This window comes from Thermosynechococcus sp. GLH187 (genome assembly GCF_031583395.1).
GTDB lineage: Bacteria > Cyanobacteriota > Cyanobacteriia > Thermosynechococcales > Thermosynechococcaceae > Thermosynechococcus.
Map to the genome: position 1 here is coordinate 2060317 of NZ_CP134175.1, position 56459 is coordinate 2116775.

Here is a 56459-nt window from a genome sequence, read left to right on the forward strand (position 1 = left end):
TGATTCATAGATGCCTTAACCGGATGGACAACGATTGAGAACAGTAATTGATGCGGGCGATCGCCATTCCTCAAATCTAGGATGTTTCGTGCCCAGAATCAACGCGCCATAATTATAGGACAGATTGGGGATCCCCTAGGATGCTTCCGCAACTGTGATAAGCTACAGTTTGGATACTTGACACCAACAACGCTACATCCACTATTGCCCTCCCTTCACCGAGTTGCCGATGCATTTTACGATTGCCAGTCTGCTTGCCAACTTTAGCGAAGATAAATTTGTTGCCCCCAAGGTTCTCGAAAAAAAACTCGGCTGTGACGATCCTGAGAGCCAGCGAGAACTGGAAATTGCCCTCGATGCCCTAGAACGCATTGGTCTGCTTATTAAAGAACGGGGCAAGTATCGCCGCGCCAGTGATGATGGCTTGATTGAAGGGCGGCTGCGCTGCTCCAGCAAAGGGTTTTGCTTTGCGATTCAGGATACCGAGGGTGCCGAAGATATTTTTGTGCGCGAGCATCAACTCAGCACTGCTTGGAATGGCGATCGCGTGCTGGTGCGGGTCACCCGTGAAGGCCGCCGCAAGAAATCTCCAGAGGGGGAAGTGAAACTGATCCTTGAGCGGGGAAACCCCTCGGTGATTGCCCGGGTGAAACAGACCGAAGATGGGTTTCGGGCCACACCCCTCGACGATCGCCTGCTCTTTGAAATTGCCCTTGAACCCAATGACCTCGTCCCCGATCTATCCACGGTGGTGGATCAACTGGTGCATGTGAACATTCGCCGCTATCCCTTGGGGGGGTACCTGCCGACGGGGGAAATTGGCCAGATCCTAGGGAGTGATGCCCAATCGGCACCTGCTTTGGACTTGATTTGCTGCAAACATAATCTTGTCCGCCAATTTAGCCCCGCCCTGCGGACAGCAGCCGCCACCTTAAATGCCCAGTTGGAAACCTTGGACTTGAGCGATCGCCAAGACTTGCGGGAACTGGTCACCATTACCTTAGTGGCTCCCGGCCAAGAACCCCAAGTGGCCTTTTCCCTCGATGCCCTCGAGCAAAATCTCTGGCAGTTGGGGATTCACATTAGCGATGTGGGGGGATTGCTCCCCCGCGATGAACTGCTGGATCGCACTGCTCGCCGTCAGGGTATGACCCTCGCCACCCCTGAACTGAGTTTGCCCCTCTTGCCGCAGGAATTGGAGAGGTTGCGCTTGCTGCCGGGGGGCGATCGCGCTGCCATTTCGCTGCTGATGGAGATCAACAATGCCGGTGAAGTTCAGTCCTACAGAATTTACCGCAGTTGTATCCGCGTTGATGCCTGTGTCACCAGTGAGCAGGTGGCGGCCACCCTTGCCCTAGGGGATAGTTCCGGTGATTGGTTGCGTGCCCTGATTCACCTTGCCAATGCCGTGAGTCAGCAACGACAGGCACGGGGGAGTATTGAAGTCACCCCAGCGGATGCCCTGAGCCTTGCCTATGCCGATGAGGGTCTCGCCCCCGCCATTCCCCTACCGAGGGTCACCCCTTGGACAAGCTTAGTGATCCTTGCCAATGAACTCCTTGCCCGTCATTTGGCGAAGTTGGGGGTACCGGCTCTCTACCGCACGCAGCCTGTGCCCGAACTCTATGCCGTGCAGGATTTTCTCAAGCTCTGCCAAAATCTCAACTTGCCCTTGAGCCTAGACAATCCCGCGCAGGTCACGTCCCGCGACTGTCAGCGCTTTATGGCACAATTGGCTACCTCGGATCTGGCAGCCGTGTTGCAGGAACTGTTGCTCGATAAACTCAAACCCGCCAGCGATGCCGCTGTGGCGCTGCTCCACTTTAGTTTGGCCACTGGCGAGGGCTATGGCCATTTCTGCTCACCCCTCCAACGCTACACTGACATTGTGAATCAGCGCATTTTACACATTCTCCTGATGGAAGGACGCGATCGCCGCGGGCCACGGGCAAAAGAGCGCGTCAATCTTGGCGAGTCCAGTTGCTTGGAGCAGGTGAATTGGACCGTCTTCACCACCGATACCCAGCGGGAAGTGGACACCCTGGTTAATGAATTAGCTCCCCACCTCCAAGAGCGGGAGCGGCAAATCTACACGGCTTGGAAGGATTTGGTGGGGCTACAACGGGTGCGCCAAGTCCAAGCCTGCATCGGCGAAGTGCGTTCGGGCATTATTACCGGCGTGCAGTCCTATGGCTTCTTTGTGGAACTGATTGACTTTAATGTTGAGGGCTTAGTCCACGTCAGCTCCCTCAAGGATGACTGGTATGAATACCGTGCCCATGCCCAAACCTTGACGGGTCGGCGTAACCGCTTGCGCTACCGCTTGGGCGATCGCGTGGAAGTCCTGATTAAAAATGTGGATTCCTACCGCCAGCAGGTGGATTTGGCGGTCATTAGTGGTGGCTCCCAAGCGACGGAAGAAGATCTGAACGGCGCTAGTGATGGTGGGGAAGCCCTCACTCCTTCTGAGGATGACGCTCCTGAGACTCTCTAAACCAGCAGTTGACGTTTTGCAGGGAGTGGGCAGCGGTTGAAAATCATTTATTTTGGCACACCGGAGTTTGCCCTTGCGCCGCTACAACGGCTGCTGGAAACAGAGACCTATCAAGTGTTGGGGGTGGTCACCCAGCCCGATCGCCGACGGGGACGGGGCAACCAATTATCGCCTTCTCCGGTCAAGGCCTTAGCCCTTTGTCACGGGTTACCAGTTTGGCAGCCGGAACGTCTGCGTCGGGATCCAGAGCTGCCTGAGGTCTTGCGATCGCTAGGCGCTGATGTCTTTGTGGTGGTGGCCTACGGTCAAATCCTGCCCCCGTCGATCCTTGAGATTCCCCGTTACGGCTGCATCAACATCCACGGCTCGCTGCTGCCGAAGTATCGCGGTGCCGCTCCCATTCAGTGGGCACTCTACCATGGCGAAGGGGAAACCGGCGTGACGACGATGCGCATGGATGCGGGTATGGACACAGGCCCAATGCTCCTGAAGCGCAAAGTAACGATTCATCTAGGAGATAACGCTGCTACCCTCAGTGCCAAGCTCAGTGACATCGGTGCCGACCTCCTACTAGAAACCTTGCAGCAACTGCCACAGCTTCAACCCGAACCCCAAAACGACGCTGAGGCTACCTACGCACCGCTCATTCAAAAAAGTGACTATGCCATTGATTGGGGGCGATCGGCCCTAGCCCTTCACAACCAAGTGCGCGCCTTTTACCCCTATGCCTATACCCAGTGGCAAGACACCCCCTTGAAACTGCTGCAAACGTGGCCATTGGTGCCCGAAGTGAGGGCCGAATTACCGGAACCTTTACAGTCTTTTGTTTGTGAGCCTGAGGCAGCTTCCGCCCCGGGTACGGTGGTAGAGCTAATTAAGGGATGGGGCCCCGTGGTACAGACGGGCAAGGGTCGCCTGCTGCTGAGTCAAGTGCACTTGAGTGGTCGCAAAGCCCAATCGGGGTGGGATTTTGTCAATGGGGTACGGCTGGCGATCGCCACTCAATTCGATATGATGCCCTCAGCCCTGTAACTGAGTTTTAAGCACGCGGGGCTTAATGTAACTAAATGTTACGATTTTGCCGTTTTGACAGCATTTCACCTTGACACCCCTCGGATCGGCTCACTACACTGGCACACATACCTAGGTACGTCTCTAACCCCTATGGAAGATAAGCAAAAGGTTACGTTGTATCTATCCCCCGATGTGCACCGCCAGCTCAAGATTGCCGCTGTCGTCGAGCAGGAAACGATGTCCACCCTTGCTGAACGTGCCATTGAATTTCTGCTGGCTCACCCAGACGTACTGGCGGAATATGCCGAGCAAAAGCATGGCAATGTGCATCGGGTTTACCACTGCCCAGAGTGTGCTAGTGCCCTTGTCCTGCGGGGGGATGAGCTAACGGCCTTGGTCAATCAGCCCACAGTGATTGATGACGACAGCCTCAGTGTTCCTTCGCTCTCCGTCGAGTTGGTGTCTGCCCGCTAGTGGCGGGGGTGTTGGGTCAGCCTTGAAAGAAGGAGGTGATTGCTGTGCAAGAAGAATTGAGTATCCTCATCCAAGCGCAATATCCGTTGATCTACCTCCTGACCTCTGAAGAAGAGCGGGCTGAGCAGGCGATCGCCACCATTGCCCAAAGTCAAGTCGGGCCTCAAGGGCGGTCTCCCCGCAAGCTCTACATCTGGACAGTGACCCACGGCATGGTCGAGTATGGCCATCCCCGCAACAACAGTCACCACAACACTGTCTCGCCGGAAGCTGCCATTCAATGGGTTGTTCACCAACGGGAACCGGGCATCTACGTCTTCAAGGATTTGCACCCCTTCATTGATTCGCCCCCTGTGACTCGTTCTTTACGGGACGCGATCGCCAGCTTCAAAAGCAGCCACAAAACCATTATTCTCATGTCCCCAGAAGCAGCGCAGCGGATTCCTGTCGAACTGGAAAAAGAAATCGTTGTCGTTGACTACCCCCTACCCAGTATCAACGAACTAGATCAGGTTCTCGGGGAGCAACTGGATCCCCGCAATCGCCGCCTCACCCCTGAAGTACGGGAAAAACTCGTCAAAGCCACCCTTGGCCTGACGCGGGATGAAGCTGAAAAAGTTTTTCGCAAAGCCAAAGTGACCGCTGGGCGCCTTACGGAAGCCGAAGTGGACATCATCCTCTCTGAGAAAAAGCAACTCATCCGCCGCAATGGCATCCTCGAGTATATGGAAGTGGATGAAACCATTGATTCGGTCGGCGGTCTAGAGGAACTGAAAGTCTGGTTACGCCAACGCTCCAACGCCTTCAGTGAAAAGGCGCGTGAATACGGCTTACCGCAACCGAAGGGGATGTTAATTTTGGGGGTCCCCGGCTGTGGGAAGTCCCTGATTGCCAAAACCACCTCCCGCCTTTGGGGCTTGCCGTTGCTGCGCCTTGATATGGGGCGCGTCTATGACGGTTCAATGGTGGGGCGATCGGAAGCGAATTTGCGCAATGCCCTGAAAACCGCTGAATCGATCTCCCCTGCCATTCTCTTCATTGATGAAATGGACAAGGCCTTTGCGGGCGGAGCAGGCTCCTCGGACTCCGATGGCGGTACCTCAAGCCGGATCTTTGGCTCCTTCCTCACTTGGATGCAGGAGAAAAAGTCTCCCGTCTTTGTCTTGGCGACAGCCAACCGCGTCGAACGGCTCCCCGGTGAATTTTTGCGCAAAGGTCGCTTTGACGAAATTTTCTTTGTGGATTTGCCCAATGCCGAGGAGCGCAAGGAAATCTTTCGCATTCACCTCACCAAGCGCCGCCGCGACATTGATCGCTTTGACCTCGAGCAACTCGCCAATATCTGTGATGGCTTTTCAGGTGCCGAGATTGAGCAGGCCATCATTGCTGCCATGTACGAAGCCTTTGCTCAAGGGCGCGAGTTTACCCAGTTAGACATTATTGCCGCTAGCCGTGCCACTCAACCCCTTTCCAAGACGATGCAAGAGCAGGTCACGGCACTGCGGGATTGGGCACGCCAACGGGCGCGTCCGGCGGCTGCTTCAGTGGCTGAATACCAGCGACTGGAGTTTTGACAAGCTTCCTTCTGTCTGCCCTGCGCAGATGGGAGAAAGACCCGACCACAGGGGTTTGGTTCGCCATAAATTGTGGTTCATTCAGTCCAATGTTTCTGTCTCAATCTGGAGGAAATCCACATGTCTCACTTCAGCACCCTGCGTACGAAAATTACCGATGCTGAAATCTTGAAAGCGTCCCTGCGGGATCTGGGCATTACGGTGAAAACCAATGCCGATGTGCGTGGCTACAATGGCCAACGTGTTCGCTCTGACATCGTCGCTGTCCTCGATGGCGAGTATGATCTGGGCTGGTCTCGCAATGCTGATGGCACCTTTGATCTGATTGCTGACCTCTGGGGTGTGGCCAAAAAACACAACCAAACGGAGCTGATCAACTCGATCAACCAAAAATATGCCATCAACAAAACCTTGGCTGAGGTGAAGCGTCCTGGCCTTCAGAACGCCAACGTCAAGCTTGTGGTGCATAGCTAATCCTGTTGCCAATTGCTTTGTACTGTCTAGCGCGCGTTCCCAAGTAATCCGCTGGCTGACTCCCTAGGGGTCGGCCTCTTTTTTTATCTCAGGATTACGAATATGGTATTTTGGCGGTACAGGGAAGGATGGCTTATAGTTATTGAGTTCTGGCCAGCACATTCAAGAGCGTTTTTCTCCAGAGGCTAAGCTAGTCGTTGCCAGTGGAGATGTCTGTGAGGTGATTCGTCAGGTGCCGGATAAGGCCATGACGCTCATCTTTACGTCGCCGCCCTACAACCTCGGCAAGGCCTATGAAACGCCGGTGGCGATTGAGGACTATCTCCAAAGCCAAAGCCAAGTGATTGCCGAGCTATATCGAGTGCTGCGGCCAGAGGGAAGTTTGTGCTGGCAAGTGGGGAATTTTGTTCAAGGGGGAGAGGTGTATCCCTTGGATATTTTGTTTTATCCCCTGTTCAAGCGGTTGGGTTTGAAGCTGCGCAATCGCATCATCTGGAAATTTGGCCATGGTCTCCATTCCACAAAGCGCTTTTCTGGCCGCTATGAAACGATTCTCTGGTTCACGAAGTCCGATCACTACATCTTTAATTTGGATGCCGTGCGTATTCCAGCCAAATATCCGGGGAAACGCCATTTCAAAGGTCCCAATAAGGGCAAACCCTCGGGCAATCCCTTGGGCAAAAATCCATCCGATGTCTGGGAAATCGTTCTTCAGGATTGGCAAGAACTGGTGTGGGATATTCCCAATGTCAAGTCCAATCATCCTGAAAAAACATTGCATCCCTGCCAGTTTCCCATTGAGTTAGTGGAGCGGTGCGTTCTCGCCCTCAGCCATGAAGGGGATTGGGTCTTTGACCCCTATATGGGGGTGGGATCATCCCTCTTGGCTGCCCTAATGCACAATCGGCGGGCGATGGGCTGTGAAAAGGAACCCACTTATGTCAACATTGCTCGCCAGCGGATTCAGGCCTATGAAAATGGCACCCTGCCCTACCGTCCCCTCGGCAGACCGGTCTACGCCCCCACAGGGCATGAGAAAATAGCCCAAGTTCCTGAGGAGTGGCAACAGTGAATTGGCGATCGCTCGATGAACGGGTACGCATTCAATCCAAGTGGGTGACCTTGATTGCCGAGAAGTGGTTGACGGACACAGGTGAAACCCTAGAATACTGGCGGGTAGAAAAGGCGGACTCGGTGATTGTCCTGCCGCTGCAAGGGAAGGATTTAATCTGCCTGCCGCTAACCTTTCGGGTGGGGGTTCAGCGAGTTACGGTGGATTTTCCCGGTGGCAGAGTAGGGTCGGATCAGGATCCGATCGCGATCGTGCCGCAAATTTTGACACGGGAATTGGGAATTACCGCTAATGTCATTCAAGGAATCACCCCGATCAGTGAGCAGCCTTGGCTAGTCAATATACACCACCGTTTCCTCGCCGTGACTCTCTACCCATGTGTCGAGCTGCTGTTGATACGCTTGTCGCTCTGCCTCACACCGTTCTTGGTAACGTATCTGTTTTTTTTGCGGGTGATGCCCATCTGGTCGAGGGCATAACTAATGGTGGAAACTTGAACGCCAAATCGCTGGGCACGGTCGATTAAACGGTCATCGGGATGGGCAGCAACATCGGCTGCTAAGGCCGCCCAATCCAGCTTCCAAGGACGACGGGGGACAACTGTGGGGGCTAAGTCGTCTCGCTTCAGCCAGCGATGGATAGTGGCGCGGCTCACCTGAAAAATTTGAGTCGCTTCACTGATTTTGCCACCTTGCTTGATATAGGAGACAACCCGCTCTCGTAAGTCCAAGCTATAGCTCATATTCTTGAGTAACATTCATGACGCTTTGAGTATAGCCTATGCCTCTTGAAAATATCTCACTCCCTTTGGAAACAGCTATAGCTATACGTTGACATCTCCCCTATTGCCAAACTTTTATTTTCCCCTAGGGCAAATTTTTGAGCTATGAGCCTATCGGTCAATTATTGCTATAGAGGCTAAAGAGCGATCGAAAGTCGAAGAGACGAATCAACATTGGCCAAAAGGCATCTAGGCCATTGGGGGCTTTGGGTTTGTGCCACCATGTGAGGCCACCATAGAGCAGTTGTACGAGGTGCCGCTGTGCCTCATCACTGACCTCTAAAAACCGCAGGTAAATGCAGCACCGCTCCTCTTCAGTGCGGGTACGAACCACGGCTGCGGTGACGCTAAAGTCCTGTTCCAAAAAGGTCAGCGTGCCGACGGTATCTCTTTGGGCTTCGATAAAACGCCCTGCGGTCAGCAATAGGGCAGCACCAGTCTCCGACACATCGCGGGTATAGCCCCAGTAGGTTTGATCCCCCAGTTGGAAACGACATACAGTGCAAACGGGAAAGCGATCGCTCTGACGGCGGGTGGGCTGATCAATGGAGGACAGAACCGCAATCAAGGCAATAAAGGCGTTGTAGAGCGTCCAAGCCAGCATCACCTCTAAACCCGCCCGTTCATACTCCATTGGTGGCCAGATATGGAGCCAGTAACCCCCATAGCGGATAAAGATGCCCACTCCGACTGCAATCACAAATACTGCGAGCGGCCATGTATAGCGTAAATTCAACCGCTTCCGATTGGAGAGGGTGCCCTTATTAGTGACAATGCTGCCAATTTTACCGAAGGGATTGCGGAGGATTTTAATCAGTTGCACCATCCCCGGAAAGGCAAAGGTCACCTCATAGACTTCACCCCAGAGGGAAAAATACCGCCCTTCTGTCGCCCAGCTAAAGGTGGCAATTACTAACAGCGTGTAGGGCAGGGCATAGAAAAGGTACTCACCCAATGTCGCCACCGTTAAGGAGATGCCTGTCATTAGGCTCAAAAACGGACCAATGAGAAAGCAGGTGCGGGTAAAGGGATTGATGTTGTGCAACAGCAGCGAGAGGTGGCAACTGCGCTGAAACCAAGAAAGCTTTGACCAAATGGGGAGATCATTACCACAGAAATAGATTTGCATATTCCCCTGTAGCCAGCGCAGCCGTTGCTCCAGATGATCTTGGAAGTTGCGAGGAGACTCCCCCATGCTGAGGATTTCATTGAGGTAAACGAGGCGATAACCAGCGATCTGCATTTTGGTTCCCGTTTGGAAATCCTCGACCACACAGCGGGTGTAGTATCCGCCTACGGCTTCTAGGTCACGGCGGCGCACCACATAGGAGGTGCCACAGCAAATGATGGCGTTGCCAAAGTCCCGCCCCGGCTGAATAAAGCCAAAAAAGTACTCCATATCGCCGGGCATCATGAACTCAATGCCAAGGTTTTGGGAGTGGTAGTCAGGGTTAAAGAAGTGCTGGGGGGTCTGCACCATGGACACGTGATCATCTTGAAAGAAGCCCACGGTGCGGCTCAGGAAGTTCTGAAACGGAATAAAGTCGGCATCAAAAACAGCAATCAGTTCACCAGTGGTGTATTTCAGGGCATGGTTGAGGTTCCCTGCTTTGCGGTGCTCATTGGTGGGACGGGTGAGATAGTTGACCCCCAGATGCTCACAGAGATCCGCAATTTCCGATCGCCGACCATCATCGAGGACATAGATGCTTTTATTTCGGTAGTTGATCGCCTGACAGGCCACAATCGTCCGCCGCAAAATATAGGGAGGCTCATTATAGGTGGGAATGAAAATATCCACACTGGGGCAGTATTCACCACTGAGAACCGCCTGCTGATAGTAATTGGCCTGTCGCGATCGCCATGCGGTCGTCAGCCATGCCGTCTGATAGAAGTAAAGCAAATAGGTGAAAAAGTAGAGCACCTCAAGACCATAGAAGCCAATACTGGCAGTAAAGCTCAACCAGTGGGCATCATTGAGCGTCACCCAGCCCCGCCACACCAGATAGCGGCAGCCAAAGAGAATAACAATGAAGCGAATGATCAGGCGGCTAACATTATTGCTGGGAATAAAATTGAGGGCAACTGCCATCACTGCTGCAAGGACAATGGGCCACCACACGCTTAAATCATCGGTGGGCATCTGCAGGAGGTCAGGCAGAGGCCGCAACTGATCGGGATTCACTAAATCAACGGGAAAGAGCGTCGGTCGCCACACCGTCGCCAACAGCACACCAAAGAGGAATAGGATGCTGAAAACAAAAAGACCCCAGACCCACGGTGAAACCAGTTGCGGGGGGGAAGTGGGCTTGGGTGGCTCATGGGTCATAAGGAGACCCCCTAGGGGAAAAAGAGGAAATTTAGGCCATCGTCGGCATTTGCAGGCGAGCAAAAATCATGCGGCCTGCCGAGGTTTGCAGGGCACTGGTCACAACCACCGACAACTGATCGCCAATGTGATCCACCCCCTCTTCGACAACCACCATCGTGCCATCCTCAAGGTAGCCCACCCCTTGCGCTGGTTCTTTCCCTTCCTTGAGAATCTTCAACTCCAGCGTATCGCCGGGGAGGTAGATGGGGCGCAGGGCTTGCGCTAACTCGTTGACGTTAAAGACATCCACTTTTTGGAAGCGGGCAACTTTGTTGAGATTCAAATCATTGGTGACAAGGGTGCCATTGATCTCTTGGCACAGGCGCACCAGCTTGGCATCCACCGTTGTTAATTCTGGATAGTCTGCGGAGTGAATGACAATGCGATCGCCCAAACTGGCTTGGAGACGATTGAGAACATCGAGACCCCGCCGACCGCGAATCCGTTTTTGCTCATTCCCCGCATCGGCAATGAGTTGCAGCTCCTGAAGCACAAACTGGGGCACAATGATTTGCCCTTCGAGTACCCCGAGATTCAACAGTGCCTCAATGCGGCCATCAATAATGCAACTGGTGTCCAGTACCTTTGCTCGGGCAGGTTTGAGCATCCCCTCAGCCAAGAGACTGCTGGCAACGGCATTGGGGTTAATTAACCGCAGCAGGGCAGGCCCGTGACTATCGGCCAAGGTGGTTCCCGAATAGGCAAAGACAATACTGGTGAGAACAGCAATCAGGGGTTTAATAAAGGAAAAATCTTTGGGAATGGGCAACAGGAAAATCGGTGCCAGCATCAAGTTGGCCAAGAGCAACCCTACCACCAGACCCACGGCTCGCGACAAGAGCGTTTCTGGGGGCAATTGGCGGATACTGCGCTCAAGACGATGGTAAAGGGACTGCAACAATAAACCAAGGGCAATGCCAACGATGGTGCCAAAGCCAGCCATGACCCACTGCAATCCCCGCACATTGGCCACTTGAGCAAGAACTGTTTCTGGGAGGAGGTCAATGCTGTTGAAGCCAACGGCAATTCCCATCACGACGATAATGAGGAGTAAGATGGTATCGAGCATTAGTTCGCTCCTGTCGCGCTGGACATCTCCATAGGCCATTACTTTAGGATTATACTTTTTTCTCTTTTGCTGCGGTGTTGGGCTGCTGCATATCGAGATGGCGACTAATGCGGGTACCGGCTCGGATGCCCTCAGCTTCGGCTTGAGGCCCCAGAATGGCCCGTGCTACCATACCACCGAGGGTCGCCCATAGCGTTTCCTTAGTGAAGGTTTGACTGGTTTTCACCCACCACTCTAGAAAAAGATGCAGGGATGGGGGAGGAGGTTCCTCAGGGGATGGCGCCGCCAACTGTCGCCCGAGATCTTCCCCCAGTTGCGAACCAACCATATTGCCCACTACGCGCCCGACGGTTTCGCCCACAGGCCCCAAGACCACTTGCCCTGCCAAACCGCCAGCAATTTCACCGGCGGTACCCCCGATTTTGTCACCGCTGTGAATCTCCAAGGCTTTCGCGACCCGTTCCGGCGTTGCCTCAAGGGCAGTAAATTGCAGTTGGGTGATTTGCTCCGTGGCTTCCATCCCTAATCGCGCACCAATCACACCGCCAACAAAGGTGCCCACTTGCACCCCCATGACCGCACCCGCAGGCCCCATAAACAGGCCACCCGCCGTTCCCCCCACCATGCCACCAAGAATATCGCCCACGTAGCCGCCCATGAGAAATCCGCCCATGGAGGTGAGTTTGTTGCCCACCTCTTCAGGTTCGAGATCAAAGGCGCGGGTGAGGTTTTGCAAGCCCTTATTGCCTTGGCCAATGATCTGGACATCCCCCCAAAATTGAATGGCCGCCAACAGTTGTAGGGGCGTGATTTGCTCGAGGTGATACTCAATGGTAATTGAGGCGGCAAGGGGGTTAACGTGAACAGATTTGATCCCTTGGAGGGTTTTCAGATAGGCACTCAGGGAATCGCGAAAGGCAGCATCCGTTTTCAGTTCTTGAATCCGCAATCGCAGGCGATCGCCCGTGAGGTGCATGACTTCGGCAATCGGCGCAGTTTCGGCAGTGGCCATGGGAAACCCACCCAATAGGCTCTAGTTGCCGTTGTAGCACGCGCACCAAAGTAAGGAGGAAGATCTGTCAAAATGTTAAGGGAATCACACACAGAGTGAATGACCATGACAGCCACGGTAAAGGTCGAACATCTCAAGAAGTCCTACGGTTCCATTACAGCGGTGGCCGATGTCTCCTTTAGCGCCCATCAAGGGGAAATTTTTGGGGTGCTGGGGCCAAATGGCTCAGGGAAAACGACAACACTGCGCTGTCTGTGTACCCTCTCGCGACCGGATGCTGGGGTATTGGAAGTCTGTGGTCTTTCGGTTCTCCACCAACCTCATTTAGTGCGCCAAAAATTAGGCTATGTGGCTCAAGAGGTGGCGCTTGATAAAATCCTCACGGGTCAGGAATTTCTAGAATTACAGGCGGCGCTGTACCACATTCCCCCTGCCCTGATTCCAGAGCGCATTGAAGCAGTGCTGGCACGGTTGGATTTATTGGAATGGCGCGATCGCCAATGTGGTACCTACTCGGGTGGCATTCGCAAACGCTTTGATCTCGCAGCAGGACTACTGCATCAACCCCAAGTGCTTGTCTTGGATGAACCCACCGTAGGCCTCGACATTGAAAGTCGCCAAGTGATTTGGGATGTGCTGCGGGATCTCAAGGCTCAAGGACTGACGATTATCTTGACCAGCCACTACCTTGAGGAAGTGGATCTCCTTAGCGATCGCTTGGCGATTCTGGATAAAGGGCGCGTCATTGCCAGCGGTTCGCCTGAGGAACTCAAGGCCAATATTGGGGGCGATCGCGTCACGTTGCGGGTACGAGAATTTACACCGCGTCAAGAGGCACAAATGGCCCAGACCCTTCTCAGTCAATTGGACTGCGTGAAATCGGCGCTGATTAATGCCAACCAAGGCAACTCCTTGAATCTGGTGGTCACAGATGCGGCTGTGGCGATCGCAGCCATTAGAAGGGCGCTAGAGGAAGCAGGACTCCCCCTCTTTAGCGTGGCGCAGTCACGACCCAGTTTAGATGATGTCTATTTGGCCGCCACGGGTCAAACCCTCTTGGATGCCGACTTGGCAGCAGCGGCGCAGCGGGACAGCAAACAGTTGAAAAAAGAGGCCATGCAACGCTAATGGGGCAGCCAATTCTTTGGGTTCATGGAGACTGCCTCGACCCCACGGCGCCCATCTTTGACCGCTATCCCCACGCGCCGGCCATTTTTGTTTGGGATGTAGCGCTCCTCAAGGAGTGGCAAATTCGCCTGAAGCGGCTGGTCTTTCTCTATGAGTGCCTGCTGGATCTCCCCGTGGCAATGTACCGGGGTGAGGTCGCTCCCTTGGTGAATGCCTTTGTTGAGGTGCACGGGGGCGATCGCGTGGTAACAATGGCCAGTCCTAGCCCTCGCTTTCGCGCCATTTGTCAGCAATTGGCCTATCCAGTGGAGATCCTAGAGCCAGAACCCTTTGTCACGTTACCTGCCAATGCCGATTTGAAGCGATTCTTTCGTTATTGGAAGTTGGCAAAACCCCGCTTGGGACTATAAAAGATGCTGGCGATCGCCCGATCCCTTGAGAAGATGCCTTGGCAGCCGCGATTCTCCCTGTTGGATCGCTATATTCTGCGGGAGATGATTCGCCCCTTTGTCTTTGGTTTTGGCATTTTTACGGCGATCGCTGCCGTTATTGGTACAGTGTTCTACCTCATTCGCAATATGGTGGAGCACAACCTTGGCATCCTCAGTGCCCTTCAAGTCTTTTTTCTGCGTTTGCCCACCTTTGCGGTGCTGGGCATTCCCATGGCGATGCTCTTTGGTTCGCTCCTTGCCTATAGTCAACTCTCCCGTCGTAGTGAACTGATTGCTTGCAAAAGCTGTGGGGTGAGTCCGCTGCGTTTAGTGCGACCGGCGCTCCTAGCGGGGTTCTGTGCCTTGCTCTTTACCTTTGCCCTCAATGAACTGGTGGCTCCCCCCATGGCCTACCGCGCCATCAAGACCTTGGAAGTGGCGATTCAACGCCCCCAACCTACCTTTCAAACCCGCAATATCTTCTACCGTCGTTTTGCTGGGGGGCAGCTTCAGCAACTCTTTTTTGCCCATCGTTTTGATGGCGAGGTCATGGGTCAAGTGACGGTGTTGAACTTTGAGCAGGGGCAATTGCGAGAAATTATTACGGCGCAGGAAGCCCAGTGGCAGGGTTCGGCGTGGCTGTTTCGGCAGGGCACCTACCACCACCTGACCCGCGATCGCGACTATGACGTGGCCGAGACCTTCTCAGAACGAACATTTGCCTACCCCCGCACTCCCCTTGATTTGGCCATGGAAACGCGGGCACCAGAGTTTATGACCAGCCGCGAAATCTATCAGTACTTGCAAGTTTTGGCGGAAAGTGGCGATGCCAAACGTCTGCGGCAGTGGCGGGTGCAGTTGCAGGAAAAGCTCTCCCTTCCCGTTTTGTGCCTGAGTTTTGCCGTTGTCGGTGCCGTTTTGGGCATCAGTTCTCCTCGCCAAGGACAGGGGCGTGCCTTTGGTCTCAGTGTGGCGATTATTTTTGGCTATTACGTTGCTGCCTTTATTTTCACCGCCTTTGGCGAGGGGGGAGCAGTGTCGCCCATCGTGGCCAGTTGGTTACCGAAGGTTGTCGTCAGCGCGATCGCCCTCGGCATGCTCTACCACGCCAATCGGCACTAGTAGGGAATCTGCCAATAGCGACAGGCCGCATGGGCAAGGGTCATCACGCCCACAGGGATAGCTTGTTCATCGACATCAAACTCCGGGTGATGCAGGGGATAGTTGGGGCGATCGCGAAACCCCACCCCAAGGCGAAACATCGCACCGGGGGCATGCTCTAGGTACAGGGCAAAATCCTCTGCCCCAAGGGACGGTTCCGGCAAAATATGCACATGGGGGGCACCCACCACATCAGTCGCCGCCTCCGCCAGCAGTTGCGATAGGTAGGGCGTATTTTCCACCCCCGGTACGCCCCGCCGATAGTGGAGTTGGTAACGGGCACCGTAGGCATGGCAGACATTGGCCACAATTTGCTCAATCCAGGTCGGGAGGGTGGCACGGGTTTCTGGATGGAGCGATCGCACCGTTCCCTGAAGCGTCACCTGATCGGCAATGACATTGGCAGCCCGTCCCCCTTGAATTTTGCCAAAGGTGACCACCACGGGTCGCAGGGGATTCTGCGTGCGGCTAATGGCCTGTTGCAAAGCACTGATCACTTGAGCGGCAATCCAAATCGCATCTACCGCTTCATGGGGGCGGGCACCGTGGCCCGATTCTCCCAAAATCGTTAACTCAATGTCATCGGCAGCCGCCGTCAACGCCCCATAGCGTACCGCTACTTCCCCCGCTGGAATGGTGGGAAACACATGGAGCGACAAAATGGCACTCACCTCTTTCATAGCGCCATCGGCAATCATCCAACTCGCCCCTTGGGCAATTTCTTCCGCTGGTTGAAAAATAAACCGCACCCGGCCGGGGAACTCCTCCTTGAGGGCTGCTAACACCATTGCCGTGCCCAGACCCACCGTGGTGTGGACATCGTGACCACAGGCGTGCATCACCCCGCTATGTTTTGAGCTAAACTCGAGTCCAGTGCGCTCTTGAATCGGCAGGGCATCCATATCGGCGCGAATGGCCAAGAGCCGCTGTTTTTTAGGATTCCCCGCCAGTTCCGCAATCACCCCCACTTTGCCCACATCCTGCTGTACGGTTAAGCCGGCGGAGGAAAGTACCCCCGCCACGTAGGCAGCCGTTTGATGTTCTTGACCACTCAATTCGGGGTAGCGGTGCAGATGGCGACGAATTTCAATGAGACGGGGGGTGAGGGTTTGGGTAATCTGGCGAATCCGAGCAAGCATAGCGCAGCCGTGGCGATATTTTTGTATCCTATCGAATCTCAGGAATTGCCGGTTGCCCACTCCTGATAGGGGTGCTCCGCTAAGTAGGCATTGGTATAGCGGGGGTCGTCGGTCACCTCAAGGCCAATCCAAGGGGGTAGAGTCAGGGGATAGTGAGCACGGGGCAATTCAATTTCTGCCAAAATCAGGCCAGTACAGGCGCCAGTAAATTCATCCACTTCCCAACACAGATCACCCGCTGGAATACGATAGCGGTTTTTCTGGATGATGGGTTGTAGGCACAATTCCGCGAGGAGTTCCCTTGCATCAGCAATGGGGATAGCATACTCATACTCACGGCGTTGGCCACCGCTGGCTTTGCCCTTGATCGTGATCCATGCCTCCTCCCCCGCAAGACGCACCCGCACCGTGCGCTCAGGAACTGTGGACAGGTAGCCTTGGGCAAATTGGGACACACTTGTGACCAGCGATCGCCATTCTTCGCCTATGACAAGGAACTTGCGCTCAATTTCGATGCCCATTGCCTAGACCGCTGTGGTAAATGAACCGTGGAGACCATAGGGAATGTGGTGTTTCAAGCGCAATCGTGCCACTGGCCCGGCGCTAATGGCTGCCGCATCAAAGATGAGTAACTGCGATTTGTGGCAACTGGCATCATACACCACCTGCAAAAGCCAGCCATCTTCTTCCCCTTGGGCACCCTGCCAGAGAAAGTCACCCTTTTGCAGACCCCGCGGGACAAAAATGGGTTCACTGGCAAAGCCACGCGGCGCCGCCGACCAAAATTGTTCCTCGCCCGTCTGGCGATCGCACCGCCACAGAGCCTGGAGAGGCGCATTGGTTTTCGGATCATGCCCTGCCGCCAAATAGGTGTAGCGATAGGGTTGCCCCACCTTGGCCGGATGCACTACGGGAAATTCACAGGGGCGATCGCTCACCACTTGCCAATCCACCGCCTTGGTTTTGGGGTTCAATTGAATCCGCCACAGCAGGCTTGAGGGCAGCGCCGCAAAATTCACCTCCCGAAAATCCATGCCCGGTTCGAGATTGGGAAAGTGGCTGTAGGCAATGGACTCCACATGAATTTCATCCCCAGCTTCGTAGGCATTGGCATGGTGAAAGACAAAACAGGCGGGCATCGTCAACATCTGGGGAGTCCCACCCCGACGAGGCAGCAGCCAAACCCGTGTCGGTTCCTGCGCATGGAATTGAATGCACTGGGCAGCGCCCCGCAGTCCCAGCAGATAGGGCAGCGGATTTAACCGCACTGGATTTTGAAAGACAATGGCGTAGTTGGGGGTCAGGGCAAAGTCATGGATAAAAGCAAACCCCGGAATCTGAAATACGGGTTGCGAGACACACTGACCACTGGCATCAAATTCATAGAGTGTAATGCGGGTGCTGAGGCCGGGCTTGACACCAAAATTCACGAGCCGCTGCGTCTGAGGATCAAAGCGGGGATGCGCTGCAAAGGCATCCCTCTCCTTGAGGAGACCCCCTAGGTTGTCGAGGCCAATGGTTTCTAGGGTCACAGGGTCAAGGCAGTAGGGCAGACCGGCTTCCCAGAGCGCCAGTAATTTGCCCCCCCAATAGATCACATGGGTATTGGCAATGTTTTTGACCCGAATATCGAGGAAATTGGCCAGCCAGCCCCCCGGTTTTTGGGTGCCAAAGACACCGCGATAGAGAAGGCGATTGGCCTTTTCCTCCGCCAAAAATCCGGCGGTACGCACGTAGCGATTGCGAAAATGCACCCGTCCCTTCTCAAAGCGAAAAGCACAGATCATGCCGTCGCCATCAAAGGGATGGGCTAAGGGCACTCCCCCGCGCTCCAACCGTCCAGGGCCATTGCGGTAGAGCGTTCCCACCAAATCCGTGGGCACCGTACCTTCGACATCCTCAATCCAATAGTCATATTCTTGGGTGAGAGATTCGGTCCCCCCCCGCCAATCCGCCATCGTGTAGGGGCGATCTAAAACTCCAGTCATGAGACACTTGGCTCCAACTCAACAGTGACAGAGGATTGAGAGGCGGGCGCCGGCACCTGCTGCGGCAACCAGTTCAACAGGGGTAGGGGCAATAGCGTACTCAGGTTGGTAATGAGCACCAGCAACCAGAGGCGATCGAAGTTATGCTCGGTAATCCCCAGCCAGTGGGTCAGCAGTGCCCCCAACTCATGGGAGACCAGATTGGCAAGGTTGCTAATGGACATCAGCAGCGCAAAGAGGGTGGCCTCAATCCCCGGCGGACACAGCCGCGCCGCCAACACGAGTACCGGCATAAAGGCAATCTGCCCCATAACTGCCAAAATGAGGCTATCCCCCAAGCTAAACCACTGGTCACTAATGCCCCATTGGCGATTGAGGTGGGTGACCAAAATCAAGCTAGAGAGTCCCAAAAGGGCTGAGAGAATCGTGCTCCAGAAAAAAATGGTACGAATGGGCAGCGTTTTCAAGTAGCGCTGGAAAATCCACACCCCCAAGAGGGAGGCGATGCTAGTGACAAGGCGCACCCGCCCCAAAAACTCCGCCTCAAAGCCCAATTCATTCGTTGTGAAGAAAAAGAAGGCTGATTCCGAGCCGGGGGTGGCTTGCCAGAGGAAGAGAAACGCCACCGGCAACCAAATCCGTTTTTGCATCATTGCTTGGCGCACACGGTTGATGTGCTCCCAAGTCTGACGCAGTTGAGGCCGAGCCGTAACCCGTGCTTCGGCGATCACCCACGCAACCCCCGACATCAAGAGCGGAAATATTGCTGTAATTTGAAATACTGTACGCAGACTAAACCACTGCAACAGTTGGCCACTAAAGTAAGCGGTGAGGATGCCTCCCACGGCAGTCGCTGCCCAGCTTAGGGATTGCAGCGTTCCCATTTCAGTCGCCGATTCTTGGCGTGCCCGTTCCACCACCAGTGAATCGACAATCACATCACTGAGGGCGATCGCGATCGAGGCTGCGAGAATCGCTGCCGTTGCCTGCCAAGGGGTAGCCACCCACGTCCCCAAGCTCAACCACGCCCCACAGCCCAGCAAGCCCGACAGGACAAGATAGGAACGGCGACGAAATCCCAAAAGCGGCACACTATCAGAAATGAGGCCAAACACCGGCTTAATGACCCAAGGCAGCGCAGCCACACCCATTAATGCTGCCACTTCCGCTGGCGACAGCCCCAACTCATCCTTAAAGAAAAAGCTAATGGCCAGCCGTGCTAAGCCCAACACCCCTTGGACAAAATACACCAGCAAAATGGCTAAGAGTTCGCCACTGGGTTCTTGCCCAAAAAGGAGCGTCTCCTTGAGCCACTGAAACCAGCGTTGAGGTTGCGAAGGTTGAACTAACATTACCAAATGTTAAGCAACAGCATTGCCTCCATCATATCCAGACAAGCTGAAAATTGCTAACACGGGTACTCTTCATTGGCTCCTAGACTCGCAAGAGACCCTAATGGCGGTTATTTGGCAACCTCCAGTTGATCGAGGCGCAGCCAAACTGTAGGGGTGGGCACTGGAAATTTAATCTGCGCATAGTCACCGCGAATCTCCACCACCTCACCCCGTCCCTCAAAGAGATAGGGGGGATAGCGATGATCACTGGCCAAGGCCTCAACACTGTTGGCCAATTTTTCAGCAACGACCTTTACCAAATCTCCCTTTTTAATCGCCATAGCACACTCCACAGAAATCGTTCCTCATTGTAGGGGATCGCTTAATGCAAATAAATCAAGCAATTCAATCAAGCAATCAAGATAGACTGACTGCGGCTAAACTACGCTTAAGCGTTGCACTAACTAGATTTCAGGAAGCCTTGCAATGAACTGTATTCCAGTGATTCTATCCGGGGGATCAGGCAGTCGCCTTTGGCCCTTATCGCGCCAAGCCCATCCCAAGCAGTTTATGCGTTTAACGAGCGAAGGCGCAAGTCTGCTGCAACAAACGTGGCAACGCTTGCAGGGTTTACCCCAAGTGCAACCGCCAGTGGTGGTGGCCAATGACGCCCATCGCTTCCTTGTAGCGGAACAATTTCAAGAGCTAGGGGTGACACCAACGCGGATTTTGCTCGAACCCTTGGGGCGCAATACGGCTCCTGCGATTACCCTTGCTGCGCTCTACGTCACAGAAGTCCTCGCCACCGATGCCATTCTTTTGGTGCTACCAGCGGATCATTTAATTCAGGATGTTGCCGCCTTTCAGCAGGGGCTACAACGGGCACTTGCACCCGCCACCAAGGACTGGTTAGTGACCTTTGGCATTACCCCCACCTCTCCCCATACAGGCTACGGCTACATTCGGCGGGGGGAAGCTCTCAGTGAGGCCCACACCTATCGGGTGGCAGAGTTTGTCGAAAAACCCGATTTGGCAACGGCAGAGGCTTATCTAGCGGATGGCCATTACCTTTGGAATAGCGGTATGTTTCTCTTCCGCGCCCAGAGCTTCTTAGCAGAATTGGCACAGCAGCAGCCAGACATTTTGCACCATTGCCGCTTGGCACTGCGGGAGGGACAGGAGGATTTGGACTTTATCCGCTTGGCCAAAGCACCCTTGAGTCAGTGTCCCAGTTTATCGGTGGACTATGGGGTGATGGAAAAGACGCAAAAAGCAGCGGTAGTGCCCCTAGAGTGCGGCTGGAGTGATGTGGGGTCTTGGTCGAGTCTCTGGGAGGTGACACCCAAGGATGAATTTGGCAACAGTTGCCGTGGCAATGTCCTTCTCTATAGCAGCAAAGAGTGCTTTGTTCACAGTCAGCATCGCTTGGTGACCCTACTGGGGGTCGACGATCTGATCGTTGTGGAAACAGCCGATGCCGTTCTCATTGCCCATCAGAAGGCAGCACAACAAGTCAAACAAGTGGTGGAGCAACTGCAAGCGCAAGGGCGCCCGGAGGCGGACAACCATCCCGTCGTCTATCGTCCTTGGGGGCACTACACTGCGATTGATGCTGGTCATCGCTTTCAAGTGAAGCGGATTACGGTCAAGCCGGGGGCGAGTCTTTCGCTGCAACAGCACCATCACCGCGCAGAACATTGGATTGTTGTCAGTGGTACAGCGGAAGTTACCTGCAATGGCAAAACGTTTCTGCTGACGGAGAATGAGTCCACCTATATCCCTGTGGGCGCTGTGCACCGCTTGGCCAATCCGGGGAAAATTCCCCTTGAAATGATTGAAGTGCAGTCGGGAGCCTACCTTGGCGAAGATGATATTGTCCGCTTTGAGGATCGCTATGGTCGCGAGACAGGGCGATAACCGCTGGGCAAACCCTTAGACCGCTAGCCAAGCGATCGCCACCCCAAGGGCGGAACCAACGATGACTTGAATGGGGGTGTGCCCCAATAACTCCTTGAGGCGGGCTTCTGCCAATTCGTGCCCATCTTGGAAAAATTCATCAACAATTTGATTGAGAATGCGGGCTTGTTTACCAGCGGCTTGGCGCACCCCGGCCGCATCGTACATGACAATGCAGGCAAAGACAACGGCGATCGCAAACTCAATGCTATCCCAGCCCCGCTGCAGCCCCACCCCAGTCGCCAAAGCAGTAACAAGGGCGGAATGGGAACTGGGCATGCCCCCCGTTTCCACCAGAACGCGGAAATTGAGCTTGCGGTGTTTGGCAATGTCAATCAGTAACTTGAGCATTTGGGCGATCGCGCTGGCGGCGAAAGCGACCCAGAGGACATGGTTAGCCAGTAGCTCACGAAGACCGTCCATCATGGTTACGGACAAGGACAAACTCTGCGCCCATCCTAACCCACTTCGGGATCGTTAATGACTGCGGCTGGTAATGTAGTCGGCGATCGCCTGCAAAGGAACGGCGGCTGCCCCATACACAGCCAACTCTGCCTTCGCCTCTGCCACCAAGCGTTCAGCCTCTTGGCGAGATTTTTCCAGACCCCACAGGCGCGGGTACGTCATTTTTTGGGCGGCCACATCTTTACCAACGGTTTTACCGAGGACATCGCGGGTCGAAGTAATATCCAAAATGTCATCCACAATCTGGAACGCCAAGCCAATATTTGCCGCATAGCGCGACAGGCGAGCCACATCAGATTCATTCGCCCCCGTCAGTAATGCCCCAGAAACCACAGAGGCCTCCAGTAATGCCCCCGTTTTGTGGGAGTGGATAAAGTGCAGCGTTTCTAGACCAATGTTCGGCTGCCCTTCACACTCCAAGTCCACCACTTGACCGCCCACCAATCCCGTTGCTGCCACCGCATGCCCCAACCGCGCCACAATTTTCAGCAGATATTCTGCGGGCACGTTTTTCGTTTGTTCCACCACATATTCAAAGGCATAGGCCAGTAAGCCATCCCCCGCCAGAATGGCAATATCTTCGCCATAGACTTTGTGATTTGTGGGCTTGCCGCGACGGTAGTCATCATTGTCCATAGCCGGCAGATCATCGTGGATCAGCGACATCGTGTGGATCATCTCTAGGGCACAGGCGGTGGGCATGGCCATTTCCACGGTGCCCCCCATCAGTTCACAGGTGGCCAAGCAGAGAATTGGGCGCAGCCGTTTGCCCCCTGCCATCAGTGAATAGCGCATCGCATCGTAAATTTTCTCTGGGTAGGCAACGGGGATCGATGCTTCGAGGGCAGCTTCCACAAGGGCTTGGCGTTCTTTGAGGTAGGCCTTGAGATCAAATGTGCCGGCGGGATGGACTTGGGGGGGATCAGCGGAAATCATGAACAACTCCTCAGGGTGCGGGCGGCATAGAGGTCAACGAGAGCAGGGGCTGGTGCCAGTTGTGACGGCGACAATAGCTCCATACAGTATTGTGCAACAACATGGCAACGGTCATCGGACCGACGCCCCCCGGAACAGGGGTAATATAACTGGCCACAGCACAGGCAGCCTCATAGTCCACATCGCCCCAGAGACTCGATTTGCCGTCGGGGCGTTGAATGCGATTAATCCCGACATCAATGACCACTGCCCCCGGCCGAATCATGTCGGCAGTAATCCGCCGCGGCTGTCCCATCGCTGTGACTAAAATCTCAGCACTACGGGTGACACTGGCAAGATCACGGGTGCGCGAGTGGGCGATCGTCACCGTTGCATTGGCAGTGAGTAACATCAAGGCCAAGGGCTTGCCGACCAAAATACTGCGACCCACGACCACTGCCGAGCGACCTGCAACATCAATGCCATAGGCGACCAAAAGCTGCATCACTCCAGCAGGCGTACAACTGCGCAGTCCCGGTTCATCGCGCACGAGCCGACCGAGATTTTCGGGATGCAGGCCATCCACATCTTTATCCGGATGAATCGCGTATAGCAGGGGACAGGGATCAAGGTGGGGTGGTAGGGGTAATTGCAGCAGAATGCCATCCACCCGTTCGTCCTGATTTAGCTCAGTAATTCTGGCCAATAAATCCGCTTCTGTAATGGTGGCCGGTAAATGGGCACCAAAGGATTGAATCCCGACGCGGCCACAGGCTTGTTCTTTGGCACGGACATACACGGCACTGGCGGGATCATCACCAACCCGCAACACGGCCAACCCAGGCGATCGCCCCCACTGGGCTTGAAACGTCCGCACATGATCAGCCAACTGGCGTTCAATGGACTGGGCTAAGGATTTGCCATCAAGGCAGGCAGCGGAGTTTGCAACCAAAGGACACCTTAAAATTGATCAATCACGAAAGTCTAGGGTTGAGTTGCCGAATGCGTTTCCATCGGTTGGCAACAACATCGAACTAGTTTACCTCAAACAGGGAACACCAAGGCTAGCATTGATCAAGTTCTCTCTGCTAAGCCACCGCAGATAGGGAATTGCGCCAGAAGAGTTAACGAATTGTGCCAAAGGCTTAAGAATCGCTAGGGGCGATCGCCCGAAGGGGAGGTTCGCTCCACTTGAATTTTGGCAATGGCAGGGGTAGTACACAGGTAGGTCAGCACATCCTCCGCACTCATCAGGCGCTTGAGCACCACTTGGCCAATGGTTGAGGCCGGGTCAGGATGGCTGGGCTTCACTTCTACCATGAGAACCATCTCCTCCACTTGGTACAGCCAGAGCTTTTCCTCCCCCTCTAGAATGTAGAGGCAGGTACGGGTGATCACGGGCGATCGCCGCCACGCTTGCTCATTCCAGAGGCCTTGGGGTTCCCACACGCGGCCAATCTGCCACCCCTCAGTGAGGAAAAAGTATTTCATGCCACGGGTGGCGATTCATTCCCTTGGGCACTGGCGGCCTCCTCAGGTTCCATAGAATTAAAACAAGCTGCCGCTATCAGCAAAAATGGCGTTCCTGGCAGGAGGGGTAAAATAAAGCCGATAACCCCAATAATTCCAAAAATCACACCAAGAACCATACGTGCTGTATTACGGATGCTTTTAGTCACAGGCATTCCCTTCGAGTTGCAATCGGCGAGGATGATTCACCTCTAACGTAGCCTGAACCTTGCCTTTTCACAAGTTGCTGGTGCTAAGCTTTATCGAGAATCGCATCCCGCAGATCCATGCCGTCCATTTCTGCTTTGTAGAGGTTTGCCCCCTTAAAGTTGGCACGGCGGGCATTGGCCTTCGACATCTTGGCCGCAATGAGAACCGCATATTCAAAGTTCGCCTCAATGAGACTGGCACTTTCAAGAATCGCTTCTTGCAAAATTGCGCTCTTGAGATCGGCCAAGTGCAGGTTGGCCTGAAAGAGATTGGCACGGGTGAGGTTGGCATAGGCAAGGGTCGCTTCCACTAGGCTCACTCGCCGCAGTAGCGTGCCCACCAAGTTGGCTTGGCGCAGATCGGCCATGGCAATATTTGACTTGTAGAGATCAGCACCCGCTAAGGTAGCCCGTTGTAAACAGGCCCCCTGCAAATCTGCCTCAATCAGGTCACTCATGTAGAGGTTTGCTCCAGCCATGTAGGCATCCTTGAGCAAAGCGTTGCGCAGATCCGCCCCCGCTAAATTTGCCTGATCAAGATTGGCATTGGTGAGGTTGTACAGCTCCAAATTGGCGCCAGTGAGATCGGCTTGTCCCAGATCAGGGCGAATATCACTGTTTTGCTCCCGCCATTGATTCCAAGCGGTAACCCCCTGCTTGAGAAGCTGAAGATGTTGGGGATTGGCCACGGCAGTTATCCTTGGGCACTCGGATCAGTGTTTTGATAACCGTAAAAATCAATGCGATAGTCAACAATTTTCACGCCAGTTTTTGCTTCAATCTCAGCAATGAGAGAGGGGGGTAGCTCAACATGAACGTCAATAATTTTCTGGCTATCGAGACAATTGACATGGCTGTGACTATCACTGATATTGCCGTAAAGGCGCCCATCGGCACGCTCAACGCACTCAATAATGCCATGCTCGGAAAGGGCTTCGAGATTCTGATATACAGAGGTATGGCCGATGTCTTTGCCGGCTTGATTCAGGCGATCGTAGATCTGCCGCGCTGAGAGGTGATCCTTGGCATCCCAGAGCAGTTCAAGAATGGCACGCCGCTGCCGACTGAGCCGCAATCCAAGCCGCTGACAGCGATCGATCGCATCCTCAAGGGAACGAATGGGGGGTAGGGGACTGGGAGCAGGAGACGTGAACACGGCGCTATCCTAAAAAATAAAATTCAAACAGCAGATTTTGCTTAGCTAAGTAGCCTATTGCAGTTAAATCGCAGTTTTAGGGTTATCCATTTGCTAACCTGTAGTCACTATGATAATCAATCCTTTGGTTATAATCAAATTTGCTCCTTGTCAAGGCTGTCAGCCGCTCTTTGAGACAGCAAATAAAACCCCAGAAAGGCAAACATCATGGCAGCGATCGCCTTGACCACTTTCACGGGGATCAATGTGGCAATCCCACTGCCCAAAAGCACACCGAAAAACGTTGTACACACCAAGCCAGAGGCCACGCCTAGAAAGACAGCGGTAGCGGAGCGGGCATTACTCCCTAAAGTAATCGCCACCAGTTGACTCTTGTCCCCCAGTTCTGACAAGAACACAATCGCAAAACTCACGGCGAAGGATTGCCAGTCCATCCAATTTCTCCAAAGATGTTGCTGCTATAGGGCAGATTAACGGTATGGGCAGTTGCGGTCAACGATCGCTAGTGGCGCAGGGTGGCAGGATCAGCTTAAAACAAGTTACGATTCTTAATATCAATTCTGCTTATAGCCCTGTTCTAAATGGCGGAGGTGCTCATGTTGAATACCACTACTGACGGATCGAGCGCGATCGCACCGGACACCACCTCCTTGAGCAGTCTGGCACAGGCTTGGGCAAAGCGCTATATTACCAACCTCAACACCACCGCCCTTGCGGAGGATGATCCAGCGGTGGTTGCCCCTCGGCTCTTGGCCGAATTGCGGAATGCCAGTGTCAAGGCTTGGCAGCGCACTGAAGGCTTTTTGGCCGCAGAGATGATTCGCCATGGCATCCCAGCGGAACTGGTGGATCCTTGGAGCATCTCCAAAGACATCCATGACATTTATCAGCGCACCCTCAAACTCTACGAAGCCGGCAAGGGCACCCAGCAAATGACCGCCAAGCTGGCTAGTGCCATCAGTGAGATTCGCCGCCGCTATACTGCCGTCGATCCGCGGGTGATTGGCTTTGTCAGTATGCAGTTTCACCACACGGGGGTATTACTGCTAGAAGTGGCACCAACGAGCCAACGTCCGATCCTCAGTAGCTTCTTCAAAGTTATTGATGATCACCTCTACATGCCCTTGCACCGTGCCTATAACGCAGCAGCCAACTACGACTACAATGATCCGGCCTTGGCTTTAGTGCGCCATCTGTTGCCCCAGAGCACGGCGATCGCCACCGCTATTTGTGATCGTGTTGCCGAACTCAACCCCCAGCACCGCTGTTTTAGTGGCCCTTTGACCCAAGCCAGTGTGCGTGTTTCCAGTATTCGCGATGTCGAGATGTTCCAGATCTACCTCTGGGTATGTCTTTTGGAGCAAAGCCTTGAGGCGCTGCAACGAGAACTCTTTCCCCTGTGTTTGATGCTTTATCCTTCGCTGAATGTGATATGGGAGCTAGTGTTTCAAATGGTGCACCTTTTGGGTAAGGAAATACAAACCCGTGCCGCTGGCTATGATACAAGTGTTTTTACCCCCTACTATCTATCTCTCCGAGAAATGTTTGATCCCAAGATTTTTCAAGGACTCCTATGATTCCCAATTTGCAGCAGGTTTCTCTCTCCCCCATTGCCATTGCGGGGTCTGGTCTGTGGGCGATCGCCCTGTACTGGGGCTTTTATCCCACGGGGCAAGCCTTAATACAGCGTTTAGTGACGTGGCTAGGGGGTGAAGCAAACCAAAGTGCCGAATTCTGGGCAGGGATGGTGGGGCTAGTTCCCTTTATTCTGGTGGGGACGAGTTGCTTTATCCTCTGTAGTTTGGGCTTGGGACAAAGTTGGGCCTTGAGTTTAGGCCTGATGGCAACCATCGGTGGGGCAATCTACGAACTTGGCCGGCGGGATGGCCAACAATCCTAGGTTGGGTTGCGGGGGAGAATCCGCTAACATTTAGTTAATCTTTATGGTGTTTCCTAGAGAGGAAGCGCACTTCGTTGCCCCTGAGAATACTCGCCGGTGATTCAATGAAAGCGTCTGCGGATGCCAGTTCTACCCAAGAAACGACACCGCCGCTCAGTTTGCTCCTGTTTGTTGCTAATCGTCCGGGCGATGAAGAGGAAACCGCTGCTATTCAAGCCCACATTCAGCAACTACCCTCGAACTTTGGCTTTGAGTTAAAAGTGGTGCCCATAGGTGAGCAGCCCTATCTCCTAGAGGAGTACAAGCTGGTTGCCACGCCTGCCTTGATTAAAGTCCGTCCTGAACCGCGTCAAACCCTCGCTGGTCGTAAGCTGCTGCAAAAAGTAGACTATTGGTGGCCGCGCTGGCAGCGGGAAGTGGCTCTCGGCCTACAGGCAGATATGCAAAAGTCGGCAGCGGAGCAGTCCGATTGCTCGATGGAACTCAGCCGCCTGAAGGATGAGCTGTTTCAACTGCGCCAAGAGCGCGATCGCCTTGCCGAACAACTGCAATTCAAAGATCGGATTATTGGCTTGCTGGCCCATGAGTTGCGTAACCCCCTCACTGCTGTTGGCATTGCCCTTGAAACCCTCGAAGCCAACCTTCAGGAAGAGAGCACTCAGCAACTCCATATTGAGGACATCCAACGCCTGTTTCACCATGCCCGCAGTCAAACCCAGATGATGGGACAACTGATTACGGATTTACTCTTAGCGGCGCGCGGACCCCAAGATAAGCTGCAAATTATGGCACGGCAACTGGATCTGCGACAACTGTGCCAAGAAACGGTTGAGGATGTGCGCCTCAATTTTGAACGTAAAAAGCAGCACTTTACCACCGACATTCCTTTGGATTTACCCTTGGTCTATGGCGATGGCGATCGCATTCGTCAGGTCCTTGTTAATCTGCTGGACAATGCCTGTAAATACACTCCTGAAGGGGGCAAAATCCACCTGAGCGCCTTTCACCGCATGACTCAAAAAGTACAAGTTACCGTCTGTGACACTGGCCCCGGTATTCCCATTGAGCAGCAGGAAAAAATTTTTGGCGAGACGGTTCGCCTCGATCGCGATCGCACCATTGAAGGCTATGGCATTGGCCTTGCCCTTTGCCGCCAAATTATTCGTATGCACTACGGCCAGATTTGGGTGGACTCCCAACCGGGAAAAGGCAGTTGCTTTCACTTCACACTGCCCGTTTATAGCTAGCGCTGCCCTTCCTTAACCATGCGGGCGATCGTTTCAGCGCGCAGATAGGGATCAGGCCCAAGGGGCAAAATTTCGTAGAACTCGTTATCTGGCAAGCGCATCAGTTGTAGGGATTCCTGCTCGCGATAGATCACATAGACTCCCGGTGGCCATGTTTTGGCACTGCGCACTGGCACAGGAATGTCACGGCGCTCTTCGCCAACGCAGGCAAGGCGTACCACCTGTGTATTGGGACGATAGACCACCTTATCTTCACGGGTGCGCCGAAATAAAAAGCGATCCAAAACCTTGGGTAGAATCTCTGTTTCTGTGCCCCCCAATTGCAAATTCAAATCCAGCAATTTGTCTTCAAGGGTAAGTTCAATGATGTGGGGTTCAGGGACGAGGGGTTGGGAGTGAATCTCAGTGGTCTCTTGGGGCGGTTCGGCGTTAGGTTTCACCTTCTGGACAATTTGGCTGATGTATTCCAGATCCACTGTCGTGATTTTCTTAAAGGTGACAAACCAAGAGAGGAAACTGATCGCCACTGCCGGTTCCAGTGTCGTAATCAAGGCTGCTAAGTCCAACTCATCGAGACGAATCGCCTTGAGGGCAGCCTCAGTTTGACCCAAGACAACGGCTTGATCCCCTGCACTTAAGTGTTTGAGACTGCCGTAGAGCAATCCCAAATCAATGGTTTCTTGACAGCCTTGGGTGGAAATGCGATAGGTGATGTCGTAGAGCCAATCTAGCGTCACCAAGTCATGGTTGAGCATCCAGAGGGCAAAGTTAAAGGCCGTTTGGGGAAAGGCAGCTTGGGCAATGCTTTTGACAATGACTTGGGCGCGATCGCGCTGGAGCAAGGTAAGTAAGGCTGCTTGCTTGTCTGCCTTGGTTGTCAGTTCATGGTAGCCAAGGAGCGCTTGGAACAATTCCTGATCACTGGGCAGTAATCGAATGGCTGCTGGAGGAGTCATAAGCTTTAGTGTCGCAGATTCGTGTGACCCATTGCCCCTCACCCTATGATGAACGATCCAAAAGGCAACCCTAGCCCTTAATTCCACTATAGAGGGTGGTTAGAATATCTATGCTATCCCCCTACCTTTGCTTCCAATTGGCGCACTCGCTTGAGGAGATCCGGCAGCTGCTTCACTGCGGCTGAAACCTTGAGGTAGAGGGTTTGATCCATGGCCGGAATCCCCCCCATGCGGCTATCTGGGGGGACAGAGCTACTGATGCCGGATTTAGCAGAGACAATGGTGCGATCGCCAATGGTCAAATGACCCGCTGCCCCCACCTGTCCCGCCAGAACGACATGATTACCAATGTGGGTCGAACCCGCTAAGCCCACTTGAGCACAGAGAATCGCGTTTTCACCGATGGTACAGTTGTGAGCCACCATCGTCAGGTTGTCAATCTTCGTGCCATTCGCCACAGTAGTCTCCCCGAGGGTGGCGCGATCAATCGTTGTGCCGGCACCAATTTCGACATCATTGCCAATGACCACGGTGCCCACTTGCGGAATTTTATAGTGGCGACCATCGGGCAGAGGCACATAGCCAAAGCCATCACCGCCGAGGACAACACTATTTTGCAGAATGACGCGATCGCCCAATTGTACCCGCTCCCGCAGGGCACAGTGGCTATAGATACGGCAATCGGCGCCAACCACCACATCATCGTAGAGCGTGCAATGACTATCAATTACTGTGCGATCGCCAATGCGCACGCGATCGCCAATCACGGTATAGGCACCAATCGTCACATCCGCTCCCAACACCACATCGGCTCCCAGAATTGCCGTCGGGTGAATTTTGGCGGAGGGTTTGGGTTGCGGATAAAACCATTCAATACATTTGGCAAAGGCAAGGTAGGGATGGGGCACCCGCAGCAGGGGACAGGCTGCCTCCCCTTGAAAATCGGGACGGACAAACACAGCAGCCGCTGCCGTGGTCTGCAATAGAGCGGTGTACTTCGGATTGGCCAGAAAAGAGATATCCGTGGCTGTTGCTGTTTCTAAGGGGGCTACCCCCAACACGGGGCGATCGCCCTGCTCTGGACAATCAAGGGTTGCCCCAAACCGTTCGGCCACCTCTGCCAACCGCATCTTGCCGTCCTCATCATCAAACTTGAGTTTTAGCTCAGTCTATCAGGTCTCGTTTGTGAAACCGATCAAGAATTTAGCGAAATCGTTCATACTGAACATTTTATCCTTTGCACGGGTGATATTCATTGAGTGGCAACTTTGTCAATGTGTTTGTTATATTTTTTAACACGTATGCCCGATAACATGGAGTAAGGAGTACATTCTATGGAGCAACGCTTCCCCGAACTGAATGTTGACCTCAGCTTTGAACAGGAGTTTCAAATGCGGGTGATGGAGGAGCAAGTGAGTGCCATGAGCCTTCAGGAAGCGCGTGAGCTACTGTTGCAAGCCTCTCGCCTATTGATGATGAAAGACAACGTCATTCGCTCCTTGGTCAAACGCGCTGCCTAGGTCACACAGGTGTGGGACGGACCTCTTTCTCCACCTTGCTTCCGCCGTCGAATCAAGTAGGGGATAGTGGCCTACCACGCACGGGGCTGAAACTGCGGGTCGTTGAGAATCGTCACCCCATCCCCCGACTGCGCCAACACAAACAAACCTTGCCGATAAGCGTAGCGAGCCACCTCGGGCGGCACAATCATCCCTGCCACGGCACCCAAGAGTTTGGTGCCACGATACTGGTGAGCTAGACGGCGAAATTTCGCAATCCGCTCTAAATGTTCATCAACATCCCCTTGGCTAAGTTTTGTTTTCACTTCGATGAGAACGGCTTCATGGGTGTTAACGACCAACAGATCAATTTCTAAACTCTCGTTGCCGTCTTGAAGAATCACATCACTGTAGAGTTGAGAAACAGCAATTCCCCGACTCTGAAATAAGCGCAACACGGCTGGGCGGACTTGCCACTCCACAAATTCCCCAAGGCGATTGCCCAGTTTGCCAATTTGTTGGTTGAGCTGCCGTGCTTCTTCTCGGAGCAACCGTTCGGTTTCTTGAAAACGCCGGTCAGTCTCTTGGAACCGCCGATCTGTTTCTTGAAAACGTTGAGCCGTTTCCTGAAATCGCTGTTCAAGATCCTGAAAACGCCGATCTGTTTCTTGAAATTGTCGCTCGGTTTCCTGAAATCGGCGTTCTGTTTCCTTTTGAGCCGCCAGTAGCTCTGCCAATAATCGCCAAACATCTTCAGGGGTGTATGCCTGTGTCATTCTGGATTGATAATTGCCAACAAACTGGTGCGTATGCCTTACCATCATAACTTAGGAAACAATACAGAAGCTTGGTAGCTTCAACGCTTCAGTACGAGGGAAAAAACCCAAAAAGGACTTTAGTTCCAGAGGATATAATAAGAATGAGGGCTGACCTTGGTGAAAAAAATAAGCGGTTAGAAGAAGCCTACTGTAAAAATTATTTGCGATCGCTCCTAAGAGGTATTGATATATGACTCGTCCACTGCTGCTGAGCGTGGTGTTGCTGGGGATATGTTATCCCTTGGCCACGTTGGCGACTCCCCTGCCCCCGATCTTGAATCCCATTTCCCCGACCACCGGCTTTGAATCCTCGGAAATGAACCGCCTTTGGCAAAATCAGTGGCGTTCTAAAGACCGCCGTGAGGCCAGTACGATGCTGCAACCATCCGCTGACAAGGTGCTACAAATTGAAGTGGATGGCCAACTGCTGACGCCCAGCCAAGCTCAACAACTGCTACTGCGCCAAGAATAATCCTGCGGGACTTAAACTATTAGCGGGAACATTTCACGTACTCGCTATGCCCCTAACCCGTCGTCAAACCCTCGGCCTCCTCGTCGGCAGTGCCGCTACACTCTGGTTGCGATCGCGCCCAGCCGTGGCTGAAGGTGAGCCGTCAGAAATTTATACGCTGCCGCCTTTGCCCTACGGCTACGATGCTCTAGAGCCAGTGATTGATGCGGAGACGATGCAGCTACACCATGACAAACACCATGCGGCCTATGTGAAGACGCTGAACAAGGCACTGACGCCCTACCGGCAATGGCAGGGGCTACCTATTGAGGATTTACTGCGCCACATTCGCCAACTACCCACCGCTATCCAACAAACCGTGCGCAACCACGGCGGCGGCCATGCCAACCATTCCCTCTTTTGGCAAAGTATGGCACCGAATGGGGGCGGTGAACCCACGGGGGAGTTGGCCACAGCAATTGCAACCACCTTTGGCTCGTTCTCAGCGTTTCAAACCCAGTTTCAGCAGGCGGGTCTGAAGCACTTTGGCAGTGGCTGGGTCTGGCTTGTGCTGACGCCCCAAGGAAATCTGGCCCTTACCACCACACTGAACCAAGATTCGCCGCTGATGCAAGGGCAAGTGCCGATCTTGGGCAATGATTTGTGGGAGCATGCCTACTACCTGACCTATCGCAACCGTCGCGATCAGTACCTAGAGGCTTGGTGGCAGGTGGTTAATTGGCCTTGGCTGAGCGATCGCTACGCCCAGATGCGCGCTCTTTTGACTTAGTAAGCAAGGCCTGCTCATGGCGATCGTAGGCATCAATAATTCGCTCGACAAGGGGATGGCGAATCACATCCCCCTTGGTTAAATAACAAAACGCGATCCCTTCGACATCTTTGAGAATTTTCGTGGCCACACTGAGGCCGGAGGTTTGATGTTCTGGTAGATCGGTTTGTGTCAAGTCCCCCGTCACCACCAAGCAGGAGTTAAAACCAATGCGGGTCAACACCATTTTCATTTGGGCAGGGGTAGTGTTCTGGGCCTCATCGAGGATGACAAAGGCATTATTGAGGGTACGCCCTCGCATATAGGCCAAGGGAGCCACTTCAATCACCCCCCGCTCCATCAGGTTACTAATTTTCTCCGGCTCCACTAGTTCGTAAAGAGCATCGTAGAGGGGACGCAAATAGGGATCAATTTTTTGCTGTAAATCTCCCGGCAAAAAGCCGAGCCGCTCCCCTGCTTCCACCGCAGGCCGTGTCAAAATCAACCGCTCATAAGTACCCGACAGTAGCGCTTGGACGGCTAGAACGGTGGCCAAGAAGGTTTTGCCGGTGCCCGCTGGCCCAATGCCAAAGGTGAGTGTGTGGCTGCGAATGGCTTGAATGTACTGGCGCTGGCGAAAGGTTTTGGCACGAATAATGTCGCCACGACGGGTGCGAGCCAGAATATCCTGTTGCAGCTCTTGGAGGGCTTCCCGCTGCTGGGTGTCGTAGGCATGGCGGACGGTGAGAATATCTACCCCAGACACAGGACGCCCCTCGCGCCAGAGGGTACCGAGGTCTTGAATCAGTTGTTGGCAGAGTTGGATTTGAGCAGGGGTACCAGTGATGTAGAGATCCCGCCCCCTTAAAACAAGGGTCGCCCCTGTTTGGGCGGCAAAGATGCGCAGGTTGGCTTCTTGCTCACCGACAAGGGCGATCGCACTCTCAGTGCTGTGGAGGTCAATCGTGAGGCTTTCCCTCGTGGTCATACCCAAGGCTTAGCGATTGCGCTTGCGGGCGGCCTCCTGTTTGCGTTTGCGGCGCAGGCTGGGTTTCTCGTAACGTTCACGCCGTTTGACTTCCGAAAGAATGCCCGCTTTTTGGATTTTTTTCTTGAATCGCCGTAGAGCGGACTCAATGGATTCGTTTTCACCTAAACGCACTTCAGACACGCGCTAACTTTGCCTCCTTGATGATGGATAAGAACGACGACGGGATCGCCGGGGGCGATCGCTCCCTTGATGATCTATTTTAGGTGTACTTTTGGCATCGTCATAGACATCTAAGTAAACCTGCTGACCGGCGGCTTGGGCAGCAGCCTGTAAAACCGCTCGAATGGCATGGAGATTGCGACCGCCACGGCCATAGACCCGTCCCTTATCCTCGCCAGCAAAGGCAAGGCGTACCCAGATGCGAGAATTGGCAGGGGAAAATTCCGCATGCAGCCGTAGGGTTTCTGGTGCTTCCATAAAGGGTTCCAGCAGGAAGCGAATCAAGGCAGCGTAATTGGGGGCAGCCGACTCAGTCATTGCCTATTTTTTGGCAGTTTCAGGGAGAAGATTCGCTTTGACAAACAGCCGCCGCACGGTATCTGTGGGTTGTGCGCCCTGCGCCAAACGCCGCTTGATAGCCTCTTCCTTAAGGCGCACTTCATCACGGATCGGATCGTAGAAGCCCAATTCTTCGAGGGCACGCCCATCGCGGCGATCCGTATTATTCATGGCCACAATCCGATAGGTGGCGTTCCGTTTTTTGCCGTAGCGTTTGAGACGCAGTTTAATCATGTCAGCCTATGGAGATAAAAGGGGCAGATTTTTATCGACAATTTTCTAGTATAACGGACATCCCAAATCGGGTAAAGTAGATTGCGGTTCGAGTTGAGCACTGCCGATGACAAAGACAGCATGGTTATTTCCCGGCCAAGGGTCGCAACATCCAGAAATGATGGCGGATTTGCTAACGGCCTATCCCCCAGCCGAGGAGCGGTGCGCACAGGCAGCGGCTATTTTGGGGTGGTCGGTCATTGAGTGCTGTGCAGGTCGTATCGGTAACTTAGATCAAACCCTCTATACCCAGCCGAGTTTGTTTCTGGTGGAGAGCTTGCTGGTGGATGCCCTCAAGGAACGGGGGGCAAAAGCGGACTTTGTTGCGGGGCATAGTCTCGGCGAATATGTTGCCCTCTATGCGGCGGAGGTTTTTGACTTTACAACAGGACTGAAGTTAGTGCAGCGGCGAGCCGAACTGATGAATGCCGCCGGGGGGGGCAAGATGGTGGCCTTGATTGGCTTTGACCGCGAGCAGTTGCAAGAGGCGATCGCCAGCACAGCCAATGTGGTTCTGGCCAATGATAACCATCCGGGGCAGGTGGTGATTTCGGGGCTGCCGGCAGCGGTGGACGCGGTGCTAGGCAAAATTAAGGTGAAGCGAGCGGTTCCCTTGAATGTGAGTGGGGCTTTTCATTCCCCGTTTATGGCGGAGGCCGCAGCCACGTTTGCCACGCTGCTGGAGGAGTACACCTTCCACGAGGCGATCTTTCCCGTTTTGAACAATGTCGAACCTGAACCGACAACAGATGCAGCGGTGATCAAGGCACGCTTGCGATCGCAGATGACCGGCTCTGTGCGGTGGGTGGACACCTGTCATGCCCTTGCGGCAGCGGGGGTGACCCAAGCCTTTGAAATTGGTCCCGGCAACGTATTGGCAGGCTTGGTTAAACGCACGACCCCAGAGATCACCGTTACCAGCATTGCCACGATCGCTAGTTTGGAGAGCCTTGGGTGAGTCGCGATCGCGAGCCGCTGATCAGTTTGCTCCTCTACCATCTTTTCAAATGGTCAGTGGTGAGTCCACTCCTGCACACCTACTTTCGCGGGCGCATCTATGGTGCCCATCAGGTACCGCTGCGAGGGCCACTGGTGGTGGTAGCCAATCATGCCAGCTACTTTGATCCACCCCTGATTTCTAACTGTGTGCGCCGACCGGTGGCTTGGATGGCCAAGGAGGAATTATTCCAGATTCCCATTTTTCGGACATTGATTCGGTGGTATGGTGCCTATCCTGTGAAGCGGGGAGCCGGCGATCGCCGCGCATTGCAGGCCGCCCTCAAAGCTCTAGAACAGGGTTGGGCAGTGGGGGTCTTTTTGGAGGGCACGCGCACGAAAGATGGGCGCATCTATGATCCGAAATTGGGGGCAGCACTCATTGCCGCCAAAGCTCAGGCGCCTCTATTGCCCGTCTGCCTTTGGGGAACCCAAGAGATTCTCAAAAAAGGTGGATTTCCCCGACCGGTTCCGATTACGGTGCGCATTGGTGCCCCCCTTCCGCCCCCGGCTTCGGGCGATCGCCCTGCCCTAGAAGCAGTCACACAGCACTGCTGCGAAGTGATCCACCGTCTCCATGACTTGGGTCGCTAGAGCAGACCATCCTTAGCGGCCATCAATTTGAGGAGATCCACCACACGGCAGGAATAGCCCCACTCATTGTCGTACCAAGCCACCACCTTAAAGAAATTGGCATTGAGTTGGATCCCGGCTGTGGCATCAAAGATACTGGAGCGGCCATCACCGATAAAATCACTGGAGACAACGGCCTCTTCGGTATAGCCAAGAATGCCCTTGAGTTCACCCTCGGCCGCTGCCTTCATTGCCGCACAAATCTCGTCATAGCTCGTGGCCTTCTCGGTTTTGAAAGTTAAATCCACCACAGACACATCGGGTGTGGGTACGCGAAAGGCCATCCCCGTCAACTTGCCCTTGAGTTCGGGCAACACCAGTGTCACCGCTTTAGCAGCGCCGGTAGAGGCGGGAATAATATTTTGGCCAGCCCCGCGGCCGCCGCGCCAATCCTTCTTACTAGGACCATCCACCGTCGGTTGGGTTGCGGTGACAGAGTGCACCGTGGTCATCAAGCCCTCAGCTAGCCCAAAGGTTTGATGTAGGACCTTCGCCACCGGTGCCAAGCAATTTGTCGTGCAACTGGCATTAGAGACAATCACATCCACCGCTGGATCAAAGGCCGCATCATTAACACCAACGACAATTGTTTTCACCTTGTCGGCATCCTTGGTGGGGGCTGAAATCACCACTCGTTTCGCACCGGCCTGAAGATGCTGCGAGGCGCCATCATAGCCGGTAAATAGACCGGTGGATTCAACAATGTAGTCGGCGCCAACTGATCCCCAAGGCAGTTCTGCGGGATTGCGAATGGCCGTACAGGGAATGAACTTACCATCAATTTCAATGCCCTCTGCCGTGGCCTTGACGATCCCCGGATAGATGCCGTGGGTGGAATCGTACTTAAAGAGGTAGGCAAGGTTATCCGCAGGCACGAGATCGTTAATGCCGACAAACTGAATATTGTCGCAGGCGAGACCCGCCCGTAGCACCAAGCGGCCAATGCGGCCAAAGCCATTAATACCGACTTTCAAGGTCATGAAAACTCTCCCAAGGCAATCAACTAATAACGGGGTAGGGTTGGATCCACTGCCGCAGCATAGGCATCAATACCACCGACAATGTTTTTCACATTACGGAATCCCTGCTGAATCAACCAGTGACCCATTTGCGCCGATCGCACACCGTGGTGGCAGAGTACCAAGGTTTCCCGATCTGGATCAAAGAGCTGGCAAATTTGGGGCGACCATTGGGGAAACGCACTCAGGGGCAAAAGGGTGAAATGGGGGAGGTGAACAATCGCCCACTCCTCTGGTTCCCGCACATCAATGAGTTGCAAGGTATCCGCCTCTGTGGCTAGGCGTTGCGCCAATTCCACCACTGTGATTTGTCCTAGCATGGCTTCCCCTTGATTCTAGGGGGATAGATCGGGGATCGTACTAAAGTCATCCTTAAGATTTACCTGCCGGCGGTAGGCTTTGGTAAGCCACCTCGATCGCCGTCGGTTGATGAGCCACTTGGGGCACATCTAGTACTGCCGTATTCACCAAGTTAAAGAGGGGATTGGCCAAGATACCCGCCAAGGAGGTGGCAATCACCGTCATCACTAGACCCACCTGCAACGGACGCATGCCAAAGGTTGACCAAGAAACCTCGGGATAATTTTGCACAGCTAGGGACATTTCTTGGGGTTCCTTGACCACCATCATCTTGACAACACGAATGTAGTAGTAAATCGAGATCACACTCGTTAATAGACCCAGCAGCACCAGACCATAGGCACCGGCTTGCCAACCCGCCCAGAAGAGGTAAATTTTGCCAAAAAAGCCGGCCAAGGGAGGAATTCCGCCCAAGGAAAGCAGACAGAGGCTCAGGCCGAGGGTCAGCAACGGGTCTTTTTGATAGAGGCCGGCATACTCACTAATTTGATCGGTACCCGTGCGCAGGGAGAAGAGAATCACACAGGTAAAAGCGCCAAGGTTCATGAAGAGGTACACCAGCAGGTAAAAGAGCATACTGGCATAACCTGCCTCAGTGCCAACGACAAAACCAATCATCACAAACCCCGCTTGGCCAATGGAGGAGTAGGCCAGCATCCGCTTCATGCTGGTTTGGGCAAGGGCAACCACATTGCCAAGAATCATGCTCAGGATCGCCAACACCGTAAAGATGAGTTGCCACTGATCGGTGACACTGGGGAAGGCCAAGGTCAAAAAGCGAATGGCAAGGGCAAACCCAGCCGCTTTGGAGCCAACGGAGAGAAAGGCAACCACAGGCGTAGGGGCACCCTCATAAACATCGGGCGTCCATTGGTGAAAGGGCACTGCCGAAATTTTGAAACTAATGCCAGCAATAACAAACACTAAGGCCACCACCAGACCCAAGGATTCCCCAGAGAGAGCTTGGGCAATTTCTGGTAACTGGGTGTGCCCACCGGAGAGGCCATACAACAGTGACGATCCATAGAGGAAAATGGCAGAACTGGCCGCACCAATCAGGAGATATTTCAAGGCGGCTTCGTTGGAGCGGCTATCGCGCTTGGTGTAGCCGGTGAGCAGATAGGAGGCAATACTCAGGGTCTCTAGCGCCACAAAGATAAACACCAGTTCTTGGGCACCGGCAATGAACATGCCACCCACCGTGGCCGTCAACAGAATCGTCATAAATTCGCCGAGGGAACTGCCGGTTTGCTCAACATAGCGAATGGACATGAGAATCGTGCCCAAGGCTGAAAGGGCAATCAGTCCCCGGAAGAAGAGGCTGAGGTGATCAGAAATAAAGCTGCCAAAGAAACTGACGGTGTCGGGCTGAGTCCACAGGGGAATCATCGTGGCGATCGCTCCCCCTAAACCGACAATGGCAAAGTAGGGGGTCCAGCGATCGGCTTGGCGTCCCTGAATCAAATCTGCTAGGAGGACAACAAGCAGCGTCACAATCACGATGGTTTCCGGCAAAATGGTGCCTGCATTCAGCTGTCCGGCCAGTGTCACCAAATCCATAACTCTTTACGCGCCTTGATGGAATCCCCCATATCTTATCACCCAGATTTTCATTTCATTGTTTGCCCGCGATCGCCTTCTGCTTATGAGTGGGATTAGTTTTTACCAATCTCGGCACTGGCAGAGGTGGTATTTTGATTTTGGGTCAGAGCAATAGCCGCAAAGAGCCGCGATCGCCATCTAGCTCAGCTGCCACCCCCACCGGTAATGCAGCATTGACCCCCTCATGGCCAAAGGGCAAGTCACTGACAATGGGAAGCCCCAAATCCGCCAAGCGATCGCCCAAAACCTCAATCACGCGAAAATTGGGTTGGGTGGTGGGATCCTCACAGCGACTAAAACGACCGAGGGCAATCCCCTGAATCTGATGCAACACACCACTGCGGCGCCACTGCGTCAACATGCGGTCAATGCGATAGGGGGCTTCACCCACATCCTCTAGGGCTAAGATCACATTCTCAAAAGAAGGACAATCAGGCGTCCCCAGTAAATGAGTCGCGACTGTTAAATTCCCCACCAAAAGACGACCCTGCACCACACCGCCCCCCCAACCCGTTCCCAAGAGCGGCTCTAGGGGTTTGCCCCGCACCAGATCAAAAAGCCGCTGCTGACTCCAAAGGGGTTCTGCCGCCAGCGTGGTGAGTACTGGGCCATGGACACCGGCCACCCCTTGGTTAGCATAGCTCCACAGCAAAGCCGTAATATCCGAAAAACCAATCAGCCATTTCGGTGATACCGCTGGCCACTGCCACTGCTCCAACAGACGAGTCGCTCCAAATCCGCCCCGCCCGCAGAGAATACCCTTAATAGAATCATCTTGCAATAAGTGCCGCAGGCGATCGCGCCGCTGTTGATCGGCACCCGCAAGGTAGCCCCAGCCGGCAAAGGCCGCCTCATCGACAATCACCTCATAGCCCTGAGCTTGCCAACAGGCCACTCCCTGCCAAAAAGGTTCCCTTTGGCGGAGGACACCACTAGGAAAGGCGACGGCAAGGCGATCGCCCGGCTGAAGCGGCGGCGGTAATGTTGCAAAGACGGTCACGTTAGAAAAAATTAGAATTGCGGTAAAACTGCAAGCGCCCCGTGCCGATATTTTGACCTATGGCGCGATCTCCTCCCCGAGGAAAGGCTGTCACAGCAAAAAGATACGTCCCATCCCATTGGGGATTGCGCACAGGAGCAACCTCAACCCGCAGGTACCACCCCGGTGGCACAGGGGGATCAAAGGTCACTGTGAGCAGCGCTGAATGGCCATCAAAGGTCACCTTGCCCAAGGGAATCGGCTGGCGGGAGCGATCGCCGATAAAAACACGGGTACGTTGGGGCAAAAAGTAAATCGTCTCAATGCCGGGCAGTTGTTGAATGTCGAGCCGGGCAAGGGGTTCGCCTGCGGTGGTCGGTATCTGCACAATGAAGTTGTAGGTGGTATTCGTTAGCCACACTTGAGGATAGCGGGTATTGGCTTCAACAAAAATGGGTGGCTGATCAAAGGCCACCCGACCATCGGGAAACTCAACCCCTAGGCTCTGAGGGGGCAAAGCAGCTATGCCAACAAGGGCGATCGCGAAGGGTCGTCGCATCCCTTATTTACCCCGCGAGGGGGGTTCTGTGCCGTGGGCGATCGCGCTACTACAGACCCAGTTTTCCGGCAGGCCGGGGTAACCGCGCCGCAACGCCTCTGGACAAATGGTATAGATCGTCAGTTGGCAATCAATCAATTGCACACCATACTTCTCCGTCTGCTTCAGAGCCTGCTTGAGAATCGTATCATTGTCGAACTCCATTGTGCGGTTGCATTGCACGCACACCATGTGGTGATGGTGGTGCGGAGACATTGTATTGAGTTCGTAGTGCTTGTGTCCCTCGGCCAGTTCCAACTCCCGCAGAATACCCATCCGTGACATCAACTTCACAGTGCGATAAACGGTGGATAAACTAATGGAGTGTCCCTGTTTACGCAACTCATGGTGCAGGTCTTCAGCACTCAGGTGGTTGCCCTTAGGCAGATTCTGGAAAATATTGAGAATGGTTTCTCGCTGTGGCGTCAACCGCCAGCCCTTCTCATTCAGTTCTGCCTTTAAGGCTGCTGCTGTATAAAGTGGCATAGGAGATTCGCGTGATCTGCCGATATTTGGTTTGCATGATAGCCGACAACAAGTGTCATTTGCAACAACCACAGCTTATTGAGAATAATTACAATAGTTTTACTGAACTTTCTGCAAATGAGTTGCAACGCCCAAGCCCTATCCGATCAAATCGATCAAATCAAGTGTTAATGGGTTCAATGGCGCAGAACCCAGTTCAAAAACCAATCCCTAATTTGTTTGCTAGTTTGTTTGCCGTTGGGGCTTGGGTCGCTGGAACTTCGACATCGGGGTAAAGTCTTCGACGGGCACATCCTTGAGTGCCTGACTCATGAAATCCCGCCAAATGGGTGCCATAAAGCCACCCCCCGTTGCCCCCTGCCCGAGGGGCGCATAGTTGTCATTCCCTGCCCAAACCGCGGCTGAGAGTTGCGGCACATAACCGACAAACCAAATATCCCGCTCAGAAGAGGTGGTGCCTGTTTTCCCTGCGGCGGGTCGGCCAATGTTGGCACCTGTGCCTGTCCCACTGGTGATCACACTTTTCATCGTGTCATTGATGGCTGCGGCCGCCCAAGGATCCAGCACCAGTTTGGGGCGAGGGGTGTGATCCAAGAGCAAATTGCCATTATTATCCGTAACTTGAATAATCGTCGTGGTGGGGGATTGCCAGCCATTGTTGGCGAATGTGGCATAGGCAGCGGCCATTTCCAAGGGCGTCAGATCCACCGCCCCCAGAGGTAGAGAAACCACAGGAAGCATGGGACTGGTAATGCCAAGGGTACGGCAAATTTCAATAACGCGCTCAATACCCACCTCTTGGCCAAGAACAATGGCAGGAATATTGCGGGACATGGCCAAAGCCATACGCATAGACATCCCACCCATAAAGGAGCCATCGTAATTTCGCGGCACATACCACCCACTGCCATCGCGATACCTAACGGGTGAGTCGTTAATTCCAGAATCGGGCGTATATTTGCCACTGGCATAGGCAGCATAAAAGACAAAGGGCTTAAAGGCAGACCCCGGCTGACGCATCGCTTGGGTGGCGCGATTAAACTGACTGCGGTTGTAGTCCACACCGCCGACAAGGGCTTTGACATAGTGCGTTCGTGGATCTACCGCCGCCAAAGCCAACTGATCGGCGCGCACACCACTGCCCCGTAGGGTTTGATAGCCGCGTTGGATTGCCTCTTCGGCCATTTTTTGCACCTTGACATCAAGGCTACTTTGTACCCGCATTCCCCCACGGATGACCGCTTCACGACCAAATTGGCGGGTCAACTCCTGCAACACAGCATCGGTAATCCAAGGACTGCGACTGCGCTGGAAGGAGGTAATTTCCCCCAGCTTGATCGGTTCTTGGGCAGCAGCAGCGGCCTCCTGGGGGGTGATCCAATCCAATTCCACCATCCGATCCAGCACCAATTGCTGCCGTTCTTTGGCGAGGTCAAAATCCACAAAGGGGCTATAGGCCTCGGGCGCTTGGATAATGCCAGCCATCATGGCAGCTTCGGCAAGCGTGAGATCAGCGGCATTTTTTTTGAAGTAGCTTTGGGCGGCGGTTTGTACGCCGTAAGTGTTATGTCCCCAATAGACTTGATTGAGGTACATCTCCAAAATTTCATCTTTGCTGAAGATCTGCTCGAGGCGCATGGCCAGAACAGCCTCAGCCACTTTACGACTAATGGAGCGATCTTGAGACAAAAAGAGATTTTTCACCAATTGCATCGTCAGGGTAGAGCCACCCTGTACGGTACGCCCCGAGGTGAGGTTGACCATTAAGGCACGGGAAATACCAATGGGATTAATACCGCGATGCTGATAGAAGCTACTGTCTTCGATCGCCATCACAGCCAGCTTCAAATTGGGCGAAATTTCGCTGAGGGGAACGACTTCGCGGTTTTCTTCATCGTGAAGGCTGACAAGGAGGGTGCCCTTAGCATCGTAAATGTGCGTCGTTTCACTGGGAATGTAGCCCCGCAGCGATCGCACATCCGGCAAATTCCGAAAGCTAATCGCCAAGCCCAGCAGCCCCCCGCCGATTGCCGCACAACCAAAGGTCATCCCGACAAGGAAGGTACGGTTAGCAATTCGCAGGACCCCACGCCAGAAGTTTTCATCTTGGGGGCGGGTTTGGGAGGGGTGTTTGCCAAGGGTAGTGGTGGACACGACAGTCGCTTCCTGACGCCAATTATTTTTTGCTTCGTATATGATTTTTTTATTGGGATAAAAGTAAGGGATAGCAAGATTGCCGCGCGATCGCAATTGATTGCTATCATAGCCATCCTAGACCAGAAAATGTCCTCGCCCAAATCGAATGCCCAATCCAATGCCCAATCAAGTGATGTCTTCAGACCTTGAGGCCACAATTGCACGGCTGCAGCGCGGCGTTGTCGAAACCTTTCCCCATGTCCCTGATTCCACCAAACCCGAAGAAAATCTCTGGGTCTATTTGCGGCAAATGGAGCGCCCGCTGCGAATTAAGCTTGGCATTGATCCCACGGGCAGCGAAATTCACCTCGGTCATAGCATTGTCCTGCGCAAGTTACGCCAGTTTCAGGATGCGGGGCACTGTGCCGTGCTGATTATTGGTGACTTTACGGCTCAAATTGGCGATCCCACAGGGAAGTCGGAGGTGCGCAAACAACTCACCCCTGAGGAGGTGGCAACCAATGTGCAAACCTACCTTGAGCAAGTGAAGCCCATTTTGGATTTTGAGACCCCCGGCCGCTTAGAAATTCGCTACAACTCGGAGTGGCTCGCCAAGCTGGACTTGCGGAAAATTCTCGAGCTACTGGGAACGATGACTGTTGGCCAAATGCTGGCCAAGGAGGGGTTTGCCGAACGCTACGCCAAGGAAACGCCCATTTTTCTCCATGAGTTTCTCTATCCATTGATGCAGGGCTATGATTCAGTGGCGGTGGCGGCAGATGTGGAACTGGGGGGTACCGATCAAAAATTTAACATTGCTGTGGGTCGCGATTTACAGCGCCATTTTCGCTTGCCCACCGTGCAATTTGGTCTGCTGATGCCGATTTTGGTGGGGACGGACGGAGTACAGAAAATGTCGAAGTCCCTTGGCAACTATGTGGCGCTTACGGAGTCGGCAGCCAGTATGTACTCCAAGCTGGAGAAAATTCCCGATGCCTTGGTGAACCAATACATTGAGTTGCTCACGGATTTGCCCTTGGACAGTTTACCCACCAATCCCCGCGATCGCCAGAAGGCCTTGGCCCTAGAAGTCGTGAGTCAGTACCATGGGCGCGATCTCGCCCTGCAAACCCAAGCGGAACTAGCCGCGATCGTCACCCAAGGACAAACGGCACAGGCGGGATCGATTCCAGAATATTCCCTTGGGGAGTTTCAGTTCCCTGTGAAGCTGACCTATGTACTCAGTCACACCAAACTCTGCCCCAGTAGCAGCGAAGCGCGGCGACAGATCCAAGGGGGTGGGGTGCGTCTCAACGGCGAAAAAATTACGGATGTGGACTTTACCCTCACGGCACCGGAACCCTATGTAAACCAAGTGCTGCAAGTGGGTAAGAAAAAATTCCTGCGCTTTGTACCTTAGGTGGCGGTTGGCATTCTCTGCCAGAATGAAGATGAGGTGGTGCAGAGAATGTGTAGGATGAGCGAGCAGGAATTTCAAGCCAAGGTACTCAGCGAGTTGCAGGCGCTGCGTGTAGATGTGGAGAAACTCGGCACCGATGTTGAAAAACTACAAACGGATGTCGAAAAGCTCCAAACTGATGTGCACAAACTGCAAGGGGATGTGAGTGAGTTAGCCACTCAGGTGAAAAATCAAGAGTACAAGTTTGAAGTTTATCAACGGGGAACCGATGCCATGGTGCGGATGGCAACAACGATCATTATTGCGGCGGCATCCGTTGTTGTTCTGGCGAGTCTTTCCCCGGCGATTACAGCACTTGTGAGCGCGATCGCCCACCAAGGGAATTAACTACAACGATGACCCTAGGGCTGGTTCCACGATTCGTTAAGATCTTCTTATTTATTGGCTTGATGCTTTTGAGTACCAGTTTGGCTGTGATTTTTCCCCTGAACCCCGTCGCAGGACTCAGTAGTGGTGTGACCAAAACCGTTTTAGACAATGACCTCACGGTTCTGATTAAAGAGATTCCCACCGCCCCTGTGGTGAGTTTGCAGGTGTGGTATCGCGTGGGTTCGCGCCATGAGCCCAAGGGGGAAAATGGGATTGCCCACCAACTGGAGCATTTGATGTTTAAGGGCACCAAGAGCCGTCCCGTCCAGTTTGGTCAGTTGTTTTATGCCCTTGGCAGTTCTTCCAATGCCTTTACCAGCTACGACATGACCGCCTACCACCATACGGTGCGCGCTGACCAACTAGAACCACTGCTGATTCTCGAGGCGGATCGCCTGCGCAATATCCTGATGACCCCCGATGCCCTTGAGAGTGAAAAACGGGTGGTGATCTCGGAGCTGCAAGGCTATGAAAATAGTCCTGAATATCGCCTCAGTCGAGCCGTGCTGGCCGCCCTCTATCCCCATCATCCCTACGGCTTGCCAGTGGGGGGAACGGCCAGTGATGTGGAGCAGTTTACGCTGCCAGCGGTGAAGAGTTTTTATCACCAGTACTATCGCCCCGATAATGCCGTTGTGGTGATTGCTGGCGATGTCCGTCCCCCAAGGGCACTGGAACTGGTCAAGAAAACCTTTGGGCAGATTCCTCGGCCAACCGACCCTCTAAAGTCTCCTTCATTACCGCCGCCAACAGCAGGTCAAGCCCAGCGAATTCGCCTCACAGAACCGGGAAGTGCGCCGCTATTACAGATTTTGGTACCCATTCCAGCGATGGCCCATCCAGATCAGGCGGCCTTGGATGTGCTGGATATGCTCCTCAGTGGCGGACGCAGTTCGTACTTGTATCAGGAATTGATGGAAACGGGTCAAGCCAGTTCGGCCTACTCCTATGTGGCCGCGTTACAGGCGGGGGGCTGGTTTGAAATTGGCGCGATCGCGGCCCCGGAGCAATCCCTTGAGACCATTGAGCAGACCATTCACCAGATTCTGAACCAGCTGGCAGAGCGTCCCTTGAGTGCCGCTGAACTGCAACGCGCCAAACAACAGCTCAAGGCCAACTTTATCCTGCGCAATCGCGACATTGATGCCCAAGCCAGTCAACTAGCCAACGATGAAACCCTGACGGGAGATTACCGCTTTAGCGATCGCCACCTTGCGGCCATTGAAAAAGTCACGGCTGCGGATGTTCAACGAGTGGTGCAGACCTACTTTGGGCGCGATCGCTGGATTGTGGGGGAATTTATTCCCAGTGAATTTGCCGATGTTGAGCTTTCAGGTCGGCCGGGTGCCCAAACCACCGCCCATAATCTTGTCGGTGAGCCTGTAGATCCGCAAACCATTGCCGCCTATTTACCCCAAGGGAGTGGGCAGGCTGCCCCTGAGGTCAAAAGCAACGGGGTGGAAACCTTTACCCTGAAAAATGGCCTGCGGGTGCTCTTACTCGTGGATCGCAGTACACCAACGATTACGCTGGCGGGGCGCATTGACGCTGGAACAGCCTACGATCTGCTGACGCAACCGGGGGTGGCCAACCTCACTGCTGCCAATCTCCTCAATGGCACGCGGCGCAAAAATGCCCTGACGTTGGCACAAACCCTTGAGGATCGCGGCATTAGCCTAGAATTCAGCGCCTTCCGCGATGGAGTGGATATTGAGGGCTATGCCTTGGCCAGTGAACTGCCCACGCTGTTGCAAACCCTTGGTGAAGTGCTTCAGGAGGCCACCTTCCCAGAGTCGGAGTTTCAGCTCAGCCAGCAGCGCTATCTCACGGCTCTGAGTCTTGAGGCGGATGATCCTGTGCGCTGGGGGCGCCGCGTCCTGCAAGAAACCCTCTATCCCGCCAATCATCCCCTGCATCCCTTTGCCACTCCTGAATCTGTACAAGCAATTCAACGCCCAGACCTGTTGAACTTTTATCGTGCCGCCTATACCCCCGATCACACGATTTTGACCCTCGTGGGAGATTTTGACCCTGTGGAGGTGCGATCGCGCCTCAATGAAATTTTTGGCTCGTGGCAACCCCAAACGGATCCCCTGTCCCTAACCTTTCCTGCAGTTTCACCGCCCGAGCAAACCCTCTTTAAGAATGCGGTGATTGCCGGTAAGAGCCAAGCGATTACCTATCTGGGGACGCCGGGGATCGATCGCCGCGATCCTCGCTTCTACGCAGCGATGCTGATGAATCACATCCTAGGGGGAGACACGCTGGCCAGTCGCTTGGGCACAGAGATTCGCGATCGCCAAGGGTTGACCTATGGCATCTACAGCTTCTTTAGTGCCAGTCGTCAAGCAGGGCCTTTTATCATTCAATTGCAAACTGCCCCTGAGGATACCGCCAAGGCCATTCAGGCCACCTTGCAACTTCTCAGGGATGCCCACCGCCAAGGATTCACCGCCGCCGAACTCGGAGCCGCCAAGCGCAGCCTCAGTAATACTTACCTTGTCGAATTGGCCAATGTGGATGTGGTGGCGCGGACGCTTGTAGGGAATGCCAGTGTGGATTTACCCCCAGAAGAACTCCAGCAGTTTAGCGATCGCCTGCAGCAGGTGACCTTGGATGAAGTTAATCACACTCTGCGGAATCTGATTGATCCAGAGCGACTGGTGATTGTCACTGCCGGTCCTAGTGTTTCCTTTAGCCCCTAGAACGATGGCCAGCTTAACCTTAGGACTTTACCACCTAGAACAGTGGGCCAACCAATGGGTGACGGCTCAACTGAGTGATCTCACCGTGATCAGTGTCGGTATTGTGTTTCTGGCGGGACTGCTCACAAGTCTGACTCCCTGCACCCTTTCGATGCTGCCAATTACTGTCGGGTACATCGCCGGCTACGCCACAAAGCAAAATAGCTCCGTCTTGCGCCAGTCTATTGGCTTTGCCCTTGGCCTCGCAACCACCTTAACCCTGTTGGGGATGATTGCTGCTGTTGCTGGTCGCATCTATGGTCAGGTGGGCTGGGGGTTAACGATCGTGGTGAGCTTGGTGGCGATCGCCATGGGCTTAAATTTGCTCAATGCCTTGCCCCTGAGCTTTCCCCGCAGTCGCTTCCTAGAGGAACTGCCGGCTCGGGTTCCTGCGGGGTTGCAAGCTTATACCCTAGGGGCAACATTTGGCCTTGTGGCAGCACCCTGTAGTACGCCGGTCTTGGCAACGCTGCTGGCATGGGTGGCCACAACCCAAAAGCTAGTGGCGGGGGCTGGTCTGCTGTTGGCCTATACAACAGGGTATGTCGCGCCGCTGATTTTAGTCGGAGTATTTAGCGGTGCCTTGCAAAGGCTCTTGGCACTGCGGCAGTGGTCGAGTTGGATTACCCCTGTGAGCGGTGTGCTCCTCATTGCTTTTGGCGTCATTGCTTTAGCCATTCGTCTTTAGTGCTCAAGCCAAAGGGGCAGTGGTTGGCCGATGGCGGTAGCCATGCAAGCACCTCTGGACAAAAATATCCTCTCAGCTCGGCAATTTTCTCAAACCCAGTCTCCACAACGCTTTGAGCAATTTCTAACAGATTTGGAGGTGCTTGAATTTTCCCGAAATTCAGCTCCAGAGTGACTTTCACGTCCTGTGACCCTACGGATCTAGAAATTTTACAAAAACAAAAAAATGATCCCGTCTAGGTGCTTGAAAATGACCTGTGCTATAGTAGTCGTAGAGCACCTTCTAGGAGGGTGCCGTGCTGGGATTCTTTCCCAGCCGAATTAATGGAAACATTTTGTCAATTTTGTTGTCAATTTTTTGTACCATGTGCTGGGATTCTTTCCCAGCCGAATTAATGGAAACTTTTAACTTCTCATACATGTTTAATATATCTTCTGCGTGCTGGGATTCTTTCCCAGCCGAATTAATGGAAACACGGCGGTGGTGGAGCAAGAAAGCCAAGAAAGTCAAGTGCTGGGATTCTTTCCCAGCCGAATTAATGGAAACGGTTAGACAAAAAAGAAATTTCAATCACCCGCTGGTGCTGGGATTCTTTCCCAGCCGAATTAATGGAAACTTTTAACAGTCCACTAAAGTTATCTTTATATTTATAGTGCTGGGATTCTTTCCCAGCCGAATTAATGGAAACATCAAGTAATCGAGCTGCTAAAAATCCTCTCCAGACGTGCTGGGATTCTTTCCCAGCCGAATTAATGGAAACTTATTGATTTTTTGCACTGTGTCTACACCCAGTGCGTGCTGGGATTCTTTCCCAGCCGAATTAATGGAAACTCCCTAAGTACAATAAGTAGTGGAAAACTTATACAAGTGCTGGGATTCTTTCCCAGCCGAATTAATGGAAACTAGTCCCACTCAGGAGAAATAGAGTCTAGTACTAGAGGTGCTGGGATTCTTTCCCAGCCGAATTAATGGAAACGCGAGCGGCTCAAGAACAACCTTAGGTAGATCATTATGTGCTGGGATTCTTTCCCAGCCGAATTAATGGAAACCTAGAGTTTTAGGTTTTGTGAAACTAGATGATTTTGAGTGCTGGGATTCTTTCCCAGCCGAATTAATGGAAACCTAGCTTCACTAACTTGCGCGTTGCTAGCTTCACTAGTGCTGGGATTCTTTCCCAGCCGAATTAATGGAAACTAACCTGCGCGTTGGTAGATTCTGTGTTCTTTTCAGTGCTGGGATTCTTTCCCAGCCGAATTAATGGAAACTTCGTTTACTGCCAATATTGAGATAACGATCTCGTGGTGCTGGGATTCTTTCCCAGCCGAATTAATGGAAACTCCAACCCTGCTTTTTCTCTTCTTATTCATAGAATTTCCTGTGCTGGGATTCTTTCCCAGCCGAATTAATGGAAACACGTTAGGTAAACTGCGTCCTCCCCAAGGACGAAGTGCTGGGATTCTTTCCCAGCCGAATTAATGGAAACTGTTTGGGCGGTTTTGTCCTGTTTTGAAGAGACAGTGCTGGGATTCTTTCCCAGCCGAATTAATGGAAACCGCACAATATCTTCCAGTTCTGGCCAGCCAATCCGTGCTGGGATTCTTTCCCAGCCGAATTAATGGAAACTTTATTCTTTTTTGTTTTATTTTTTCATACATTTCCGTGCTGGGATTCTTTCCCAGCCGAATTAATGGAAACTTTGCTGTGCTTCTTCTTCTTCTTCTTCTTTATCTGGTGCTGGGATTCTTTCCCAGCCGAATTAATGGAAACGTAGTCGGGTAAATAGCCGACTTGCGCACGGAGGGGGTGCTGGGATTCTTTCCCAGCCGAATTAATGGAAACTTGCTGCCCGCTTTAGTCAACAGGCACGAGCCATGTGCTGGGATTCTTTCCCAGCCGAATTAATGGAAACACGACCTCCTAAAAATCAATCACAGTCCAGCGTTCGGTGCTGGGATTCTTTCCCAGCCGAATTAATGGAAACAATTCTTGCATTAATTTCATTAACCCTAAGCTGACGTGCTGGGATTCTTTCCCAGCCGAATTAATGGAAACACAGAGCGAGGGACAGAGCGGGCGAGGGACAGAGCGTGCTGGGATTCTTTCCCAGCCGAATTAATGGAAACGCATATTTTGAAAGAACTCTGGGTAATCTTCCTAGTGCTGGGATTCTTTCCCAGCCGAATTAATGGAAACTTAAGGAGGACACTCATGCTTAACGTTCCCGTTATTAGTGCTGGGATTCTTTCCCAGCCGAATTAATGGAAACTCTAGAAGGCCTTTGAAAATTGCTTCAGGTATCTTTGGTGCTGGGATTCTTTCCCAGCCGAATTAATGGAAATAATATGACTAAGGAGAATGTGCATTAGTTCGTGGACGTGCTGGGATTCTTTCCCAGTCGAACTAGTGGAAATGGAAACAGGAAAATGACAAATTGTTGGTTTGAAACACGCAAAGAGTGTCCAGCATGTGGTTCTGCGGCATTCCAAATAATTTATGAGGCTGAATATGATAGACCACCGATTAAGGATTACCTCAACGATTTTTATTCAGGAAGAGTTGAGTTTGATTATTTAGAAGGAGCAGTTTATATTCTATGCGAATGTGACATCTGCGGAATGATTTTTCAAAGAGATATCCCCAACAGAACTCTAATGGAAAGGCTGTATGACCACTGGATAAATTCAAAGGAATCCTTTAAAGAGCATCAAGAGAGCACTAGTCTTGATTACTATTCTCGCTATGTAAAAGAAATCATGCAGATTATTTCGTATTTTAATGAAAAGCCTTTTCGATTGAACTTTCTTGATTTCGGTATGGGCTGGGGTAACTGGGCGCTGATGGCTAAAGCTTTTGGATGTGAGGTGTACGGAGTAGAATTATCAAAAGAGTGCATAGCACATGCTCAGTCAAATGGCATAAAGGTAATTAGCTGGGATGAAATTCATCAGTATCAGTTTGACTTCATTAATACTGAGCAGGTATTTGAACACATATCAGAGCCTCTGAATACCTTAAAGTATTTGAGGATGGCTTTAAAACCAAATGGCATAGTCAAGATAAGTGTGCCCACTGCCAACGACATAGATCGCCGATTGAAGATCATGGACTGGACATCACCAAAGGGTTCTTCTAATTCCCTCAACCCTGTAGCCCCGTTAGAACATATCAACTTCTTTCGGAGATCATCTCTTATTAAGATGGCAGAAGTAGCACAAATGGAAGAAGTTTATATTCCAATACTTAAGCAATATCAATATACAACTGGCTGGTCAGGGATAAGAAATATTGCAAAGAATATTATTTTGCCAATATACCGCAATGTTTTAAAGAAACAGAATTATATTTTTCTTCGCAATGTTGGCCATAAGAGCTAATGCATCTTGTCTAGGAAACCCTCAGTCGAGCTCGGAGAAACACCGCAAGGCCGGATTAAGACAATGGGTGTCTGCTCATCGGCATTACCGGCGGGGTTTTTCTTCAGAGCAGTCGTGAGGAAGTGAGGGGAGACTCCTTGGCTAGCGGCAAGCACCTTGACTGCCCCTAGGTCGTTAACATCCACAATGGCGATGCCCAAACCCGTTTTTGCTGCTAGATCCTCCACGACGGCTTGGGGGTTAACAGGTCCCATAACAATAAATTGATCGTAGGGGGGCAGAGTACCTGTCACATCGTCAATGAGGCGGGCTTGTTCGCCAGCCAATTGATAAAATCCGCCCTTGTGGCCAAAGACTTTGGCGATCGCCCCCCCCAAAAAGGCCAAGAGTACCCGTAGCGCTCCCACTTCCTCCACCAGCGCTTGCATGCCACAGGCGGTGGCCAAACTTGAGGTGGGCAAGAAAAACTGACACACCCGCGTTGCTACCCACCCCGGTTGCATTTGTGCCGGATCCTTGAGGCGACCTTGGATAATGGCAAGGGGTGTTTCCCCAATGGCAACAATGTCTCCAGGTTGGGCATGGGGCATCACATAGCGATTGAGCACCTCTAGGGGAATATCCAACGGCGTCAGTAAATGGGTGCGAATGGGGAGTACCTGACATCTCTCCGCCTGTCGCCACACACCTGTATCTCCCGTGGCCGGAAACTTGAGGGGGATAAATTCATGGTGGGTTTTGGCAAAGCGACCATGGGGGCCATAGGCAATGTAGTGAATCTTGACCCAAGCAGCCTTGACCTCGCTCACGCCAATTCCCTGCAAATCCACACAAATCTCGACATTCGTTTGCTTGGTGGACTTGACGATATAGGCAAACCAATAGCCATCGGCACGGGGGGGAAACTCTGGCTCCGGGTGGCGGGGGATGACCTGCACATCCGTCTGAATCATATCGACACGGCCATCGGACAATAGCACCACCTCTGCCCGTAAGTCTGGCACCATCACCTCAAGGCCACGGTGGGGGTTGCTCAGTCCCAATAGCCCCACAAAACGGTAGTGGGTTGGCTCATAGATTTCCAGATTCCAAGTGGCACGGATCACTTCAAGGGGATGGGCTGGCCGCTGGCGATACCGCCCTTCCAAACCGATCGCCACCAAAAGGGCTAGGAATCCTAGGGCGGCTGCCCCTATGCCGATAACTGTTGCAATCATCACGTGTCCTGTACCACTGCATTTCCCGTATTCGCTAGATTACAGTCAGTTAGGCATTTTTGGAGTGACTGGATTTTGGAGTGGCAAGAGGTTCGCGGCAGTTGGCTGTGTCTTCCCCAGCGTCCCTTGGGGTGGATTCACTTTCTGGGGGGAGCTTTTGTGGCAGCGGCACCGCAATTGACCTATCGGCGCTTGTTGGAGCACCTAGCGGAGGCGGGCTATGGCATTATTGCCACGCCCTTTGTGAACACCTTTGATCATGGGGCGATCGCCCTCGATGTGCTGAATAAACTCGACTATGCCCTTGATTGGTTGATCTATCGCCGAGGCTACCCAGCGGCATTGCCCATCTATGGTTTGGGACACAGTATGGGCTGCAAGCTCCACCTGCTGATCAATAGCCTCTACGATGGCGATCGCGCCGGCAATCTCTTCATGGCCTTCAACAACTACCCCGCCAGTCAATCCATTCCTTGGATAGAAAACCTTGCCCCCGTGGGTGTCGAATTCAGTCCCAGCCCGACAGAAACCGAAAAACTGATTCAAGAGCGCTATCCTGTGCGCCGTAATCTCTTGATCCGTTTCCAAGAGGACGATATTGACCAAACAGCCCGCCTGCGCAGTCTCCTCAGAGCCAAATTTGGCGATATGGTCACTGCCTTGAAGCTACCGGGGAATCACCTCACCCCCCTCAGCCAAGGACTCAAGTGGCAAGTCGGCGCAGAATTTTCTCCCCTAGATGCCGTCGGCCAGTGGATCAAGCAAAGTCTCTTTCCCGAAATGCAGATTCTGGAGGAGTGTCTGTTGGAGTGGCTCAATCCCCTAGGCACTGCCCGCCGTTCCCGCCCGTAGCGTGGCACAATCACATAAGGAACCCTTGATGAAAAAAGGACTTTGCCCGTGACTGTTGCCCCCTCTGCTGCCCTCAGTGCTGCTGCTCGCCCCGATTCCCGCGGTCGCTTTGGTCGCTTTGGTGGCAAGTACGTTCCCGAAACCTTGATGCCCGCCCTCAGTGAATTGGAGGCGGCCTTTGCCCACTATCGCCAAGACCCTGATTTTCAAGCCGAATTGCAGCAACTTCTGCAAGACTATGTGGGTCGTCCTAGTCCCCTCTACTTTGCCGAACGCCTCAGTGCCCACTATGCCCATGATCAAGCCCAACCCCAGATCTATCTAAAACGGGAAGACCTCAACCATACGGGTGCCCACAAAATCAACAATGCCCTCGGTCAAGTGCTCCTTGCCAAGCGCATGGGCAAACAGCGCATTATTGCGGAAACGGGTGCTGGTCAGCATGGGGTAGCCACGGCAACCGTCTGTGCCCGCTTTGGCCTCCAGTGCGTCATCTACATGGGCGTTCAAGACATGGAGCGGCAGCGGTTAAATGTGCTGCGCATGCGCCTATTGGGAGCAGAAGTGACCCCCGTCAGTGCAGGCACAGGCACCCTAAAAGATGCCACCTCCGAAGCGATTCGCGATTGGGTGACGAATGTTGAAACCACCCATTACATCTTGGGTTCAGTGGCGGGGCCCCATCCCTACCCGATGCTAGTGCGGGAATTCCATGCCGTCATTGGGGCAGAAACGCGGCGGCAGTGCCTTGAAAAATGGGGCGGGCTGCCCGATATTTTGCTCGCCTGTGTTGGCGGCGGCTCCAATGCCATGGGACTCTTCCATGAGTTTGTTGAGGAACCGCAGGTGCGCTTAATTGGTGTTGAAGCTGCGGGTCAAGGGGTGGACACGGGTCACCATGCTGCCACCCTCACCAAAGGGGAAGTGGGGGTACTCCACGGTGCCATGAGCTATCTCTTGCAGGATGCCGATGGTCAGGTGGTTGAGGCCCACTCCATCAGTGCCGGTTTAGACTATCCGGGCGTGGGGCCAGAGCATAGCTACCTCAAGGACATTGGTCGGGCAGAATACTACAGTGTCACCGATGCTGAGGCCGTGGCTGCCTGTGTGCGCCTAGCTCAGTTGGAGGGAATTCTCCCTGCCCTCGAAACCGCCCATGCCTTGGCCTATCTGGAAACGCTATGCCCGCAATTGACAGGGCAGCCGCGCATTGTCATTAACTGTTCAGGACGCGGCGACAAGGACGTGGAAACGATTGGCCGCTATTTTGAGGCACAGCAAGCCCCCTGAGTTAGAACTCCGCATTCCCCGGTGTACGCGGAAAGGGAATGACATCACGGATATTGTCCATGCCCGTCATAAACTGCACCAACCGTTCAAATCCTAAACCAAAGCCGGCATGGGGGACACTGCCATAACGGCGTAAATCCAAGTACCACCAGTAGGGGGCAGGGTCTAGGCCTTGGCTCACAATTCGCTCCTGCAGCACGTCAAAGCGCTCTTCCCGCTGGGAGCCACCAATGATCTCGCCAATTTTGGGGGCGAGGACATCCATTGCTGCTACGGTTTTGCCATCGTCATTGAGGCGCATATAGAAGGCTTTGATGGCAGCGGGATAATCATAAACAATCACGGGGCGCTGGCAGTATTCCTCAGCAAGGTAGCGCTCATGCTCCGATTGCAGGTCTAGCCCCCAAGCCACGGGAAATTCAAAGGCGCGACCACTCTTTTCTAGGAC

The 56459-nt window shown here is 53.4% G+C and carries 60 protein-coding genes and 1 CRISPR repeat array (2 of these 61 only partly in view); of the genes, 26 read left to right on the forward strand and 34 right to left on the reverse strand.

What is annotated here, in order from left to right:
- Positions 1 to 8 carry the 5' end (the start) of an acyl carrier protein gene (gene acpP, locus RHI63_RS10145; RefSeq protein ID WP_149819108.1) on the reverse strand. It extends 238 nt beyond the left edge of the window, so only the first 8 of its 246 coding nucleotides appear in the window; its start codon is at positions 6 to 8; its stop codon lies beyond the left edge, outside the window.
- Positions 9 to 229: 221 nt separating this feature from the next.
- On the opposite strand from acpP, the gene RHI63_RS10150 reads away from it, so the two are divergent.
- The 7 genes from RHI63_RS10150 to RHI63_RS10180 all read left to right on the forward strand — a co-directional run bounded on the left by RHI63_RS10150 (position 230) and on the right by RHI63_RS10180 (position 7581).
- A complete protein-coding gene (locus tag RHI63_RS10150) occupies positions 230 to 2494 on the forward strand; it encodes a ribonuclease R (protein WP_310821557.1) in 2265 nt (754 codons plus the stop codon).
- Between the two features lie 36 nt (positions 2495 to 2530).
- Entirely contained in the window at positions 2531 to 3526 is a 996-nt protein-coding gene (gene fmt / locus RHI63_RS10155) for a methionyl-tRNA formyltransferase (protein ID WP_206200059.1), read from the forward strand.
- A gap of 132 nt (positions 3527 to 3658) precedes the next feature.
- Positions 3659 to 3982 carry a ribbon-helix-helix domain-containing protein gene (locus RHI63_RS10160; RefSeq protein ID WP_206200060.1) on the forward strand — a complete coding sequence of 108 codons (324 nt, stop codon included), beginning with the start codon at positions 3659 to 3661 and terminating at the stop codon, positions 3980 to 3982.
- 44 nt (positions 3983 to 4026) lie between these two features.
- A complete protein-coding gene (locus RHI63_RS10165) occupies positions 4027 to 5556 on the forward strand; it encodes an AAA family ATPase (RefSeq protein ID WP_206201683.1) in 1530 nt (509 codons plus the stop codon).
- A gap of 120 nt (positions 5557 to 5676) precedes the next feature.
- On the forward strand, positions 5677 to 6030 hold the full coding sequence (locus RHI63_RS10170; RefSeq protein ID WP_149819118.1) for a DUF1257 domain-containing protein: 354 nt from the start codon (positions 5677 to 5679) through the stop codon (positions 6028 to 6030).
- 247 nt (positions 6031 to 6277) lie between these two features.
- Positions 6278 to 7102, forward strand: a complete 825-nt coding sequence (locus RHI63_RS10175) for a DNA-methyltransferase (RefSeq protein ID WP_399378998.1) — start codon at positions 6278 to 6280, stop codon at positions 7100 to 7102.
- On the forward strand, positions 7099 to 7581 hold the full coding sequence (locus RHI63_RS10180) for a hypothetical protein (RefSeq protein WP_310743000.1): 483 nt from the start codon (positions 7099 to 7101) through the stop codon (positions 7579 to 7581). Before RHI63_RS10175 ends, RHI63_RS10180 begins: the two co-directional genes overlap by 4 nt.
- Here the strand turns inward: RHI63_RS10180 and RHI63_RS13185 are convergent.
- From RHI63_RS13185 to RHI63_RS10195, 4 genes are all read right to left on the reverse strand, one after another.
- Positions 7473 to 7859, reverse strand: a complete 387-nt coding sequence (locus tag RHI63_RS13185; protein WP_206200062.1) for an IS630 transposase-related protein — start codon at positions 7857 to 7859, stop codon at positions 7473 to 7475. The two genes, RHI63_RS10180 and RHI63_RS13185, sit on opposite strands and share 109 nt — an antisense overlap.
- Before the next feature lie 142 nt (positions 7860 to 8001).
- A complete protein-coding gene (locus RHI63_RS10185; RefSeq protein WP_206200063.1) occupies positions 8002 to 10212 on the reverse strand; it encodes a glycosyltransferase in 2211 nt (736 codons plus the stop codon).
- Positions 10213 to 10243: 31 nt separating this feature from the next.
- Positions 10244 to 11323 carry a PIN/TRAM domain-containing protein gene (locus tag RHI63_RS10190; RefSeq protein ID WP_206200064.1) on the reverse strand — a complete coding sequence of 360 codons (1080 nt, stop codon included), beginning with the start codon at positions 11321 to 11323 and terminating at the stop codon, positions 10244 to 10246.
- Between the two features lie 49 nt (positions 11324 to 11372).
- Positions 11373 to 12335, reverse strand: coding sequence for an HMA2 domain-containing protein (locus RHI63_RS10195; protein ID WP_206200065.1), 963 nt, complete (start codon positions 12333 to 12335; stop codon positions 11373 to 11375).
- Positions 12336 to 12440: 105 nt separating this feature from the next.
- Between RHI63_RS10195 and RHI63_RS10200 the strand changes: the two genes are divergently transcribed.
- Genes RHI63_RS10200 through RHI63_RS10210 form a run of 3 tightly spaced genes read left to right on the forward strand, consistent with a single transcriptional unit; the run spans position 12441 to position 15016 of the window.
- The gene (locus RHI63_RS10200; protein WP_310743001.1) at positions 12441 to 13463 is read left to right on the forward strand and encodes an ATP-binding cassette domain-containing protein; all 1023 of its coding nucleotides are present in this window, start codon (positions 12441 to 12443) and stop codon (positions 13461 to 13463) included.
- A complete protein-coding gene (locus RHI63_RS10205; RefSeq protein ID WP_302677676.1) occupies positions 13463 to 13873 on the forward strand; it encodes a hypothetical protein in 411 nt (136 codons plus the stop codon). Before RHI63_RS10200 ends, RHI63_RS10205 begins: the two co-directional genes overlap by 1 nt.
- Before the next feature lie 3 nt (positions 13874 to 13876).
- Positions 13877 to 15016, forward strand: coding sequence for an LptF/LptG family permease (locus RHI63_RS10210; RefSeq protein ID WP_206200068.1), 1140 nt, complete (start codon positions 13877 to 13879; stop codon positions 15014 to 15016).
- On the opposite strand, the gene RHI63_RS10215 is transcribed toward RHI63_RS10210, so the two are convergent.
- The 5 genes from RHI63_RS10215 to ndhO all read right to left on the reverse strand — a co-directional run bounded on the left by RHI63_RS10215 (position 15013) and on the right by ndhO (position 19857).
- The gene (locus tag RHI63_RS10215) at positions 15013 to 16194 is read right to left on the reverse strand and encodes a M20 family metallopeptidase (RefSeq protein WP_206200069.1); all 1182 of its coding nucleotides are present in this window, start codon (positions 16192 to 16194) and stop codon (positions 15013 to 15015) included. The genes RHI63_RS10210 and RHI63_RS10215 overlap by 4 nt on opposite strands.
- Before the next feature lie 38 nt (positions 16195 to 16232).
- Positions 16233 to 16715 (reverse strand): CYTH domain-containing protein, encoded by a 483-nt coding sequence (locus RHI63_RS10220; protein ID WP_310743002.1) that lies wholly within the window; start codon positions 16713 to 16715, stop codon positions 16233 to 16235.
- 3 nt (positions 16716 to 16718) lie between these two features.
- On the reverse strand, positions 16719 to 18182 hold the full coding sequence (locus tag RHI63_RS10225) for a carotenoid oxygenase family protein (RefSeq protein ID WP_302678214.1): 1464 nt from the start codon (positions 18180 to 18182) through the stop codon (positions 16719 to 16721).
- Positions 18179 to 19534, reverse strand: coding sequence for a folate/biopterin family MFS transporter (locus RHI63_RS10230; protein ID WP_310821558.1), 1356 nt, complete (start codon positions 19532 to 19534; stop codon positions 18179 to 18181). The genes RHI63_RS10225 and RHI63_RS10230 overlap by 4 nt, the downstream gene beginning before the upstream one ends.
- 110 nt (positions 19535 to 19644) lie before the next feature.
- Positions 19645 to 19857: a photosynthetic/respiratory NAD(P)H-quinone oxidoreductase subunit O gene (ndhO, locus tag RHI63_RS10235; RefSeq protein WP_181494778.1), complete on the reverse strand. Its 213-nt coding sequence runs from the start codon at positions 19855 to 19857 to the stop codon at positions 19645 to 19647.
- A gap of 145 nt (positions 19858 to 20002) precedes the next feature.
- Here ndhO and RHI63_RS10240 point away from each other — a divergent pair, with 145 nt between their 5' ends.
- Positions 20003 to 21433 (forward strand): mannose-1-phosphate guanylyltransferase/mannose-6-phosphate isomerase, encoded by a 1431-nt coding sequence (locus RHI63_RS10240; RefSeq protein WP_310744516.1) that lies wholly within the window; start codon positions 20003 to 20005, stop codon positions 21431 to 21433.
- A gap of 15 nt (positions 21434 to 21448) precedes the next feature.
- On the opposite strand, the gene RHI63_RS10245 is transcribed toward RHI63_RS10240, so the two are convergent.
- The 8 genes from RHI63_RS10245 to RHI63_RS10275 form a co-directional block, all read right to left on the reverse strand.
- A complete protein-coding gene (locus tag RHI63_RS10245) occupies positions 21449 to 21898 on the reverse strand; it encodes a divergent PAP2 family protein (RefSeq protein WP_149819142.1) in 450 nt (149 codons plus the stop codon).
- Between the two features lie 51 nt (positions 21899 to 21949).
- Positions 21950 to 22873, reverse strand: coding sequence for a geranylgeranyl diphosphate synthase CrtE (gene crtE / locus RHI63_RS10250; protein ID WP_149819144.1), 924 nt, complete (start codon positions 22871 to 22873; stop codon positions 21950 to 21952).
- A gap of 10 nt (positions 22874 to 22883) precedes the next feature.
- On the reverse strand, positions 22884 to 23804 hold the full coding sequence (folD, locus tag RHI63_RS10255) for a bifunctional methylenetetrahydrofolate dehydrogenase/methenyltetrahydrofolate cyclohydrolase FolD (protein ID WP_310821559.1): 921 nt from the start codon (positions 23802 to 23804) through the stop codon (positions 22884 to 22886).
- 203 nt (positions 23805 to 24007) lie between these two features.
- The gene (locus RHI63_RS10260) at positions 24008 to 24343 is read right to left on the reverse strand and encodes a hypothetical protein (RefSeq protein WP_149819148.1); all 336 of its coding nucleotides are present in this window, start codon (positions 24341 to 24343) and stop codon (positions 24008 to 24010) included.
- Entirely contained in the window at positions 24340 to 24537 is a 198-nt protein-coding gene (locus RHI63_RS13115; RefSeq protein ID WP_206200076.1) for a DUF454 family protein, read from the reverse strand. The genes RHI63_RS10260 and RHI63_RS13115 overlap by 4 nt, the downstream gene beginning before the upstream one ends.
- A gap of 77 nt (positions 24538 to 24614) precedes the next feature.
- On the reverse strand, positions 24615 to 25259 hold the full coding sequence (locus tag RHI63_RS10265) for a pentapeptide repeat-containing protein (protein ID WP_149819152.1): 645 nt from the start codon (positions 25257 to 25259) through the stop codon (positions 24615 to 24617).
- A 5-nt stretch (positions 25260 to 25264) separates the two neighbouring features.
- A complete protein-coding gene (locus tag RHI63_RS10270) occupies positions 25265 to 25726 on the reverse strand; it encodes a Fur family transcriptional regulator (protein ID WP_206200077.1) in 462 nt (153 codons plus the stop codon).
- A gap of 134 nt (positions 25727 to 25860) precedes the next feature.
- A complete protein-coding gene (locus tag RHI63_RS10275; protein WP_310744289.1) occupies positions 25861 to 26139 on the reverse strand; it encodes a TMEM165/GDT1 family protein in 279 nt (92 codons plus the stop codon).
- Positions 26140 to 26322: 183 nt separating this feature from the next.
- Here RHI63_RS10275 and RHI63_RS10280 point away from each other — a divergent pair, with 183 nt between their 5' ends.
- From RHI63_RS10280 to RHI63_RS10290, 3 genes are all read left to right on the forward strand, one after another.
- The gene (locus RHI63_RS10280; protein ID WP_206201685.1) at positions 26323 to 27303 is read left to right on the forward strand and encodes a hypothetical protein; all 981 of its coding nucleotides are present in this window, start codon (positions 26323 to 26325) and stop codon (positions 27301 to 27303) included.
- A complete protein-coding gene (locus tag RHI63_RS10285) occupies positions 27300 to 27626 on the forward strand; it encodes a hypothetical protein (protein WP_310821560.1) in 327 nt (108 codons plus the stop codon). The genes RHI63_RS10280 and RHI63_RS10285 overlap by 4 nt, the downstream gene beginning before the upstream one ends.
- A 104-nt stretch (positions 27627 to 27730) precedes the next feature.
- Entirely contained in the window at positions 27731 to 28873 is a 1143-nt protein-coding gene (locus tag RHI63_RS10290; RefSeq protein ID WP_302677664.1) for a histidine kinase, read from the forward strand.
- Here RHI63_RS10290 and RHI63_RS10295 read toward each other — a convergent pair.
- Together RHI63_RS10295 and lpxD are read right to left on the reverse strand one after the other, a co-directional pair.
- Complete coding sequence (locus tag RHI63_RS10295) at positions 28870 to 29829, reverse strand: hypothetical protein (protein ID WP_206200080.1); 960 nt, start codon at positions 29827 to 29829, stop codon at positions 28870 to 28872. The genes RHI63_RS10290 and RHI63_RS10295 overlap by 4 nt on opposite strands.
- A gap of 113 nt (positions 29830 to 29942) precedes the next feature.
- On the reverse strand, positions 29943 to 30959 hold the full coding sequence (gene lpxD / locus RHI63_RS10300) for a UDP-3-O-(3-hydroxymyristoyl)glucosamine N-acyltransferase (protein ID WP_310453760.1): 1017 nt from the start codon (positions 30957 to 30959) through the stop codon (positions 29943 to 29945).
- A gap of 204 nt (positions 30960 to 31163) precedes the next feature.
- On the opposite strand from lpxD, the gene RHI63_RS10305 reads away from it, so the two are divergent.
- Positions 31164 to 31349: an NblA/ycf18 family protein gene (locus tag RHI63_RS10305; RefSeq protein WP_024125509.1), complete on the forward strand. Its 186-nt coding sequence runs from the start codon at positions 31164 to 31166 to the stop codon at positions 31347 to 31349.
- A 71-nt stretch (positions 31350 to 31420) separates the two neighbouring features.
- Here the strand turns inward: RHI63_RS10305 and RHI63_RS10310 are convergent, their stop codons facing one another.
- Positions 31421 to 32104: a hypothetical protein gene (locus RHI63_RS10310; RefSeq protein WP_310821561.1), complete on the reverse strand. Its 684-nt coding sequence runs from the start codon at positions 32102 to 32104 to the stop codon at positions 31421 to 31423.
- 232 nt (positions 32105 to 32336) lie between these two features.
- Between RHI63_RS10310 and RHI63_RS10315 the strand changes: the two genes are divergently transcribed.
- Both RHI63_RS10315 and RHI63_RS10320 read left to right on the forward strand, forming a co-directional pair.
- On the forward strand, positions 32337 to 32618 hold the full coding sequence (locus tag RHI63_RS10315; RefSeq protein WP_206200083.1) for a hypothetical protein: 282 nt from the start codon (positions 32337 to 32339) through the stop codon (positions 32616 to 32618).
- 46 nt (positions 32619 to 32664) lie between these two features.
- Entirely contained in the window at positions 32665 to 33387 is a 723-nt protein-coding gene (locus tag RHI63_RS10320) for a superoxide dismutase (RefSeq protein ID WP_310821562.1), read from the forward strand.
- Here the strand turns inward: RHI63_RS10320 and RHI63_RS10325 are convergent.
- From RHI63_RS10325 to rpsP, 4 genes are read right to left on the reverse strand one after another with little or no spacing between them, the layout of a single operon-like run.
- Positions 33332 to 34354, reverse strand: coding sequence for a PhoH family protein (locus RHI63_RS10325; protein ID WP_149819174.1), 1023 nt, complete (start codon positions 34352 to 34354; stop codon positions 33332 to 33334). The two genes, RHI63_RS10320 and RHI63_RS10325, sit on opposite strands and share 56 nt — an antisense overlap.
- A gap of 9 nt (positions 34355 to 34363) precedes the next feature.
- Positions 34364 to 34537: a 30S ribosomal protein S21 gene (gene rpsU / locus RHI63_RS10330; protein WP_015126245.1), complete on the reverse strand. Its 174-nt coding sequence runs from the start codon at positions 34535 to 34537 to the stop codon at positions 34364 to 34366.
- Positions 34538 to 34540: 3 nt separating this feature from the next.
- Complete coding sequence (locus tag RHI63_RS10335; protein WP_181494762.1) at positions 34541 to 34894, reverse strand: KH domain-containing protein; 354 nt, start codon at positions 34892 to 34894, stop codon at positions 34541 to 34543.
- A 3-nt stretch (positions 34895 to 34897) separates the two neighbouring features.
- Complete coding sequence (rpsP, locus tag RHI63_RS10340; RefSeq protein WP_149819178.1) at positions 34898 to 35149, reverse strand: 30S ribosomal protein S16; 252 nt, start codon at positions 35147 to 35149, stop codon at positions 34898 to 34900.
- A 106-nt stretch (positions 35150 to 35255) separates the two neighbouring features.
- Between rpsP and fabD the strand changes: the two genes are divergently transcribed.
- The gene (gene fabD, locus RHI63_RS10345; protein WP_206200085.1) at positions 35256 to 36146 is read left to right on the forward strand and encodes an ACP S-malonyltransferase; all 891 of its coding nucleotides are present in this window, start codon (positions 35256 to 35258) and stop codon (positions 36144 to 36146) included.
- Positions 36143 to 36778 (forward strand): 1-acyl-sn-glycerol-3-phosphate acyltransferase, encoded by a 636-nt coding sequence (locus tag RHI63_RS10350; protein WP_206200086.1) that lies wholly within the window; start codon positions 36143 to 36145, stop codon positions 36776 to 36778. The genes fabD and RHI63_RS10350 overlap by 4 nt, the downstream gene beginning before the upstream one ends.
- Here RHI63_RS10350 and gap read toward each other — a convergent pair.
- The 7 genes from gap to RHI63_RS10385 all read right to left on the reverse strand — a co-directional run bounded on the left by gap (position 36775) and on the right by RHI63_RS10385 (position 44015).
- Positions 36775 to 37797 (reverse strand): type I glyceraldehyde-3-phosphate dehydrogenase, encoded by a 1023-nt coding sequence (gap, locus tag RHI63_RS10355; protein ID WP_310743008.1) that lies wholly within the window; start codon positions 37795 to 37797, stop codon positions 36775 to 36777. The genes RHI63_RS10350 and gap overlap by 4 nt on opposite strands.
- Before the next feature lie 23 nt (positions 37798 to 37820).
- On the reverse strand, positions 37821 to 38156 hold the full coding sequence (locus tag RHI63_RS10360) for a rhodanese-like domain-containing protein (protein ID WP_206200088.1): 336 nt from the start codon (positions 38154 to 38156) through the stop codon (positions 37821 to 37823).
- A gap of 52 nt (positions 38157 to 38208) precedes the next feature.
- Complete coding sequence (locus RHI63_RS10365; RefSeq protein WP_206200089.1) at positions 38209 to 39756, reverse strand: NAD(P)H-quinone oxidoreductase subunit N; 1548 nt, start codon at positions 39754 to 39756, stop codon at positions 38209 to 38211.
- Between the two features lie 145 nt (positions 39757 to 39901).
- Positions 39902 to 40798: an LD-carboxypeptidase gene (locus tag RHI63_RS10370; RefSeq protein WP_206200090.1), complete on the reverse strand. Its 897-nt coding sequence runs from the start codon at positions 40796 to 40798 to the stop codon at positions 39902 to 39904.
- Between the two features lies 1 nt (position 40799).
- Positions 40800 to 41336 (reverse strand): DUF2808 domain-containing protein, encoded by a 537-nt coding sequence (locus RHI63_RS10375; protein WP_206200091.1) that lies wholly within the window; start codon positions 41334 to 41336, stop codon positions 40800 to 40802.
- Between the two features lie 3 nt (positions 41337 to 41339).
- Positions 41340 to 41861 carry a transcriptional repressor gene (locus RHI63_RS10380; protein ID WP_206200092.1) on the reverse strand — a complete coding sequence of 174 codons (522 nt, stop codon included), beginning with the start codon at positions 41859 to 41861 and terminating at the stop codon, positions 41340 to 41342.
- Positions 41862 to 42083: 222 nt separating this feature from the next.
- Positions 42084 to 44015 (reverse strand): transglycosylase domain-containing protein, encoded by a 1932-nt coding sequence (locus RHI63_RS10385; RefSeq protein WP_206200093.1) that lies wholly within the window; start codon positions 44013 to 44015, stop codon positions 42084 to 42086.
- A gap of 175 nt (positions 44016 to 44190) precedes the next feature.
- Here RHI63_RS10385 and tyrS point away from each other — a divergent pair, with 175 nt between their 5' ends.
- From tyrS to RHI63_RS10410, 5 genes are all read left to right on the forward strand, one after another.
- A complete protein-coding gene (gene tyrS, locus RHI63_RS10390; protein WP_206201686.1) occupies positions 44191 to 45417 on the forward strand; it encodes a tyrosine--tRNA ligase in 1227 nt (408 codons plus the stop codon).
- 57 nt (positions 45418 to 45474) lie between these two features.
- Positions 45475 to 45804, forward strand: coding sequence for a hypothetical protein (locus RHI63_RS10395; protein WP_149819198.1), 330 nt, complete (start codon positions 45475 to 45477; stop codon positions 45802 to 45804).
- Positions 45805 to 45812: 8 nt separating this feature from the next.
- Entirely contained in the window at positions 45813 to 48551 is a 2739-nt protein-coding gene (locus tag RHI63_RS10400; RefSeq protein ID WP_399382047.1) for a M16 family metallopeptidase, read from the forward strand.
- Positions 48552 to 48555: 4 nt separating this feature from the next.
- Positions 48556 to 49278, forward strand: a complete 723-nt coding sequence (locus RHI63_RS10405) for a cytochrome c biogenesis protein CcdA (RefSeq protein ID WP_310743010.1) — start codon at positions 48556 to 48558, stop codon at positions 49276 to 49278.
- Positions 49279 to 49573: 295 nt separating this feature from the next.
- Positions 49574 to 51689: a CRISPR direct-repeat array (repeat unit 35 nt; unit sequence GTGCTGGGATTCTTTCCCAGCCGAATTAATGGAAA).
- A gap of 12 nt (positions 51690 to 51701) precedes the next feature.
- Positions 51702 to 52652, forward strand: coding sequence for a class I SAM-dependent methyltransferase (locus tag RHI63_RS10410; protein ID WP_206200097.1), 951 nt, complete (start codon positions 51702 to 51704; stop codon positions 52650 to 52652).
- On the opposite strand, the gene RHI63_RS10415 is transcribed toward RHI63_RS10410, so the two are convergent.
- Entirely contained in the window at positions 52649 to 53869 is a 1221-nt protein-coding gene (locus tag RHI63_RS10415; RefSeq protein ID WP_310821563.1) for a F420-0:Gamma-glutamyl ligase, read from the reverse strand. The genes RHI63_RS10410 and RHI63_RS10415 overlap by 4 nt on opposite strands.
- A gap of 75 nt (positions 53870 to 53944) precedes the next feature.
- On the opposite strand from RHI63_RS10415, the gene RHI63_RS10420 reads away from it, so the two are divergent.
- The gene (locus RHI63_RS10420; RefSeq protein ID WP_206200099.1) at positions 53945 to 54721 is read left to right on the forward strand and encodes a DUF1350 family protein; all 777 of its coding nucleotides are present in this window, start codon (positions 53945 to 53947) and stop codon (positions 54719 to 54721) included.
- A 48-nt stretch (positions 54722 to 54769) separates the two neighbouring features.
- On the forward strand, positions 54770 to 56011 hold the full coding sequence (trpB, locus tag RHI63_RS10425; RefSeq protein ID WP_206200100.1) for a tryptophan synthase subunit beta: 1242 nt from the start codon (positions 54770 to 54772) through the stop codon (positions 56009 to 56011).
- Between the two features lies 1 nt (position 56012).
- Here the strand turns inward: trpB and asnS are convergent, their stop codons facing one another.
- Positions 56013 to 56459: the 3' portion of an asparagine--tRNA ligase gene (asnS, locus tag RHI63_RS10430; protein ID WP_206200101.1), read on the reverse strand. The gene runs 942 nt beyond the window's last position; 447 of the gene's 1389 nt are visible here — the last part of the coding sequence; its start codon lies beyond the right edge, outside the window; the stop codon is at positions 56013 to 56015.

Coding starts and splice junctions, on each gene's coding strand:
- RHI63_RS10150 (WP_310821557.1), top strand. CDS start 230: ATGCATTTTACGATTGCCAGTCTGCTTGCCAACTTTAGCGAAGATAAA.
- RHI63_RS10160 (WP_206200060.1), top strand. CDS start 3,659: ATGGAAGATAAGCAAAAGGTTACGTTGTATCTATCCCCCGATGTGCAC.
- RHI63_RS10170 (WP_149819118.1), top strand. CDS start 5,677: ATGTCTCACTTCAGCACCCTGCGTACGAAAATTACCGATGCTGAAATC.
- RHI63_RS10175 (WP_399378998.1), top strand. CDS start 6,278: ATGACGCTCATCTTTACGTCGCCGCCCTACAACCTCGGCAAGGCCTAT.
- RHI63_RS13185 (WP_206200062.1), bottom strand. CDS start 7,859: ATGTTACTCAAGAATATGAGCTATAGCTTGGACTTACGAGAGCGGGTT.
- RHI63_RS10185 (WP_206200063.1), bottom strand. CDS start 10,212: ATGACCCATGAGCCACCCAAGCCCACTTCCCCCCCGCAACTGGTTTCA.
- RHI63_RS10190 (WP_206200064.1), bottom strand. CDS start 11,323: ATGCTCGATACCATCTTACTCCTCATTATCGTCGTGATGGGAATTGCC.
- RHI63_RS10195 (WP_206200065.1), bottom strand. CDS start 12,335: ATGGCCACTGCCGAAACTGCGCCGATTGCCGAAGTCATGCACCTCACG.
- RHI63_RS10200 (WP_310743001.1), top strand. CDS start 12,441: ATGACAGCCACGGTAAAGGTCGAACATCTCAAGAAGTCCTACGGTTCC.
- RHI63_RS10205 (WP_302677676.1), top strand. CDS start 13,463: ATGGGGCAGCCAATTCTTTGGGTTCATGGAGACTGCCTCGACCCCACG.
- RHI63_RS10210 (WP_206200068.1), top strand. CDS start 13,877: ATGCTGGCGATCGCCCGATCCCTTGAGAAGATGCCTTGGCAGCCGCGA.
- RHI63_RS10215 (WP_206200069.1), bottom strand. CDS start 16,194: ATGCTTGCTCGGATTCGCCAGATTACCCAAACCCTCACCCCCCGTCTC.
- RHI63_RS10220 (WP_310743002.1), bottom strand. CDS start 16,715: ATGGGCATCGAAATTGAGCGCAAGTTCCTTGTCATAGGCGAAGAATGG.
- RHI63_RS10225 (WP_302678214.1), bottom strand. CDS start 18,182: ATGACTGGAGTTTTAGATCGCCCCTACACGATGGCGGATTGGCGGGGG.
- RHI63_RS10230 (WP_310821558.1), bottom strand. CDS start 19,534: ATGTTAGTTCAACCTTCGCAACCTCAACGCTGGTTTCAGTGGCTCAAG.
- ndhO (WP_181494778.1), bottom strand. CDS start 19,857: ATGGCGATTAAAAAGGGAGATTTGGTAAAGGTCGTTGCTGAAAAATTG.
- RHI63_RS10240 (WP_310744516.1), top strand. CDS start 20,003: ATGAACTGTATTCCAGTGATTCTATCCGGGGGATCAGGCAGTCGCCTT.
- RHI63_RS10245 (WP_149819142.1), bottom strand. CDS start 21,898: ATGATGGACGGTCTTCGTGAGCTACTGGCTAACCATGTCCTCTGGGTC.
- crtE (WP_149819144.1), bottom strand. CDS start 22,873: ATGATTTCCGCTGATCCCCCCCAAGTCCATCCCGCCGGCACATTTGAT.
- RHI63_RS10260 (WP_149819148.1), bottom strand. CDS start 24,343: ATGAAATACTTTTTCCTCACTGAGGGGTGGCAGATTGGCCGCGTGTGG.
- RHI63_RS13115 (WP_206200076.1), bottom strand. CDS start 24,537: ATGCCTGTGACTAAAAGCATCCGTAATACAGCACGTATGGTTCTTGGT.
- RHI63_RS10280 (WP_206201685.1), top strand. CDS start 26,323: ATGTTGAATACCACTACTGACGGATCGAGCGCGATCGCACCGGACACC.
- RHI63_RS10285 (WP_310821560.1), top strand. CDS start 27,300: ATGATTCCCAATTTGCAGCAGGTTTCTCTCTCCCCCATTGCCATTGCG.
- RHI63_RS10290 (WP_302677664.1), top strand. CDS start 27,731: ATGAAAGCGTCTGCGGATGCCAGTTCTACCCAAGAAACGACACCGCCG.
- RHI63_RS10295 (WP_206200080.1), bottom strand. CDS start 29,829: ATGACTCCTCCAGCAGCCATTCGATTACTGCCCAGTGATCAGGAATTG.
- lpxD (WP_310453760.1), bottom strand. CDS start 30,959: ATGCGGTTGGCAGAGGTGGCCGAACGGTTTGGGGCAACCCTTGATTGT.
- RHI63_RS10305 (WP_024125509.1), top strand. CDS start 31,164: ATGGAGCAACGCTTCCCCGAACTGAATGTTGACCTCAGCTTTGAACAG.
- RHI63_RS10310 (WP_310821561.1), bottom strand. CDS start 32,104: ATGACACAGGCATACACCCCTGAAGATGTTTGGCGATTATTGGCAGAG.
- RHI63_RS10315 (WP_206200083.1), top strand. CDS start 32,337: ATGACTCGTCCACTGCTGCTGAGCGTGGTGTTGCTGGGGATATGTTAT.
- RHI63_RS10320 (WP_310821562.1), top strand. CDS start 32,665: ATGCCCCTAACCCGTCGTCAAACCCTCGGCCTCCTCGTCGGCAGTGCC.
- RHI63_RS10325 (WP_149819174.1), bottom strand. CDS start 34,354: ATGACCACGAGGGAAAGCCTCACGATTGACCTCCACAGCACTGAGAGT.
- RHI63_RS10335 (WP_181494762.1), bottom strand. CDS start 34,894: ATGACTGAGTCGGCTGCCCCCAATTACGCTGCCTTGATTCGCTTCCTG.
- rpsP (WP_149819178.1), bottom strand. CDS start 35,149: ATGATTAAACTGCGTCTCAAACGCTACGGCAAAAAACGGAACGCCACC.
- fabD (WP_206200085.1), top strand. CDS start 35,256: ATGACAAAGACAGCATGGTTATTTCCCGGCCAAGGGTCGCAACATCCA.
- gap (WP_310743008.1), bottom strand. CDS start 37,797: ATGACCTTGAAAGTCGGTATTAATGGCTTTGGCCGCATTGGCCGCTTG.
- RHI63_RS10360 (WP_206200088.1), bottom strand. CDS start 38,156: ATGCTAGGACAAATCACAGTGGTGGAATTGGCGCAACGCCTAGCCACA.
- RHI63_RS10365 (WP_206200089.1), bottom strand. CDS start 39,756: ATGGATTTGGTGACACTGGCCGGACAGCTGAATGCAGGCACCATTTTG.
- RHI63_RS10375 (WP_206200091.1), bottom strand. CDS start 41,336: ATGCGACGACCCTTCGCGATCGCCCTTGTTGGCATAGCTGCTTTGCCC.
- RHI63_RS10380 (WP_206200092.1), bottom strand. CDS start 41,861: ATGCCACTTTATACAGCAGCAGCCTTAAAGGCAGAACTGAATGAGAAG.
- tyrS (WP_206201686.1), top strand. CDS start 44,191: ATGTCTTCAGACCTTGAGGCCACAATTGCACGGCTGCAGCGCGGCGTT.
- RHI63_RS10395 (WP_149819198.1), top strand. CDS start 45,475: ATGAGCGAGCAGGAATTTCAAGCCAAGGTACTCAGCGAGTTGCAGGCG.
- RHI63_RS10400 (WP_399382047.1), top strand. CDS start 45,813: ATGACCCTAGGGCTGGTTCCACGATTCGTTAAGATCTTCTTATTTATT.
- RHI63_RS10405 (WP_310743010.1), top strand. CDS start 48,556: ATGGCCAGCTTAACCTTAGGACTTTACCACCTAGAACAGTGGGCCAAC.
- RHI63_RS10410 (WP_206200097.1), top strand. CDS start 51,702: ATGACAAATTGTTGGTTTGAAACACGCAAAGAGTGTCCAGCATGTGGT.
- RHI63_RS10415 (WP_310821563.1), bottom strand. CDS start 53,869: ATGATTGCAACAGTTATCGGCATAGGGGCAGCCGCCCTAGGATTCCTA.